Consider the following 56,728-nt stretch of genomic DNA (forward strand, 5'->3'; position numbering starts at 1 on the left):
CGTTCATCTCCAGCTGCACGTCCTGCTCGCAGGCCTGCTCGGGGGTGATCCAGGCGAGGTCGAGGGCGTCCTGCTGCGGACGGCAGTCGCCGGCGACCGGCACGACGTAGGCGAGCGACACCGCGTGCTGGCGCGGGTCGTGGTACGGCGTCACGCCGGGCGTCGGGAGGTACTCGGCCACGGTGAACGGCTGCGGGCTCGCCGGGATCTGCGGCAGGGCCATCGGGCCGAGGTCCTTCTCGATGTGCCGCACCAGCGCGTCCCGGACCCGCTCGTGGAACATCACGCGTCCCGAGACGAGCGCCCGGGACATCACACCCTCCGGTGTGACCCGGAGCAGCAGCCCGACGGCCACCACGTCGCCGGAGTCGTCCACCCGGACCGGCACGGCGTCCACGTACAGGATCGGCAGCCACTGCCGCGCGGACGCGATCTGGTCGGCGCGCAGCCAGCCGGCGGGGCGCTCGGACTCGGGCGGGAACTCGGCGGTGTCGGTCACCGCCCTGTTCTACCCCGTGCGGGTGCGCATCCGTGGCCGCACGCTCCGGCGGGTGGCACACCGGCCCGTGCACCGGGTGCGGAATACCTGCGGGGCGCCGCACGCTGAAGGGGCAGGACCGACGACGAGAGGATCACCACTCATGGCCACCACCACCCTCACCGGTGCCACCATCGGCGACACCGTCCGCGACAACGGCATCGTGCTGGTCGACTTCTGGGCGTCCTGGTGCGGCCCGTGCCGCATGTTCGCCCCGATCTTCGACGCCGCCTCGCAGCAGCACCCGGACATCGTGTTCGGAAAGGTCGACACCGAGGCCGAGCAGGACCTGGCTGCCGAGCTCCAGATCACCTCGATCCCGACGCTGATGGCCTTCCGCGACGGCATCCTCGTCTTCAACCAGGCGGGCGCACTGCCTGCGCCGACCCTGGAGCAGGTCATCACCGCGGTGAAGGACCTCGACATGGACGAGGTGCGCGAGAAGATCAGCCAGCGCGAGACCGCGAACGCCTGACGGCCCGTCGACCGCGCCGGGCAGCGGCTCCTGCCGCCGTCCACGCCACCGGTCGGCACCCTGAACGAACCGAAGGCCCGCTCACCTCGACGGTGAGCGGGCCTTCGTCGTGCCGAGCGCGTCGCCGGCCTGCCGAGACCGACGTGCGGACGTGCGGGAGGCGGGACTTGAACCCGCACGCCCGTGAGGGCACCAGGACCTAAACCTGGCGTGGCTGCCGTTTCACCACTCCCGCGCGAGCGGTACCGCCGCGCGTCGCCGATCCTCGCACAGGGCGCGGCACGGGCGACGCGGTCGGCGAAGCCCCATCGGGAGGGCCGGCCGCGGCGAGCGTCTCGTCAGACGAGCTGCAGGTCCCGGCGCAGCTTGGCGACGTGGCCGGTGGCCTTGACGTTGTACTGGGCCAGCTCGACGACGCCGTCGGGGTCGACCACCACGGTCGAGCGGATGACGCCGACCACCGTCTTGCCGTACAGCGTCTTCTCGCCCCAGGCGCCCCACGCCTCGAGCACCTGGTGCTGCGGGTCGGACGCCAGCGGGTAGGTCAGGTGCTCCGCCTCGGCGAACTGCGCAAGCCGCTCGGGCGTGTCGGGCGAGACGCCGACCACCCGGTAGCCGGCGCTCTGCAGCGAGCCGAGCGAGTCGCGGAAGTCGCACGCCTGCGTCGTGCAGCCTGGCGTCATGGCCGCCGGGTAGAAGTACACGATCACGTGCGAACCGCGCAGGTCGGAGAGCGTCACGGTGCCACCGTCGGCGGTGGGCAGCGTGAAGTCGGGAGCCGGGTCGCCGGCGGACAGTCGAGGCACGGGATCCTCCCGGGGTCGTTTCTGCCCACCCTATGTCGGCGGGTACCGTGCCCGTCGTGACCGCCCGGGACGAGACGAGCTCCGCCGACCTGCCGATCCGGATGCTCAACGACCGTGTCCTGGTCGCCCTGGACCAGGACAGCTCCGAGCGCCGCTCGGCGGCCGGCATCGTCATCCCTGCCACGGCCACCGTGGCGAAGCGGCTGGCGTGGGCACGCGTGGTCGCGGTGGGCCAGCACGTGCGGCAGGTGGCGGTCGGCGACCGGGTGCTGTTCGACCCGGAGGACCGTGCCGAGGTGGAGCTCGCCGGCGCGACCTACGTGCTGCTGCGGGAGAAGGACGTGCACGCGGTCGCGGAGCCCCGCGGCGAGGGTCAGGGGACGGGCCTCTACCTCTAGCCGGTCGACCTCTGGCCGTTCGGCGCTGCGACCCGCATCCGCCGGGACGGCCGGCTGCGGCGGCTCGCGAGGCTGCCGTCGGCGGGGCACGGCCCGTCGCACGTTCGCACGGATGGCGGCTGGGCGAATCCCGATCCGTGGGTCACGATGGAGGACCCACGATCGGACGGAGCCCCATGGCGCAGGACGACGAGACCACGGCCGACCAGCCGCAGACGAGCCCGGTGCCGCCGGCACCGCGTGCCGACGAGGAGCAGTCCCGCGTCGCGCAGGAGCTGCTCGCCGAGCACGTGCCGCTCGCGCTGCTGGTGGACCTCGTCGCACCGGTCGTGTCGTCCGAGGAGATCCTGCAGACCGAGGGCCTGCCGGAGGAGACGTGGTGGGAGGCCGAGCCCGAGACGCCCGGTGCCTGACCCGGCTGCCCTGTCCCGGCGTGCCGGGGTCGCCTTGACCTCCGGTTTCGCATCCGCGGCCCACCCCTGCTAACGTTTCGCCCCGCGCGCCATTAGCTCAACTGGCAGAGCAGCTGACTCTTAATCAGCGGGTTCGGGGTTCGAGTCCCTGATGGCGCACAGACGAGGGCCCCTGACGGCGGAGACGCTGTCAGGGGCCCTCTGGCATGGAGGGCGTCGACGATGTCGGCACGCCCTGCAGCTGCTCACCAGGTCGTGTCGCCGCGGATCACCGCGTCGCTGCCGCCGTCCACGAACACCACCTGACCGCACAGGTGCGTGTTCTCCTCGCTGGTGAGCCACGCGAGCAGCCGCGCCACCACCTCCGGCTGGGCGATGCCGTTGAGGGGCATCGGGACCAGCTTCAGCAGCTCCGTGCGGGCTTGTTCGGTGGTGAGCATGCCGCTGGTCATCGGTGTCTCGATGACGCCCGGCGCCACGGCGTTGAGCGGGATCGACGCACCCGCCCACTCCGGGGTCGGCGCAGTGCGGCGCACCCACTGGGCGAAGGCCTTCTTCGTGGAGCTGTAGATGAGGTTGCGCAGCTCCGGGTCCTGCGCCAGGACCTCGGCACGAGCCAGGGCTGCGGTCTCGTCGCCCGCGGTCATGTGGGCCACCAGCTCGTCGTCCAGCGGGTGCAGGCTGGCCATCGACGACACGCCGACGGCGCGAGGCGCCGCGGAGCCGAGCAGCAGCGGACGCAGGCCCTCGAGCGTGGCCACCATGCCGAAGAAGTTCACCGAGACGGTCGGGGGTGCCGGGATCGCCAGCCCGGCGATGGCGAGGACGGCGTCCACCGTGCCCCCGCTGAGGGCGGCGACCTCGTCGACGAGTGCGGTCCGTCCCTCGGCCGTGGTGAGGTCGACCGTCACGTCGGCGTCGTGCAGGTCGACGCCGATCACCTTGTCGTCACGGGACTCGAGCAGCTCCTTCGTGGCCTTCCCGATGCCGGAGGCCGCTCCCGTGATCACGTACGTGCGAGCCATGGCTGTCTCCTTCGACCCTGGTGGCTCCGTTGCCACCTGTCCCGATGCTAGGGACGTCGTGCCTCGTCGTCGCCGGTCGGTGACGCCTGCCCCGGCCTCGGGTCGTCGGACGTCCCGACGTCCCCGGACTACCATCCCCGCGTGCACCTGGCGGAGCGTTCGGCGCCCGACGAGCGGCCCAACGAGACGACCCGTCTCCGGGCCCGTCTGGCAGCCGACGGGGTGCCGGTGCTGGACCTGTCCGACTCGAACCCGACTCGGCACGGCCTGACCGACGCCGGTGTCCTCGAGGCGGTCCGCCGCGCGGTGCCCGCCGCGGCGTCCTACGAGCCGGATCCCCGCGGCCCCCGTTCGGCTCGCGTCGCGCTCGCGGGCCGGTACGGCGGCGTGCCGGAGGACTACTACCTCACGGCGAGCACCTCGGAGGCGTACGCCTGGCTGCTCCAGCTGCTCTGCGACCCCGGCGACGCGGTGGCCGTCCCCGCCCCCGGCTACCCGCTGGTCGAACCGCTCGCGCGACTGGCGGGCGTGCGGACGGTGCCGTACGCCGTGCACCACCTGCACCCGTACGGCTGGTCGGTCGACACCGGGCAGGTCGCGGCCCTGGCCGCCCGGCCCGACGTGCGGGCGGTGGTGGCGGTGAGCCCCGGGAACCCGACGGGCGCCTACCTCCGCGCCGCGGAGCGCGGGTCGATGGAGGCGGCGTGCCGTGCCGGCGGCGCGGCCCTGGTGCTGGACGAGGTGTTCGCACCCTTCCGGCTGGACGCCGCGCCCGGCGACACGGTCCCGCCGTCGTCGTCCGAGCCCGAACGCCCGTGCACCACCTTCACCCTGGACGGGCTCTCCAAGCTCGTGTGCGCCCCCCAGCTCAAGCTGAGCTGGTTGCGCGTCGCCGGCCCGGCAGGCGAGCTCCCGACGGTCCACCGGGCCCTCGAGACCGTGGCCGACACCTACCTGTCGGTCTCGTCCCCGGTCGCGCTCGCCCTGCCGGAGATCCTCGATCGGGCGGAGGCGTCGGTCACCGCCACGCGGGCGCGGCTCGCCGCGAACCTCGCCGTGGCGCACGCGCTGCTCGACGACGACGGCTTCCGGGTCCGCCGGTGCGGAGGCGGGTGGACCGTGCTGGTGGACGTGCCGCGGTACCTGCCCGACGAGCAGCTGGTGCTGACCCTCCTGGCGGAGGCGCACCTGGCGGTCCACCCGGGGTACTTCTACGACCTGCCGACCCCGGGCACGCTGGCCCTGAGCCTGCTCCCGGAGCCCCCCGCGTTCGAGGTGGGCTGCCGGCGGCTGCGAGCGGCGGTGCAGGCGCTGGCCTGACCCACCGCGGGGCCCGCCGCCGCGCGCCGCGGCCGGGTCTGCCACCAGGAGGCCCGGCATCATGGAGCCGCCGTGCGGTGCGGTGCGGGGCGTCGCGCTGCGCGAGGGCGGACCGCAGGACACCATGGCGCCATGACCGAGCGCGAGTTCGACGTCGTGGTGCTGGGTGGCGGGGCGGTGGGGGAGAACGCGGCCGACCGGGCGTCCCGCACCGGCCTGTCCGTGGCCCTCGTGGAGGAGGCCCTGGTCGGCGGGGAGTGCTCGTACTGGGCCTGCATGCCGTCCAAGGCCCTGCTGCGGCCGGGTGACGTGGTGCAGCAGGCCCGTGAGGCCCGGGGCGTCGGCGACCCTGGCCCGTTGGACGTCCACGAGGTGCTGGCCCGGCGCGACGAGGTCACCCATCACTGGGACGACACCGGCCAGGTCCAGTGGGCGGAGGGCGCCGGCCTCACCGTGCTGCGCGGCCACGCCCGGTTCACCGGCCCCCGGACCCTCCGCCTCGAGCAGGTCGACGGAGACGTCGACCTGCGGGCCCGGTGCGCCGTCGTGGTGGCGACCGGCTCCACCGCCGTCGTGCCGCCGGTGCCGGGGCTCGCGGACGTGCGTCCGTGGACCAGCCGGGAGGCCACGTCGGCCCACGAGGTGCCGGAGCGGCTGGCCGTCATCGGCGGCGGGGTGGTCGCCGTCGAGATGGCGACGGCCTATGCGGACCTCGGGTCCGCCGTGACCGTCCTGGTCCGTGGTGACCGGCTGCTCGAGAGGGCCGAGCCGTTCGCCGGGAAGGCGGTCGCCAAGGCGCTGATGCAGCGCGGCGTCCGCGTGGTGCTCGGTGCCGAGGTGGTGTCCGCCCGGCGCGAGCCCGGTGGGGTGCAGCTGGTGGTGCAGCACCACCAGCACGAGGGTGCCCGGACGCGCGACGGTTCGGCCGGCACGCGCCCGGAGGACCTGGTCGTCGACGAGGTGCTCGCGGCGACGGGCCGCCGGCCGAGCACGGGCGACCTGGGCCTGGAGACGATCGGCCTCGAGCCCGGCCGTGCCGTCACGGTGGACGACGCGCTGCAGGCCGTCGGCGTCGAGGGTGACTGGCTGTTCGCCGTCGGCGACGTCACCGGCCGGACGGGCACCACCCACCAGGGCAAGTACGACGCCCGGGTGTGCGGGGACGTCATCGCCGCGCGGTTCGACCCGCGAGAGGACGCGAACGTCTCAGCGGACCAGGGCGCGGGATCGGTGCCGCGGGGCCTGACCCGGTCCGGTGAGCAGGAGGCGGGGCCGTGGAGCCGCTACCGGGCGTCGGCCGATGCGGCTGCCGTGCCGCAGGTCGTCTTCTCCCGGCCCCAGGTCGCGTGGGTCGGCATGACCGAGGCGGAGGCGAGACGTGCCGGCCTCGACGTGGTCGTCCACGGGTACGACCTGCAGAACCTGGCGGGTGCGACGGTCACGTCGCCGGAGTACTCAGGACGGGCGCAGATCGTGGTGGACACCTCACGCGACGTGATCGTCGGCGCGACCTTCGTCGGTCCGGACGTCGGCGAGGTGCTGCATGCCGCCACGATCGCCGTCGTCGGCGAGGTGCCGCTCGATCGGCTGTGGCACGCCGTGCCGTCCTACCCGACGGTCAGCGAGGTGTGGCTGCGGCTGCTCGAGACGGCCGGCCTGTAGGGCTGGCCGGCCGTCCCGAGCGCGGATCGCCGGATCAGCCCAGGCTGCCGTCCGACGTCAGCACCAGGCCGATCGTCGCGTCGCCCTTCCGGATCGCCTGGCCGATCGCACCGAAGTCGTACGACTTGAACTCGGAGACCTTCAGGCCGTAGGTCTGCTCGAGACCGATCTGGCAGAACGGCCGCTGCGGGCACTCGGCCGGCCCGGCGAGCACCACGCCGCCGCACGCCGACGCGAGATCGCTCAGCGTGCTGACCTTGTGCTTGTCGGCGAAGGCCTGCGTGACGGCGAAGCCGTTCTGGTCCTGTGCCTTGGACGCCGTGCCGATCGTCAGACCCGCCTTGGCGGCCAGGGGCGTCAGAGCGGCCACCGTCTTGTCGACGTCGGAGGAGGCGACCGGCGCCGCGCTCGCACCGTTGGCCTGGGAGTTCAGGTAGGTCGCCAGCGAGGCGGCGTACTCGGGCACGGCCGTGAGCTGGCCGGACTCGAGGGCCGGGAGGTAGGTCTCCCGGGAGCCGATGGTCCGGGTGCTCGCCTGGTAGCCGGCGGTCCGGAGCACCTCCGCGTAGATCTCCGCGAGGGTCGCGCTCTCGGAGAAGCCTGCGGCTCCGACCACCACGGTGGCACCCGCGCCGGACTGGTCGGTCGCGGCGAGCCCCTGCTTCTGGACGAACTCCTTGGCCACGTCGGAGGAGGTCCGTCGATCGACGTCGACGGACTTGTTCAGCGACACGAGCGTCGGGGTGTCCAGCTTCGCGGAGACGGAGTTGAGCAGGGTCACCAGGCTCGGGTGGTCCGTCGCAGCCTTGGTGTTGATGGCGGGCAGCACGTTGTCGGCGTTCTGCAGGCCCTTGTCGTCCTTGAGCAGGACGAGCTTGTCGCCGGCGACCGGTGCACAGGCGGCTGCCGTGCCGGACGACGCGGCAGCCGGGGCCTGCGTCGTGCCGCCGCCGGAGCCCGGGGCGCCGCAGGCGCTCAGGGCGAGCACGGCGACAGCCACGCTCGTGAGCAGGGTGGTGCGTCTGGCGGGCATTGATGTGCTCCTCGCAGATCGGGGTTCGGACGACTAGACATCGCGGACTGGGTCGTTCGACCCGGCCCGGACGACATGGGCAACTTGCGTGGTGGGCGGCGTATGCCCGGACTCGCTCTCGACCGGCACCGAGCGGGTCAGCGCCCGGATGCCGGCGGGCGTGACGAGGCGTTGCAGCAGGGCCAGCAGCCCCTCGGCGGCGAGCGACAGCGCCGCGACCAGCACGGCGCCGGCGACGACCTGCCCGTACCGCTGCACTCCGAAGCCGGTCACGACGATCGTGCCCAGGCTGCGACCGCCGACGAGGGCCGCGAGCGGCACGGTGGCCACCACCTGGACCACCGCGGTGCGGAGCCCGGCTGCGAGCTGCGGGACGGCGAGCGGCACCTCGACGGTCCACAGCCGGCGTGCGCCGGACATCCCCATCCCGCGCGCGGCGTCCCGGACGTCGGCGTCCACGCCGCCGAGCCCCGTGACCGCGCCGGACAGCAGCGGCGGGACCGCGAACACCGCGCACGCCAGGGCGGTCGCGACGTTGCCGAACAGGCCGGTGGCGCCGAACAGAGTCAGCATCGCCAGGGTCGGGAGGGCCCGGGACGTGTTCGACACGACGACGCCGACCGTCGCCCCGCGCCCGCGATGGCCGAGGTAGAGACCGGTCGGCACCGCGACGAGCGCTCCGAGCAGCACGGCCAGGCCGGTCACCACCAGGTGCTGCCGGGTCAGCGCCAGCACACCGGACGGCCCCGTCCAGTTCAAGGGGTCGTTGAGCCACCGCAGCGCCTCGAGCAGCACGCTCATGCCGGCTGCACCCCCCGGACCGCCCACGGGGTGAGCAGCCGACCGATGCCTGCCAGCGCCAGGTCGACCACGAGGGCGAGCAGGAGGCAGAGCAGCGTGGCCGTCATGATCTCGGCGTGGTAGTTGCTGCGGAAGCCACGGAACATCAGCTGACCGAGGCCGCCGAAGCCCACCACCACCCCGACCGTGGTCAGCGCGACGGTGGTGACGGTCGCCAGCCGGACGCCCGCCACGATGCTGGGCAGCGCCTGCGGCAGCTCCACCTGCGTCAGCATCCGTAGCCGCCCGTACCCCATGCCGCGCGCCGCGTCGACGATCGCGGGGTCCACGCCGCGGAGACCGACCAGCACGTTGCGCACGATGACCAGCAGCGCGTAGGACACGAGGCCGATCAGCACCGTCACCCGGCCGATCCCGGTCCACGGCGCGAGCACGGCGAACAGCGCGAGGGACGGGATCGTGTAGAGCACCCCGGTGACGCCGAGGACCGGACCGGCGAGCCGCGGCCGCAGGTGGGCGAGCGCGCCGAGCGGGAGGGCGATCACCAGCGCGATGGCCACCGCCTGGAGCGTCAGCGTCACGTGCTGCCCGGTCGCCGCCAGGACGTCTCCGCTGTTGCGCTGCAGGTACGTCCAGGACAGCCACGGGTTGGGCGCGGCGTCCGAGGTGAGGGTGGGCACGAGCGAGGGGACCAGCTCGGGGACGAGCAGGAGCATGCGCCGAACCTAGCCAGGGCCACCGACACGCGCAGCCGCTGCGGCTGTCGGAGGCCTCCGCTAGCGTCCGAGCCCATGACCAGCACACCGGCGATCCGGTTCGAGCACGTGCGCAAGGAGTACGGCGGCGAGGTCGCGGTCGACGACCTCACGCTCGAGGTGCGTGAGCACGAGCTGCTGGTGCTGGTCGGTCCCTCCGGCTGCGGCAAGTCGACCACGTTGCGGATGGCGAACCGCCTGGTGGAGCCCACCTCCGGCCGCATCGAGCTGGCGGGGGAGGACGTCACGCACGTGGACCCGGTGCAGCTGCGCCGGCGAATCGGGTACGTGATCCAGGGCGTCGGGCTGTTCCCGCACCGGACCGTCGCGCAGAACGTCGCGACCGTGCCCGCGCTGCTCGGCTGGGACCGCCGTCGCACGCAGGACCGGGCCGAGCAGCTGCTGGCGCTGGTGGGCCTGGACCCCGCCCGGTACGCGCGCCGCTACCCGCACGAGCTGTCCGGGGGAGAACGGCAGCGCGTCGGCGTCGCCCGGGCCCTCGCCGCCGACCCGCCCGTGCTGCTGATGGACGAGCCCTTCGGTGCCGTCGACCCGGTCGGTCGGGCGCGGCTGCAGAGCGAGTTCCTGCGGCTGCACGCCGAGCTCGGCACCACCGTGGTGATGGTGACGCACGACGTCGACGAGGCGGTGCGGATGGCGGACCGGATGGTGGTGCTGAGCACCGGCGCGCACGTGGAGCAGCTCGCCCCGCCCCTGGAGGTGGTGGCACGCCCCGCCACGGCGGCGGTCGCCGACCTCGTCGGCCGCGGACGCACGGCGAGCCTCCTGTCGCTCGGCACCCTGGAGCGGGCGGACCTCGACGAGCCGGTTCTCACCGGGGCGACGGACGGCACGACGGGCCGAGGCGATGACGGCCGGTCCGTCGTCGGCACCGGACCGACCGGGGGCGGTACGGCACCCGGTGTCGTGTCCCTCGGCGCGGGTCTCGACGAGGTGCTCGGTGCCCTGGTGGCGCTCCCGCCGGGCCGCGACGGGCAGCCGCCGTCCCTCACCGTCGTCGACGGTGACACCGTGGTCGGCCGGGCCGGACCGGCCTCGGTCCAGCGCGCCCTGCACCGGCTCACCGCCCTCGCACCCGTCGGTACGCTGCCGGAGTGACCACCGTGCCCCCCAGTTCAGCTCCGGCTCGCCTCGCGATCGCCACGTGCGCCGAGCTCCCCGAGCTGGACCAGGACGACCGCCTGCTGCGCGACGCCCTCGAGGCGCGGGGCGTGGCGACGGCGGCCGTCGTCTGGGACGACCCGACGGTCGACTGGTCGGCGTATCCGCACGTGCTGATCCGCTCGACGTGGGACTACACCGACCGTGCGCGCCAGTTCGCCGACTGGACCCGCCGGGTGGAGCACTCGTCGGCGCTCCTGAACCCCGCCGAGGTGGTTGCGTGGAACATCGACAAGACCTACCTGCGCGACCTCGAGCAGCGTGGCCTCCCGATCGTCCCGACCATCTGGCTCGACCCCGAGCGCAACATGGACGCCCGCGCCATCCACACCCGGTTCCCGGCGTTCGGCGACTTCGTCATCAAGCCGACCGTCAGCGCCGGCTCCCGCGACACCGGTCGCTACGAGGCGGGCGACACGCCGTCGCGGATGCTGGCGATCACCCATGCGAAGAACCTGCTCGGGGTGGGCCGGCACGTGATGCTGCAGCGCTACCTGCGCCAGGTCGACACCGTCGGGGAGACCGCCCTGGTGTACGTCGACGGGCAGTTCAGCCACGCCGTGCGCAAGAGCGCGCTCCTCGCGGGGCCCTACCGCCGCGAGGAGACGGAGGGCGTGCTGTACCGCCGCGAGCGGATGGCGCCGCGCGACGCGTCCGAGGCGGAGCGTGCCGTGGCCGACCGGGTGATGGCGACGATCCCGGAGGTGTTCCCCGGCCTGGACCGTCCGCTGCTCTACGCGCGGGTGGACCTGATCCCGGACGACGAGGGCAAGCCGGTGATCCTTGAGGTCGAGCTCATCGAGCCGTCGCTCTTCCTCGAGCACGCCCCCGGGTCCGCGGAGCGGTTCGCCGAGGCGGTGGAGGCGCGCTTGTGAGGCACTCGGCACCCGGCTGCTGAGAGTGGGCCGGCTCGGCCGGCGCGGAACCGTCCCGCCGGCCGCTGGAGCGGACCGCCGTCCGGCACCCGCTACACTTTCCGTCGGCCCTCGCCGCTGCGGCGGCGCGGAGACCGTGGTGGCTATAGCTCAGTTGGTAGAGCACCTGGTTGTGGTCCAGGGGGTCGCGGGTTCAAGTCCCGTTAGCCACCCCAGCGCGAAGGGCGCCGACCTGCGAGGTCGGCGCCCTTCGTCGTCTCGTGCCAGTCCGTGTCAGGCCGTGCCAGTCCGTGTCAGGCCGTGCCAGTCCGTGTCAGGCCGTGCCAGTCCGTTCCAGGTCGGGCCAGGCCGTGGCGCCCGGCTGTCAGGCGCTGGTCCCCCCGGCGACGGACGGGCTGGCCAGGATCTCGGCGGCGATGCGTCGCGCCGTGGCCGAGTCCGGCCCGGGCGCGGCCGGCAGGAGCGCCGACCGGTAGTAGCGCAGCTCGTCGATGCTCTCGAGGATGTCGGCCAGCGCACGGTGGCCGCCCTGCTTCGCGGGCGAGGCGAAGTACACCCGTGGGTACCAGCGGCGCGCCAGCTCCTTGATCGACGACACGTCGATCACGCGGTAGTGCAGGTGCCCGACGAGCTCCGGCATGTCCCGGTCGAGGAACGTCTTGTCGGTCCCGACGGAGTTGCCCGCCAGCGGAGCCTTGCCCGGCTCGGGCACCCACGTGCGCACGTAGTCCATGACCGTCTCCTGCGCCTGCTGGAGGGTCACCCCGGTGCTCAGCGCCTCGAGCAGCCCGGACGTCGTGTGCATCGTCCGGACGAAGTCGCCCATCGCCTCGACCGACTCCGGGGGCGGTGCGATCACCACGTCCACGCCCTCGCCGAGCACGCGCAGCTCGGAGTCCGTCACCACCGCCGCCACCTCGACCAAGGCGTCCTGTCGCAGGTCGAGGCCGGTCATCTCGCAGTCGATCCAGACGATCCGGTCGGAGCTGCCGTTGGCGGGGGTGCTGGTCACGGGGGTCAGCCTAGATCGGGCCGCCCACCAGGACCGTCGCGAGAGAGCACCGTGGGACCGCGGTGCGTCGCCGCGCGCCGCCCGGCTACCGGTGCCGGTGGGGCTCCTCGGCGGCGGGCTTCTCCGCGTCGTGACCCGGGAGCGTGGACGCCGCCCACGCGGCGCAGGGCACGACCACGGCGACGCCGGCAGCCGCCCACGCGGCAGCGCCGGAGGTGGTGCCGGCCCACTGCAGCACGCCCCAGGTGCCGCCGCCAGCGGCGAGTCCCAGCGCGGCGCGCTCGGCCCAGGTGGTGAGCACGCTGCGCAGGTGCCGGCCGGTCGGGAGGGACGCATGGGGCGGAGGCGCGCCGTGCCGACCCATCCGTGCCGTCCTTCCCGGGACTCGTCGGCCGCGGCGCCACCTCGGCGAGGCGTCTCGACGGCGCGGCCAGGCGCCATGGTGGCACGCCGCGGACGGTCGCACGTCCCGGGCCGTGCGCGGCCGGGCGAAACGACCCTGCACGACGAAGGGCGCGGTCCCTGCCCTCGTCGGGAAGGACCGCGCCCCTCGTGCGCTGCCTCGTCGTGCGGTGCCGTCAGCGAGACGCCACAGCCGGCGGATGGCCGGTGCGACGACCGGGCCTCCCGCCGCCTTGTGCACGTCTGGGCACCGAACGAGCGCGGCGCGTCGCGGCGGCGCGCGCGATGCGCTCGGCGTGGTCGAAGCAGATCAGCTGGTAGGTGGTCTCGGGGAGCACGGACGCCTCCTGGGCGCGACGAGGCAGCCCCTGCGAGGGGGCGACCGGTGAGGTGGACGTGATCTACGACACCACAGCGCCGTCGCGCGGGTCACGGCATTTACGGCACGCGCCGGCCGCTCCCGACGGGTGGCCGACGTGCTCGTCCTGCGGTGCCCCCGCCCGGATTCGAACCGGGAACCGACGGATTAGAAGGCCGTTGCTCTGTCCGTTGAGCTACGGGGGCGGGCCGGTCGTCCGGCGCTGCCATCGTACGAGGCCTGGCGGTGGCTCCGGAGCGGTCCCGCGGGCTGCTGGTCGTTCACCCGCGCGCCGCGTTTGTGCAGGTCATCAGTGGGACACGAGAATGGGGCCGTGAGCGCGCAGCCCGGCACCGCGCCGGCGCACCCCTCGTCGCACGGGGGAGGCCGGCATGCCGGCGACGATCCGCGCTCGATGCTGGCCCGTCCGCTGGCCGCGACGTCGCTGCTGGACGCCGTCCGGGACCTGCACCGCGACGTCGAGGCGACGTCCTTCCCGCTCGACCTGCCGGGTGCGGAGCCGGCCCGGACGTCTCGCACGAGGCTGGTGGACCAGCTCGGTGAGCACCTCGTCCCTCGGCTGACGGAGCTCTCCGCACCTGCGGTGGTCGTGGTGTCCGGCTCGACCGGTGCCGGCAAGTCGACGCTGGTCAACTCGCTGGTCGGCACCGAGGTCAGCGCGGCCGGCGTGCTGCGGCCGACCACCAGACGTCCGGTGCTGGTCCACAACCCCGACGACGCCGACCTGCTGTCCCACCACCCCGTGCTGGAGTCGGTCGAGGTGGTCGCGCACGGGTCGGTGCCCCGCGGCATCGCCGTGCTGGACGCCCCCGACCTCGACTCGGTGCTCGAGTCGAACCGGGAGTCCGCCCACCGCCTGCTCGAGGCCGCGGACCTGTGGCTGTTCGTCACCACCGCCGCGCGCTACGGGGACGCGCTGCCGTGGCGGGTGCTGCAGGACGCGGTCGAGCGGCAGACCACCATCGCGATGGTCCTCAACCGGGTCGCCCCGGAGTCCTTGCCCGAGGTGCGCGGGGACCTGCTGGAGCGCCTGAGGGCCCACGGTCTGCAAGGGGCACCGCTCTTCGTCGTACCGGACGTCGGCCCGCACGAGGGTGTCCTGCCGCCGGCCGTCGTGGCACCGATCCGACGCTGGCTGACGATGCTGGCGGGCCCGGACCGGGCGCGCACCGTGGTCGCCCGCACGTTGCGCGGGGCGCTCGAAGCCCTCCGGCCGTGGGTCGACGAGCTGGCCGACGCCGTGCAGGAGCAGGCGGACGCCGCGGCGGCCATCGGTGCGCGGCTCGACGACGCCGTGGTGGCCCCGGGCCGGCGAGCCCGCGAGCACGTGGCCGCCGGTGCGGTCGCCGACGGGGCCGTCCGGGCCCGCTGGGCCGAGCTGACCGCCTCGGGCGCGCCACTTTCGGGTGTCGTCAGGCGCTCGGGCCGGATGCGCGGCTCATCGCGCACGGCGCGCGCTCGGGAGGCCGCGGTGGCGCCGCTGCTGCGGGACCTCGTCACGACGGTCACGTCCGTCCTGGTCGCCGCGGGTGAACGTGGTCAGGACGCCGTCAACGCCGCGCTGGTGGACGAGCACGCGCCTGCGGGCTCGGCGTCCGTGGCGGCGGCGCTCGGCCGTGACGACGGTGTCGACGAGCGCATCGCCGGGGCGCAGCAGGCCGCCCGCGGCTGGGTGGCCCAGGGCGAGCGCGCACTGCACGCAGCGCTGGCCGCCGAGGCCCATCAGGGTGCCCGCGCCTCGCGGCGGCGTCGGCGCGTCCGCCGCGTCGTCGGAGACCCGGTGCTGGCCGCCGTGGCACTGACGGGCGCGGCCGGCGTCGTCGGGGCCGCGGAGCTTCTGAGCACCCTGCTGGGCGCCACGGGCGCGGCCGTGGTGGACGACCTGCGCGGGCAGCTGTCGGTGCTCGCGGCGAACCAGGTGGACCTCGAGCGGGCGGCGGTCGACGCGGTGCTGCGGCAACGGGACCTCGCGGCCGACGCCGCCAGCACGTTGCGGCTGCGGCTCGCCGTGCTGAAGGCGTTGACGTGAACGGCACCCCCGCCGCTCCGGACCAGCCGCTTCCCGCGCCGGCCGGCGCCTCGGCGACCCCCGAGGCCGCGTCGACGTTGGAGGGCGAGCAGACGGCCGCCCTGCGTCAGCGGGCGGACGCGCTGGAGGAGGCCGTCCGGCGGGCCGGTGAGCGGGTGGACCCGGAGGTCGCCGAGCAGGTGCTGGCGGTGCTGGACCGGGTGCGCGAGCGCCTGCTGCTCGGGGTGGACCACACCGTGGTGGCGCTCGCAGGCGGCACCGGTTCGGGCAAGTCGAGCCTGTTCAACGCGGTCGCCGGCCTGCAGTTCGCCGAGGTCGGCGTGCGCCGCCCCACCACGTCGCGCGTGACCGCCTGCGTCTGGGGGACGGGCAGCGGTCCGCTGCTGGCGTGGCTCGGGGTGGACCCGGACGACCGCATCGAGCGCGAGAGCCTGCTCGACGGCGAGCACGAGGCGGCGCTGCGCGGCCTGGTGCTGCTGGACCTTCCGGACCACGACTCGGTCTCCCCGGAGCACCGCGCAGTCGTCGACAGGGTGCTGCCCCAGGCGGACATGCTGGTGTGGGTGGTGGACCCGCAGAAGTACGCGGACGACGCGCTGCATGCCGGCTACCTGCGGCGGCTCGTCGGTCACGAGGCCGCGATGGCGGTGCTGCTCAACCAGGTGGACACCGTCCAGCCCACGCTTCGCGACGGTCTCGCCGCCGACGTCGAGCGTCTGCTGGTCGAGGACGGGCTGCGCGGCGTACCGGTGCGCCAGGTGTCGGCTCGTACCGGCGAGGGCGTGCAGGAGGTCCGCGCGGAGCTCGCTCGCGTGGTCGCGCAGCGCTCCTTGGCGGCGCGGCGCGCGGACGCCGAGCTCGACGGTGCCGCCCGTCTGCTGTCCGGGCAGCTGGCCGCCGCCGAGCCCGAACCCGCTCGACTCGCCGTCGCCCCGGTGGTCGAGACGCTGGCGGCCGCCGTGGGCCTCGACGCGGTCGCGGATGCCGTCGCGGCCCTCGTCCGGGGCGCGTCTCCGTCGGCACCGACCTTCGGTCCCGTGCCCCTCGACTCGGTCGCCCAGGCGCGGTCCGGGTGGATCGAGCACGCGACGGCCGGGCTGCCGGCGCGGTGGGCCCGCGACGTGCACGAGCGGGTGGCGACGGACGCCGAGCTCGGCCTCGCCCTGACGGACGCCCTGGCGGGGGTCACCGTGACCGCTCGGCGTTCCCGCTGGGCGGCCGCTCTCACCGCCCTGGCCGCGCTGCTCGGCCTCGCCGCCGTGATCGCGGCGTCCGTGGGCCTCGGCGAGTGGCTCGGCGGCAGGTCCGCCGACGGCTGGGCGCTTCCCTCGGCCGCAGTGACGGCCCTGGCAGCAGTGCTGGCCAGGTTGGGGGCGACGGCCGTGCGCCGCGCCGCGGCCGGCCGACGCGCGGCCGCGGTCGTGGCCGACGGACGGGCGTCCATCGAGGGCACCGCGCGCGCCCGGCTGGTGGTCCCGGCGCAGCAGGTGATCGCCGAGCACCGGCGCACCCGTGAGCTGGTCGCCTCGGCGCGGTCGCTCGACGACTGAACCGCCCACAGTCCCGGTCCGCCGCCCGTCGTCGTCGGCCTCCGTCCTCCGGTGGCTACGGGTGCGGCCAGCGGAGGGCAGCCTGCCGCCACGCGCCCCGCCACCGTCGGGGCCTCGGCGATGGAGGTACCGATGAGCACGCAGTCCACCCTGACGATCACCGGCTGGCTGGGATCGGACGTGAAGTACTCGCCCGGCGGCGACGGATCGGTCCCGTACGCCTGGTTCCGGCTCGGCGCGACGCGCCGGTTCTACGACCGGGCCTCGGGGGAGTGGCGGGACGCCGCGACCCAGTGGTTCACGGTCAAGGTCTGGCGTCACGTCGCGGCGAACGTCGCGCAGTCGCTGCGCAAGGGCGACCCGGTGCTGGTGCACGGCAGGTTCGCCACGGACGAGTGGGCGGGCCCCGACGGACTCCGGACGACGCTGGTCATCGAAGCCGATGCGCTGGGTCCGGACCTGAGCTTCGGCAGCTCCCACTTCGCCCGGACCGTCAGCCCCGGCCGCGACCAGACGCCGGAGGGAGCGCCCGCCGACCTGAGCGCGTTGGCCGAGCTCGACGACGAGGCGCAGCCGGACGCCGAACCAGCTGAGCTCGAACCGGCCGACGAGGCCGAGGAGGACCTGTCGACGGCCGCGCTCACGCTGGCCGGGAGCAGGTGATCGCCTAGGCTGGTGCACCGGCACCCGGCGACGACGCAGCGGAGCCGGCCCGCTCACGGCGTGGCCGGCCTGCTGCGACGACCCGCGCGGAGCACCTGCGCGGGCGAGGGCCCGGGGAGCCACCGCCGGCGGCGAGATCCCGCGCCGGCCACCCGAGCAGCGGAGCGGACAGCAGGCCAGTGGCTGAGTTCATCTACACCATGTACAAGGCGCGCAAGGCGCACGGCGACAAGGTCATCCTCGACGACGTCTCGCTCAACTTCCTCCCGGGCGCCAAGATCGGCGTCGTCGGCCCGAACGGGGCCGGGAAGTCGACGATCCTACGGATCATGGCCGGCCTGGACCACCCGTCCAACGGCGAGGCGCGGCTGTCTCCCGGGTACACCGTCGGGATCCTGCAGCAGGAGCCGCCGCTCAACGAGGACAAGACGGTGCTCGGCAACGTCGAGGAGGGCGTCGCCGAGATCAAGGGGAAGCTCGACCGCTACAACGAGATCTCGACGTTGATGGCGGACCCCGACGCCGACTTCGACGCCCTGCTGGCCGAGATGGGCCACCTGCAGGAGGCGATCGACGCGGCGGACGCGTGGGACCTGGACGCCCAGCTGGAGCAGGCGATGGACGCGCTGCGCTGCCCGCCGCCGGACGCGGACGTCAAGGTGCTGTCGGGCGGTGAGCGCCGCCGCGTCGCCCTGTGCAAGCTCCTGCTCGAGAAGCCGGACCTGCTGCTGCTGGACGAGCCGACCAACCACCTGGACGCCGAGTCCGTGCTGTGGCTCGAGCAGCACCTCGCCAGCTACCACGGTGCCGTGCTCGCGGTCACCCACGACCGGTACTTCCTCGACCACGTCGCCGAGTGGATCTGCGAGGTCGACCGCGGTCGCCTGTACCCGTACGAGGGCAACTACTCGACGTACCTGGAGAAGAAGCAGGAGCGGCTGCAGGTCCAGGGCAAGAAGGACGCCAAGCTCGCCAAGCGGCTGAAGGACGAGCTCGAGTGGGTCCGGCAGAACGCCAAGGGTCGGCAGGCCAAGAGCAAGGCGCGCCTGGCCCGCTACGAGGAGATGGCTGCCGAGGCCGACCGCACGCGCAAGCTCGACTTCGAGGAGATCCAGATCCCGCCGGGCCCGCGGCTGGGCTCGGTGGTCATCGAGGCGACAGACCTGCGCAAGGGCTTCGGCGACCGGGTGCTGATCGACGGCCTCAGCTTCACGCTGCCGCGCAACGGCATCGTCGGCGTGATCGGCCCGAACGGCGTGGGCAAGACGACGCTGTTCAAGACGATCGTCGGGCTCGAGCCGCTGGACGCCGGGACGCTGAAGGTCGGCGAGACGGTGTCCGTCAGCTACGTCGACCAGGGCCGTGGCGGCATCGACCCCGCCAAGACGCTGTGGGAGGTCGTCTCCGACGGGCTCGACTTCATCAAGGTCGGCCAGGTCGAGATGCCGTCCCGGGCCTACGTCGCCGCGTTCGGGTTCAAGGGTCCTGACCAGCAGAAGCCGGCCGGCGTGCTGTCCGGTGGTGAGCGCAACCGCCTGAACCTGGCGCTGACGCTCAAGCAGGGCGGCAACCTCCTGCTGCTCGACGAGCCGACCAACGACCTGGACGTCGAGACGCTCGGTTCGTTGGAGAACGCCCTGCTGGAGTTCCCGGGCTGCGCGGTCGTCGTCTCGCACGACCGCTGGTTCCTCGACCGCGTGGCGACCCACATCCTGGCGTACGAGGGGACCGAGGAGGACCCGTCCCGCTGGTACTGGTTCGAGGGCAACTTCGCGTCGTACGAGGAGAACAAGGTCGGTCGCCTCGGCGCGGACGCGGCTCGTCCGCACCGCGTCACGTACCGCAAGCTGCGCCGCGACTGACGGGCCCGCACGGGGCGGTTCCGGCACACTGACCGGATGAGTGTGCCGGAGCCGGACCCGCGGCCGGCCGCGAGCGGCCGGCTCGAGGCGGCGGTGCACGTGCCGCTGCTCGACGCGCTGGAACGGCTGCGCAACCGGCTGGTCGCGCTCCCGCTCCCGCTGCGCGTCTCGGGGGTCGACGCGGTTCGCGCGGAGCGCGACGCCGTCATCGCACAGCTGGACGACTACCTGTTGCCGCGGCTGCGGGCGCACAACGCCCCGCTGCTCGTGGTGGTCGGCGGTTCGACCGGCGCAGGCAAGTCCACCCTGGTCAACTCGCTGCTCGGCGAGGTGGTCTCCGCTCCCGGCGTGCTCCGACCGACCACACGCTCGCCGGTGCTGGTGCACCATCCGCTGGACGGGCGCTGGTTCAGCACGGACCGCGTGCTGCCCGCCCTGGCCCGGACGTCGTCCGACGCACCGGCCGCACCAGCGGGTGTGGGCCGTGAGCTCCGTCTGGTTCCCAGCGCGACGCTGCCGCAGGGCCTCGCCCTGCTCGACGCCCCGGACATCGACTCGGTCGACGTGGCGAACCGGGCGCTCGCAGGCGAGCTGCTCGCGGCGGCGGACCTCTGGCTGTTCGTCACCACGGCGGCGCGTTACGCCGACGCGGTGCCGTGGGAGCTGCTACGCGGTGCGGCCCGTCGACGCGCCCGAGCGGCCCTGGTCGTCGACCGGGTGGACCCGGGTGCCGAGGCGGTGGTGGACGACCTGCGCCGGATGATGGTGGGCGAGGGGCTGGGGGACTCGCCGCTGTTCGTGGTGCCGGAGACGGTGCTGGTCGACGGGCTGCTGCCCGAGCCGGCGGTCGCTGCGGTCTCGCGCTGGCTGACGGACCTCGGCGCGGACGCCGCCGCCCGTACCGACGTCGCGCTCGCGACGCGCGACGGTGTGGTGGACGACCTGGTGAGCCGCGCACGGGGGCTCGCGGCGGCTGCGGACGCCCAGCGTGAGGCGGACGCACGCCTGCGCGAGCGGGTGCACAGCGCCTATGCCGACGCGGCGGCGCACGTGCGGGCGGTCACGTCCGACGGTGCGCTGCTGCGCGGGGAGGTGCTGGCGCGGTGGCAGGACTTCGTCGGGACGGGTGACCTGTTCCGGTCGGTGGAGCAGGGCGTCGGACGGTTGCGAGACAGCCTGACCGGCTTCTTCCGGGGCCGTCCGGCCGTGGCTCCCGGCGTGGAGACGGCCCTCGCGCACGGTCTGCAGGCCGTGCTGCTGGATGCCGCCGACGAGGCTGCGGGGCGCGCCCACGCCGCCTGGCGTGCCGACCCCGCAGGAGCGGCGCTGCTGGGAGGTCTCGAGCTGTCGCGCGCCTCTCGCGGCCTGCGCGACGAGGTGGACCGCCAGGTGCGCGGCTGGCAGGCGGACGTGCTGGGGCTGGTGCGCGAGCAGGGGGCAGATCGGCGCGGCACCGCGCGGTACCTGTCCTTCGGCGTCAACGCGCTCGGGGTCAGCCTGATGGTGCTCGCGTTCGCCTCGACCGGTGGGCTGACGGGGGTGGAGGTCGGCATCGCCGGCGGGACGGCGGTGGTGGCGCAGAAGCTGCTCGAGGCGGTCTTCGGCGACGACGCGGTGCGACGGCTGACGGTCGAGGCGCGGGAGCGGCTGGACGTGCGGGTCGCCTCGCTGCTGGACGGGGAGGCGGCCCGGTTCACCGGACAGCTCGACGCGCTCGGAGCGATGCAGGCGGACGGCGCGCCGCTGCGCGAGGTGGTCGACGACGTGGTCGCCGCCGCCCGCGCCGAGCGTGCGCAGAGGGCGCCCGTGCGGCCGGGTCACGACGGCGACACCCGTCCGCTGCGCGGTGCCGGGACGGTGCTGGACGAGGCGGCCCCGCGGCCCCGACGGGGCTTCTGGCGCCGTCTGCTCGGCCGGGACGCGCCCGCATGAGCCTGACCGTGCACGATCGCCTCGAGTCGCTGGACGCCGCCCTGGACGCCGGCGCCGGTCGGCTGCCGGACGCACTGGTCAGCCGGTGCCGTGAGGTGGTGACCAGGGCGCGCGAGCGCGTGGGACTGTCAGCGGAGCACACGGTCGTGGCGCTGGCGGGGGCGACGGGCTCCGGCAAGTCGTCCCTGTTCAACGCTCTGGCCGGCGCGGATCTCGCCGCGGTGGGGGTGCAGCGACCGACGACGGCGGAGGCGATGGCGGCCGTCCGGGGAGACGGCGCGCAGGCGCTGCTCGACTGGCTCGGGGTGCAGCGGCGGTACCGGCTGGCGGCCGATCCGGGGTCCCAGGGCGGGCTGGTGCTGCTCGACCTGCCCGACCACGACTCCGTGGTGACCGAGCACCGGCTGCGTGCCGACCGGCTGGTGCAGCGCGCGGACCTGCTCGTCTGGGTGGTCGACCCGCAGAAGTACGCCGACGCCGCCCTGCACGAGGGCTACCTGCGACCGCTCGCCGGGCATGCCGCCGTCGTGGTGCTGGTGCTGAACCAGGCCGACCGCCTGCCCGCCGACCAGGTGCGCGCCGTGCAGGCCGACCTGCACCGGCTCGCCGTGGAGGACGGGCTGGACAAGGCCCGGATCGTGGCCGTCTCCGCGCGGGCGGGTGCCGGCATCGAGCAGCTGCGCCGGCTGCTGGACGAGGCGGCGGCACGTCGCCGTGCCGCGAACGACCGCTCGACGGCGGACCTGCGCTCGGCCGCCGCCCACGTCCTCGCCGCGTGCGGACCGACGGCCGGACCGTCGCGTCCGGCCGCGACCGACCGGCTGGTCGACGCGCTGGCGACCGCCGCCGGCGTGCCCGTGGTCGCCGAGGCGGTGCGTCGGTCGGCCGTCCGCCGGGCGGGCGCCCGCACCGGCTGGCCGCCCGTGCGCTGGGTCTCACGCCTGCGGCCCGACCCGCTGCGCCGGCTGCACCTCGCCCCCGCCTCCACGGCGGACGGCCTGACGGCGACGTCGCTGACCCCGGCGAGCCCGCCCGCCCGCTCGGCGGCTGCCACCGCCGTCCGCGACTACACCGACGCCGCGCTCGCGGGCCTCCCGGACGCCTGGGTGCTCGCCGGCCGGGAGCAGCTGCGCACCACAGACCTCCCCGACGAGCTGGATCGCGCGGTTGCGGCCACGCCGCTGCTGCCCGAGCGTGTGCCGGTCTGGACCCGCGCCCTCGGTGCCGTCCAGCTGCTGCTCCTCGCTGCGGCACTGGCCGGTCTGCTCTGGCTCGGCGCGCTCGCCGGCATGGGGTACCTCCGGCTCCCGGAGCCGCGGACGCCGCAGTGGGGACCGTTCCCGGTGCCCACCGCGCTGCTGCTCGGCGGCATCCTGTGCGGGCTGCTGGTCGCAGCCGTCGGCTCGGTGCTCGCGCGGGTCTCCGCGCGTCGGCGCGCCCGCGCCGCGGCGCGGCGGCTGCGGGAGGCCGTCGGGGCTGTGGCGGCCCGGTTGGTGGTTGCGCCGGTCACAGCTGCCCTCGACGACCTGCGCACGTGCCGTCAGCTGGCGGCGAAGGCGGCGGGCTGACGGCGGTCGTCGCTGCTGGAGCCGGCGTCGGGCCGCGCGGCGCACGGACGAGCCCGCGGACGCGGCGGCGCGTCGACGCGGTGGCAGGGCAGGATGCGTGCGACGAAGGAGGTGCCGCATGGCCAGGCTCGAGGTGCCCGTGCAGCTGCGCTGGGCCGACATGGACGCCTATGCGCACGTCAACAACGTGGCGATGCTGCGGCTCCTGGAGGAGGCGCGCATCCAGGCGTTCTGGCGGCATCCCGTGTCCGACCAGGCGCCCGACGCCGCGCCGGCCGTGCAGTGGCCGACGGCCGTGCTCGACGCAGGGCCCGGAGCCGACGTGTCGACGCTCGTGGCGAGGCAGGAGATCGAGTACCTGCACCCGCTGCCGTACCGTCGTCGGCCGGTGATCGTCGAGATGTGGCTCGGCTACCTGGGCGGGGCCAGCATCGACGTCTGCTACGAGGTGCGCGACGACGCCCCGGAGCCGACGGTGTACGCGCGTGCGGTGGCGACGCTCGTGCTGGTGGACACCTCCACGGGCAGCCCGCGGCGCATCAGCGAGGCCGAGCGGACAGCGTGGCAGCCGTACGTGGAGGGTCCGATCAGCTTCCGCCGACGCCGCTGACCCCTGGGCCGACGCGACGGAGGGCGCCGCTGGCGGGTCCCGGCACCCGGTCCGCACCGCGCAGCGCAGTCACGGCGAGGAGTCGAGCAGCGTCAGGGTGGCCCTCTCGGCGGCCGCCTGCGTCCGGACGGTCCCGATGTGCTCTCCGCGCTCCCACAGCTCGATCACGCGGGGGTCGACGTACGACGCCCGGCAGACGGCGGGGGTGTTGCCCAGCTCCGCGGCGACCTCCCGCACGGCCTGGGTGACGGCACGTCGACGGGCCCGGTCCGACACGGGTGCCGGGCCGGCATCCGCCAGCGCACGTGCCGCGAGCACCGTCGCGTGCCACGTCCGGAAGTCCTTGGGCGTCGCCTCACCGCCGAGCCGGTCGCGCACGTAGACCGCCACGTCGGCGCTCGTCACGTCGTGCCAGCCGGCCTCGTCGCGCCAGGCGAGGAGCTCCGGGTTGTCGTCGTGCCGCCGCACCAGCGTGCGGACGCCCGCCGCCACCTCGGCGTCGTCCACCAGCGTGTCCCGCACCTGGCCGGACTTGGCGGGGAAGGTGAGGTGCACCGTGTCGTCGGCGTGCACCCGCACGTGCTCGCGCCGCAGCGTCGCGAGCCCGAACGAGCCGTTGGTGGCCGCGTAGCCCTCGCCGCCGACGCGCAGGTACGCCAGGTCGAGCAGCAGGAACGCGAGCGCCAGCGCCTTCTGCCGCGGCATCCCGTCGAGACGCACGTCGGCACGGACGGCCCGGCGCGCGGCGGGCAGGCGGCGGGCCACCTCGAGCACGTGGTCGTGCTTGAGCCGGTCGCGCCGGCGGCGCCACTGGGGGTGGTACAGGTACTGGCGGCGTCCCGCGGCGTCGACGCCGGTCGCCTGCACGTGACCGTTGGGCCACGGGCAGATCCAGACGTCCCGCCAGGCGGGTGGGATGGCGAGCGCGGCGATGGCGGCCCGCACCTCGGGGTCCTCGATGCGGTGACCGGTCACGTCGAGGTAGACGAAGCCGCGGCCGGCGCGGCGCCGTGTCCAGCCCGGGGCGTCCAGGCGGGAGCGGCGCAGACGAACCATGGCAGGCAGTGTCACCTGACGGCTGCCGCCGCGCCCGCCGAGGCCGCCTCGCCCGCCGAGGGCGCGCCGTCCGCCGAGACCGCCCGGTCATCGAGGCCGGCTCAGCCCAGCGGCACCCGCACCATGCCCTCCTGGGCGATGGACGCCACCAGCGCCCCGTCCTGGTCGAACACGCGCGCGGCTCCGAGCCCCCGGCCGCCCTGACCGCTGGGGGAGGACTGCACGTACAGCAGCCACTCGTCGACGTGCACGTCGCGGTGCCACCACATGGCGTGGTCCAGCGAGGCGATGGACAGCTGCGGCGTGGCCCAGGACAGGCCCGCGTGGCGGAGCACCGGCTCGAGCATCACCTGGTCGCAGGCGTACGCCAGCAGAGCCCGGTGCAGCAGCTGGTCGTCCGGCACCGCGGCACGGGCCTTGACCCACGCCAGCTGCCGACCGGTGCGCTCCCGGTCCGGGCGCAGGTAGATGGATCCGTTGACGTGCCGCACGTCGAACGCACCGTCGGCCCAGAACCGCGCGAACGGGTGGTCGATCCGCGCCAGGTGGTCCAGTGCCGTGGGCACCTCCTCCGGACCCGGCACCCCGTGCGGCATCCGCTCGGCGTAGTCGATGCCGGGCTGCTCCTGCTGGAACGACGCCGTCATGGACAGGATCGGGGCCCCGTGCTGGGCCGCGTGCGTGCGGCGGGCGCTGAAGGACCGGCCGTCGCGCAGGCGCTCGACACCGAACTCGATCGGGACGTCGATCTCGCCCGCGCGCAGGAAGTACCCGTGGAGCGAGTGCGGCAGCCGCGGGCCCGCGTCGGGGTCGTCGACCAGTGTCCGGCCGGCGGCGAGGAGGGCCTGCGCCAGCACCTGGCCGCCGAACACGCGTCCGTTGGGGTGCGCCAGGCTCGTCCCGACGAACGTGTCCGGGGCGCCGCCGGCGGCGAGGTCGAGCGTGCGGAGCACCGTGCCGAGGGCGGCGGCGCCGGCCTCGTCGCTCGCCTCCACCTGGGCGGCGCCGACCGACGACCCCGTCGGCGACGGCGCGGTCGGTCCGACCGGCTCGGGATCCACCGTGCGCGACCGGTCCGTCATCGTGCCTCCTCGAAGGTGTTGAGCAGCGAGTGGGCGGCCCGCTCCAGGTAGTCCCACAGCTCGCCCTTGTGCAGCGGTGCCAGGTCGAGCGTGTCGAGCGCTGCCCGCATGTGCGCCAGCCACCGGTCACGAGCCTGCGGGTCCACGCGGAACCCGGCGTGACGCATCCGCAGCCGAGGGTGCCCGCGCGTCTCGGAGTACGTCGTCGGGCCGCCCCAGTACTGCTCCAGGAACATGGTCAGGCGCTGTGCGGCGGGCCCCAGGTCGTCCTCGGGGTACATCGGCCGGAGCACCGGGTCGTCGGCCACCCCCGCGTAGAAGGCGTCGACCAGCCGCACGAACGTCTGGTGCCCGCCGACGGCGGTGTAGAAGGAGTCGGACCGCACCGCGCCATCCTCACACGAGCCGTGACCACCGATGACGACCTATGACGACCCACGACGACCCACGACGGCCCATGACGACCCGTGACGACCAGGACCGCTCGCACGTGCGGCGATACGCTGGTCCGACGCCGGCCCTCGCCGTGACGGATGCGGCGGAGCGACTGAGGGAGACCGATGAGCAAGGCGGAGCAGATCCTGGCGGCACTCGGCGGCAGCGCCAACGTGGTGGACCTGGAGCCGTGCATCACCCGGCTGCGCGTCGAGGTGACGGACACCCAGCAGGTCGACGAGGCCGGTCTGCGGGCCAGCGGCGCGTTCGGCGTCGTGCGGTCCGGCAAGGTCGTCCAGGTGATCGTCGGCCCGGAGGCCGACTCGCTCGCCGCGGAGCTGGACAGCCTGCGCTGACGCGGCACGCGGGTTCAGCGCGTCGGGCCCTCCGGCGGCTGCTGCCCGGCGTCTGACGCCGAACCGGTCGGGTGCGGTTCGACGGCCTCCTCCACCGGGGTGCGGTGCGGGTCCCGGGCCGTGGCGTCGGCGTCCGGCCCGGCTGGCGACGGCTGCTGGTCGGCCGCGGCGGAGGGGCTGCCCGCGGGCTCCTCGGCTCCGGGTTCGGCGGCGGCCGCCCGCGCCGCGATCCGTGCCGCCATCGCGTCGCGCTGACCGCCGAGCGGCACGTCGTTGCGCTCCAGGACGTCCCGCGCGGCCCGCCGCAGCCGGCGGGCGACCTCCCACTGGCGCGCCGGCGCCGTGCGGACCGTCAGCTGCAGGGTGACCGCGTCGGCGCTGAGCCGCTCGATCCCGCGCACCGAGGGCTCGCCCTCCACCCAGTCCCGCACATGGGGGTCGGCGACCACCTGCGCGGCGGCCTGCTGCAGCAGCGACCGGACCTGGTCCAGGTCCTGGAAGTAGTCGACGTCGATCTCCACCGTGGCGGTGGCCCAGCCCTGCGTCTTGTTGCCCACGCGGACCATCGAGCCGTTCGGGACGTACCAGAGGGTGCCCTCCGCATCGCGCAGCCGTGTCACACGGAGCCCGACCGCCTCGACGGTCCCCGTCGCCGGGCCGACGTCCACCACGTCGCCCACGCCGTACTGGTCCTCGACCAGCATGAACAGCCCCGTGAGCGTGTCCTTCACCAGGCTCTGCGCACCGAAGCCGACGGCCACGCCGACGATGCCGGCCGAGGCGATGAAGGGTGCGAGGTTCACCCCGAGCGCGTCCAGCACCAGGAACACCGCCATCGCGCCGACGACGAGCCCGGCCGTGGAGCGCAGCACCGAGCCGATGGTGCGCGCGCGCTGCGCGCGCCGGGCTCCCGCGACCGGGTTGGTGCCGAGCAGCGCGGCCGCCCGTTCCGACTCGCCGAGTGAGCGCAGCGTGGGGATGCCCTTGGCGATGTGGTCGGTCAGCGTGTTGATCAGCACGCGCAGCACCACGAGCACCACGCCGGAGATCACCAGGATCAGCAGGATCCGCAGCGGGACGCCGGTGAACCAGTGCCACCAGCTGCGGGCCGAGGTCGGGTTGGCCGGCAGCAGCGCGGGCTCCGTGCTCTGGCTCGGGTGCGGTGCCGGCGTGGCGGCCGCGAGCCAGGGTCCGGTCGCCAGGCGCTCGACGAGAGGCCTCATGCGAGCAGCCCCGTCCGGTCGGCGACGAACTGCAGCTCCTCGGTGGTCAGGCCGACGCTGCGCGACAGCGACCTGCCGCCGTGCCCCACCCCCGTCTCGCGGCGGACCAGCACCGGTGCCTCGTCGGGTGCGGCGCTGGTCGCCGCCTGCAGGGCGGCGGCGAGCTTGCGGGCGTGCAACGGGTCCACGCGGCTGTCTCCTTCGAAGACGGTGAAGAGGGTGGCCGGGTAGCGCGTGCCCGGCACCACCCGGTGGTAGGGGGAGTACCCGAGCAGCCAGTCGAGCTCCTCCGGCACGTCCGCGTCCCCGTACTCCTCGGTCCACGTGCGGCCGAGGCCGAACAGCTGGTACCGCACCATGTCGAGCAGCGGCGCCGAGCAGACGGCCGCGGCGAACAGGTCCGGCCGCTGGGTGACCGCCGCGCCGACCAGCAGCCCGCCGTTGGAGCCGCCCCAGCACGCCAGCTCGGCGGGCGTGGTCCACCCCGTCGCGACCAGGTGCTCCGCCACCGCGTGGAAGTCGTCGAACACGTTCTGCTTGTGCTGCCGCATGCCGGCCCGGTGCCAGTCCTCGCCCTCCTCGCCGCCGCCGCGCAGGTTGGCGACGACGTAGGTGCCGCCGGCCTCGACCCACGCCAGGGTGGTGGCCGAGTACGCCGGGTCGAGGCTGACCTGGAAACCGCCGTACCCGTACAGGACGGTCGGCGCGGGTGTGCAGGGTCGGCCTGCCTGGTCCACCGCGTCGGCGCGGGTCACGACGAAGGCGCGCACCACCGTGCCGTCCCGGCTGGGCACCTCGAGGCGTCCGACGTGCACCGCCGGCAGGTCCGGGGGACTGCCCGGCGGGGCGGCCCACAGGCTCGTCTCCCCGGTGCGGCCGTCGTGCACCTGCACGCTCGGCACCGTCGTGTGGTCGGTGTAGGAGAACCAGATCTCGGGGCCGCCGTCGCGCCGGGCGACGAGCCCGGACACCGAACCGAGCCCCGGCAGCGGGACCTCACCGAGCCGCGCGCCGGTCACCGGGTCGTGCCGGGTGACCTCGCTGACGGCGTGGCGCCGCCACGACGCGAGCAGTGCGGTCGGCACGGTCCGGTCGCCACCGCCGTCGAGCAGCGCGACGTCCTCGAGCACCGCCTCGTCGTCCTGCGCGAGCAGCGTCCGCCACGTACCCACACCGGGATCGTCCGGCCGCGTGACCGCAAGGCGCCCCCGCGGGGCGTCCAGGTCCGTCAGCACGTACAGCGCGCCGTCGCGGCCCACCCAGGCGCCGACCTGCGCGTCGTGCCCGACGGCCACCTCCCGCAGCTCCGGCACCGGGCCGGCCGACAGGTCGCCGATCCAGACGTCGGTGCGCGGCGCCGTGCCGGCCGACGCAGAGAGCAGCAGCCACCGTCCGTCGCGGGACACCGACACGCCGTAGTAGTTGGTGGGGTCGAGGCCCGCCCCGAACACCTCGACGTCCCGCGCAGGGTCCGTGCCGACACGGTGCAGCCACACCCGCCGGTGGAACGCCCGCTCCTCGGCCGGGACCAGCTCGGGCGCCAGCCGACGGACGTAGTAGAACGCCGCGTCACCGTCCGGGTCGGGCACCCAGGCGACGGGCGAGTACCGCGCCCGGTCGACGGGACCGTCCACCAGCTCGCCGGTCCGCACGTCCAGGACGAACAGGACGCTCTCCTCGGTGCCGCCGGACGAGATCTGGTACGCGAGCAGCCGGCCGTCCGTCGACGGCTGCCACGCGTCCAGCGTCGTCGTGCCCTCCGGGTCCAGCGCCATCGGGTCCACCAGGACGCGCTCGCGGACGCCGCCGTCCGGCGCCGGCTCCGCCACGAGCACCACGGCGTGCTCCGCCCCTGGCTCCCGGCGGGTCTGGAACCGCAGGTCGCCCCGCCAGACTGGGGTGCCGACGTGGCCCGCGCCGAGCAGCGACCGAAGCCGCTGGTCGATCGTGCCGGCGGCGAAGGCCGTGCCGGCCGCGCGCTCCACCAGCTCGGTGCGGTAGGCGGCGTACACGGCGTCCTGCGCGGCCGACCACTCCCGCGTCGCCGCGTCGTCCGGATCCTCCAGCCAGCGGTACGGGTCCGCCACCGGCCGCCCGTGCAGCAGGTCGACGACGTCGGCCACGCGGGCGGGCGGGTAGCGCAGGCGGATCGGGGAGGCCATGACCCGACAGGCTACGCAGGGCAGGGCGGCCGCCGCGTGTGGCCGGGTCGCGCCGCACCGGCTCTGGCAGGATCGGTGCCGTGCCAGACGAGACCGAGCGCCCAGCCGAGCCGCTGCTGCGCCTCGCGGCGGCCTACGGGGTGGTCCCCGACTACCGCGGGCACGACGGGCTGCACCACTGGGCCTCCGAGGCGACCCTCCGCGGCGTGCTCGCGGCCCTGGGCGTCGACGCGTCTTCGCCGGAGCGGGTGGCGCTCGCCGTCGCGCACGTCGAGGACATGCCGTGGCGCCGGGTGGTGCCGCCGGTGGTGGTCACCCGCAGCGGGCGCCAGGCCCACGTGCCCGTGCACGTGACGGACGGCGACCCGGTCCGCGTCTGGCTGGCGCTGGACGAGGAGGCCGGTGGCGGCCGCCTCGAGCTGACGCAGGCCGACGTGTACGTCGAGCCGCGGGTGGTCGACGGTCGGCGGGTCGGACGGGCGACGTTCACCCTGCCCGCCGACCTCCCGCTGGGCTGGCACGAGCTGCACGCCGAGGGGCCCAGCGCCGGTGCGCACTGCGCCGTGGTGGTCACCCCGGACCGCCTGGAGCTGCCTGCCGCGCTCGCCGATCGGCACGCCTGGGGCTACATGGCCCAGCTGTACTCGGTGCGCTCTCGGGCGTCGTGGGGCATCGGCGACCTCGGCGACCTGGCGGAGATCGGCTGGCTCGCGGCGAAGCGGTGCGGTGCCGACTTCGTCCTGGTCAACCCGTTGCACGCCGCAGAGCCGGCCGGCCGCATGACGCCGAGCCCCTACCTGCCCACCTCCCGGCGCTTCATCAACCCGGTGTACATCCGCGTGGAGGACGTGCGGGAGACGGCCTACCTGTCGGCCGCCGACCGCGCGCTGGTCGAGTGGGCCGCCGAACCGGTGCTGGCGCTCGACGCCGATCCGGGTCCCATCGACCGGGACGCGGCGTGGACCGCGAAGAAGGTGGCGCTTGAGGTGGTGTTCGCCGCGCCGCGGTCCGCCGCCCGCCAGGAGGCGTTCGACGACTTCGTCGCGGAGCAGGGCGCGGGCCTCGAGACGTTCGCGCTGTGGTGCGCGCTGTGCGAGCGGTACGCCGACCAGCCGCGGTGGCCGGCCGAGGCGCTCGACCCGTCGTCCGAGCTGGTGAAGGCGGCGCGGACCGAGCTGGCCGAACGGATCGTGTTCCACGAGTGGCTGCAGTGGGTGGCCGACACCCAGCTGGCAGAGGCGCACCGCGCCGCCCGGTCCGGTGGGATGGCGATCGGCGTCATGCACGACCTCGCGGTCGGGGTGCACCCCGAGGGTGCCGACGTGTGGGCGCTGGGCGACGTGCTGTCGTCGGGCGCGACCGTCGGGGCGCCCCCGGACATGTACAACCAGCAGGGGCAGGACTGGTCGCAGCCGCCGTGGCGACCGGACGCCCTGGCCCGCGCCGCCTACCGCCCGTACCGCGACATGCTGCGCACGATCCTCCGGCACGCCGGGGCGCTGCGGATCGACCACGTGATCGGCCTGTTCCGGCTGTGGTGGGTGCCCACCGGCATGTCGGCCGCGGAGGGTGCGTACGTCCGCTACGACCACGAGGCCCTGGTCGGCATCCTGGCGCTCGAGGCGCACCGGGCTCGCGCCCTGGTGATCGGTGAGGACCTCGGCACGGTCGAGCCGTGGGTCCGCGACTACCTGTCCGAGCGCGGCATCCTGGGGACGTCGGTGCTGTGGTTCGAGCAGGACATGCACGGGAACCCGGTGCCCCCGGAGCACTACCGTCGGCTCGCTCTGGCGACGGTGACCACCCACGACCTGCCGCCCACCGCCGGCTACCTCGCGGGCGAGCACGTGACGCTGCGCAACCGGCTGGGCCTGCTGACGGCACCGGTGGAGCAGGTCCGCGCCGAGGCCGAGGCGGAGCGCAACCGGATGCTGACCGCCCTGCGGCAGCGCGGCATGCTCGGCGACGACCCGTCCGAGCGGGAGATCGTCGAGGCCCTGCACCGCTGGGTGCTCGCGACGCCGGCGGCGCTGATCGGGGTGTCCCTGGCGGACGCGGTCGGGGAGCGGCGGGCGCAGAACCAGCCGGGCACCGACACCGAGTACCCGAACTGGAAGATCCCGCTGACGGACAGCTCCGGTGCGGTGGTGCTGGTCGACGACCTGTTCGACAACCAGCGTCTGCTCTCGCTGGCCGCCGTGATGAACGGCCGCTGAGCGCCCGCTCACCGGCTCGGCCCGTGGCCGGCCCACCTCGCCGGCGGGACGGCCACGGGCGCCGCGGTCAGCTGCGGCGGTCCGCCTCCTGCGCCGCCAGGGCGCGGCGCACGCCGTCGCGGTTCTCCGACACGATCCGCCGGAGGGCCGGGGCGGCGTCCGGGTGGGCGCCGAGCCAGGCGTCGGTGCGGACCAGCAGGTCGACGTCCGCGTGGCCGACGAGCTCCACCGGGTACAGGCCGAACACGATCGTCTGCGCGATCTCGTTGGTCCGCGTGCGCCACACCTCGTCGATCGCCTCGAAGTACCGGTCGACGAACGGCACCAGCAGCTCCACGTCGTGCACCCGGCCGAAGCCGGCGATCGTGGCGGCCTGCACCGCGTTCGGCAGGTCGTCCCGGTCCACCACCGAGGTCCAGGCGGTCTTCTTCGCCTCGGCGGTCGGCACGGCCGCACGGGCCGCGGCGGCGGCACGCTGACCGGTGGCCGTCGGGTCGGCGGCGAGCTGCGCCGCGATGTCGGGCTCCGCGGCGCGGCCACCGGTGACGAGCGAGCTCAGCAGCTCCCAGCGCAGGTCGGTGTCCACCGACAGGCCCGGCAGGTGCAGCCGGCCGTCGAGCAGATCCGTCACCAGGCTCAGCTGCGACTCCGTGACGGCGCGGGCGGCGAACGCCTTGACCAGCTGGAGCTGCAGGTCGGAGCCGGCGGCGGCTGCCCGGGCCAGCTCGAGCAGCCGGTCGGCCGCGGCGGCCGCGGTCGCACCGCGGTGCTCGGGCGCGACGTACAGGTCGAGGGCGGTGGTGAGCTGGCGCAGCAGGACGAGCACCACCGAGGAGTCCGTCTCGTGGGCGATGTTGCCCAGCACCAGGTCGACGTAGCCGCGGGCCGGGGTCTCGCCGTCGCGGGTGGCGTCCCATGCGGCCGCCCACACCAGCGTGCGGGGCAGCGAGGCGTCGAACGCCGCGAGGTGCTCCGTGGCGAAGGCGAGCGAGACCGGGTCCAGGCGGGTCTTGGCGTAGGCCAGGTCGTCGTCGTTGACCAGCAGCAGGTCGGGGCGGTGCTTCCCGACCAGCCCCGGCACCGGGGTGCTCGGCCCGTCGACGTCGAGCTCGATGCGCGTGGTGCGCACCAGGCGGCCGGACGCGTCCAGGTCGTAGCCGCCGACGGCCAGCCGGTGCGGACGCTGCACGGGGTGCGTGTCCGGCACCTCCTGCAGCACGGCGGCGGCCGTGATCACGCCGTCGTCGTCCACCTCGAGGGACGGCCGCACCAGGGTGACGCCCGCCTGCTCCAGCCAGAGTCGAGACCAGGCGCTCAGGTCCCGGCCGCTCGTGGCCTCGAGCTCGCTCAGCAGGTCGCGCAGCCGGGTGTTGCCGTAGGCGTGCTTCGCGAAGTAGGCCCGCACGCCCGCGTCGAACTTCTCCTCGCCCACCCAGGCCACCAGCTGGCGCAGCACGCTCGCGCCCTTGGCGTACGTGATGCCGTCGAAGTTGACCTCCACGTCCTCGAGGTCACGGATGTCCGCGGCGATCGGGTGCGTGGACGGCAGCTGGTCCTGCCGGTACGCCCAGCTCTTCTCCAGCGAGGAGAAGGTGGTCCAGGCGCTGGTCCACGGCGTGACGGTGGCGGTCGCGCGGGTGGACTGGAACTCGGCGAACGACTCGTTCAGCCACAGGTCGTCCCACCACTGCATGGTCACCAGGTCGCCGAACCACATGTGGGCCAGCTCGTGCAGGATCGTCACGGCGCGGCGCTCGACGGTCGCGTCCGGGACCTTGGAACGGAAGACGTAGGTCTCGACGAAGGTGACGCAGCCGGCGTTCTCCATCGCACCGGCGTTGAACTCCGGCACGAACAGCTGGTCGTACTTGGCGAACGGGTACGGCGTGCCGAACGTCTTCTCGTAGAAGGCGAAGCCGGCGCGGGTGATGTCGACGATGTTGTCGGTGTCCAGGTGCTCGGCCAGCGAGGCGCGGCAGTAGACCCCGAGCGGGATGGTGCGCCCGTCGATGCTGGTCAGCTCGCGGTGCTCACCGTGGTACGGGCCGGCGACGATCGCCGTGATGTAGGACGAGATGCGCGGTGTCGTCTCGAACTGCCACACCGCGATGCCGTGGTCGGTGCCGCCGTTGCGGTTCACGCCGCCCTCGATGCGCACCGGCTGGCCGACCGCGGGGCCGTTGGACACCACGGTCCAGTGCGCCGGCGCCGTGACGGTGAAGGTGAACGTCGCCTTCAGGTCCGGCTGCTCGAACACGGCGAACACGCGCCGGCTGTCGGCCACCTCGAACTGGCTGTACAGGTATACCTCGTCGTCCACGGGGTCGACGAACCGGTGCAGGCCCTCGCCGGTGTTCATGTAGGCGCAGTCCGCCACCACCAGCAGCTCGTTCTCGGCTGCCAGCCCGTCCAGTCGGATCCGCGAGTCGACGAAGACCTCGGCCGGGTCCAGGCCGCGGCCGTTCAGCACCACCTCGCGCACCGTCGGCGCGATGAGGTCGACGAAGGTGGACGCACCCTCGGTGGCCGCGAACCGCACCGTGCTGCGGGACAGGAACGTGCTCGGGCCCGTGGTCAGGTCGAGAGCCACCTCGTAGCTGGCGGTCTGGACGAGGGAGGCGCGCTCGCGCGCCTCGTCACGGGTCAGGTTCTGTCCGGGCACGTGCGACTCCTGCGGGATGGGCCGACCGATCGGGCCGGCGCGGAGGCCGCGGGTGGCGGCCGCCGACGATCATGGCACGCGACCGGTGCGCACGGCCTGCGGGCCCTGCCGAGGTGCGCCCGGCCCCTGCGGGCAGGCAGACTCGAGCCGAGCCATGCCAATCGCGACAGATCGGAGCCCGTGTGCCCGCTCGTGCCGAGACGACGCCCGTCGGTGCCCGGACCAGGTGCGTCCGTCACACAACCAGGTGCGTGCGGTGAGCGCCGGGCGTCCGGACCAGAACCGGCTGATCCGCATCCTCGTGGCCGTGGACGCGGTGCTGGTCGGTGCCCTGGTCATCGCGCTCGTGGTCACGGGGGTCAACCGCGCGGCCCGGACCGGCTCCGCTGCCACGACCGGCAGCTCGGTGGGCGGTTCCACCTCGCCCGCGCCGAGCGCCTCGGCGTCGTCGGGACCGGCGCACTTCCGGCTGCCGAGCGGCAACATCGCCTGCACGCTGACCGCCGACTCGGCGACGTGCACCATCGCCAACGCGACGTTCACCGTGCCGCCGGTCGCCGGGTGCACCGGCACCGTCGGGCACACGGTCGTGCTCGACGCCAACGGTGTAGCCACCCCCTGCGAGACGGGACCCGCCCCCCGACCCGCGGGCGAGGACGTCCCGGCGCTGCCCTACGGCAGCTCGAGCACGCTCGGCGGACGGACGTGCACCAGCGCGACGGACGGGGTTACCTGCACCGACGCGCGGGGCGTCGGCTTCCGGCTGGCACGCGAGTCCCTCACGCTCCTCCCGCAGGGCACCGCACCGTCCGCCACGCCCGCACCGTCCGCGACCACCGCGTCCAACGTGACGAGCGGTGGCCCGGCGGCCGGCCCGCCGGGCCACAAGGGCAAGGGCAAGGGCTAGTCCGCGGACCGGCCCCGCCCCGTCACCAGATGCTGACGCGCTCCTCCGGCGGCAGGTACAGGCCGTCGCCCGGCTGGACGTCGAAGGCCTCGTAGAACGCGTCGAGGTTGCGCACGACGCCGTTGCAGCGGAACTGCTCGGGGCTGTGCGGGTCGACCGCCAGTCGTCGGATCACCTCGGCGTCGCGGCCCTTGGACCGCCACGCCTGCGCCCACCCGATCAGCACCCGCTGCACCCCGGTGAGCCCGTCGATCACGGGAGCCCCGTCCAGCGGCCGGCCGAGCGCGATCCGGTAGGCCTTCAGCGCGATCGCCATGCCGCCGAGGTCGCCGATGTTCTCGCCGATCGTCAGGGCGCCGTTGACGTGGTGGCTGCCGTCCAGCTGGGCGGGGGAGTACCCGTCGTACTGGTCGACCAGGGCCTTGGTCCGCGCCTCGAACTCCGCCCGGTCCTCCGCCGTCCACCAGTCGGCGAGCCGCCCGGTGCCGTCGTACTTGCTGCCCTGGTCGTCGAACCCGTGGCCGATCTCGTGGCCGATCACCGCGCCGATGCCGCCGTAGTTCACCGCGTCGTCCGCGTCCGCGTCGAAGAACGGCGGCTGCAGGATCGCGGCCGGGAACACGATCTCGTTCATCCCGGGGTTGTAGTAGGCGTTGACCGTCTGCGGCGTCATGAACCACTCGTCGCGGTCGATCGGCTTGCCGATCTTGCCCAGCTCCCAGTCCTGCTCGAAGGCGGACGCCCGACGGACGTTGCCCAGCAGGTCGTCAGCGCGCACGACGAGGTCCGAGTAGTCCCGCCACCGCACCGGGTAGCCGATCTTCGGGGTGAACGCGTCGAGCTTGGCCAGGGCCTTGGCGCGGGTCTCCGCCCCCATCCACTCCAGGCTCGAGATGGACTCCCGGTACGCCTCGACCAGGTGGCCCACCAGGGCGTCCATCCGGGCCTTGTGCTCGGGCGGGAAGTGCCGGGCGACGTACTGCTTGCCCACCGCCTCCCCCAGCACGCCCTCGACGAACGAGACGCCGCGCTTCCAGCGCTCGCGCTGCTCCTGGGCGCCGGTCAGCGTGCGGCCGTAGAAGTCGAAGTTCGCCTGGCTCAGCTCGTCGGTGAGGAAGGCGGCGCGGGCGCTGACGGCGTGGAACGCCATCCAGTCCTTCCAGTCCGCCAGCGGTTCCGTCTCCCACAGGCCGGCGAAGCCGCGCGCGAAGTCCGGCTCGCGGATCACCAGGTCGTCCATCGAGCCCTCCGGCGCACCGAGCGCGCGGGCCCACGCGTGCCAGTCGAACTGCGGGGCGTCGTCGGCGAGATCGGCGAGCGTCGTGGCGTTGTAGGTCAGCTCCGCGTCACGGTCCTTGACGACGTCCCAGTGGTGCGCCGCGAGCGCCGTCTCGAGGGCGACCACCCGGGCGGCGCGCTCGTCCGCATCCGCCTGGTCGGACGCGACGCCGCCGAGCAGCAGCATGCGGGCGACGTGCGGGCGGTACGCCTCGAGGAAGGTGGCGTACTGGGGGTCGCGGTAGTAGGCCTCGTCCGGCAGGCCGAGACCGGACTGCGTCAGGTGCACGACGTAGCGGTCGGGGTTCTTGGCGTCGTTGTCGACGAAGAACGCGACGGCGCCGCCGGCACCCGTGCGCTGCAGGGCGCCGAGCGCCCCGGTCAGCTCCGCCTGGGTGCTCGCCTGCTCGATCAGCGCCAGGTCGGTGCGCAGCGGTGCCAGCCCGGCGGCCTCGATCGCCTCGGTGTCCATGAAGCTGGCGAAGGCGGCGCCGACCTTCGCGGCGTCCTCGTCCTGCTGCTGGCCGGCGGCGACCTGCTCGCCGAGCTCGGTGATGATGTCGCGGACCTGCTCCTCGGAGCGGTCGCGCAGCGCGCGGAGCACGCCGTCGGACGCCCGGTCGGCCGGGATGGTGTGGGAGGCGATCCAGCGCCCGTTCACGTGGGCGAACAGGTCGTCCGCGGGACGGGTGGCCGGGTCGAGGGCGGTGACGTCGATGCCGCTACGGGTCATGGGCGCCAGCCTACGGACCGGCACCGACGGGACGGCGGACGCGGTCGGTCGGGCGGCGCACCGGGCTGGCAGGATGACGCCATGCGCATCCACGTCGCCTCCGACCACGCCGGCTTCGAGCTGAAGAACGCGGTCGTCGAGCACCTGAGCGCGGCCGGCCACGAGGTCGTGGACCACGGCGCGCACACGTACGACCCGCAGGACGACTACCCGTCCTTCTGCTTCGAGGCCGGTGAGGCCGTGGTCGCCGACCCGGGGTCGCTCGGGGTGGTGATCGGCGGCTCGGGCAACGGTGAGCAGATCGCCGCCAACAAGGTCACCGGCGTCCGCGCGGCCCTGGCCTGGAACGAGGACACGGCCCGCCTGGCGCGTCAGCACAACGACGCCAACGTGGTGGCGATCGGCGCACGTCAGCACTCCGTGGACGACGCCCTCGCGCTGGTCACGCTGTTCGTGGACGAGCCGTTCTCGCGCGACCCGCGGCACCAGCGCCGCATCGACCAGCTCGCGCAGTACGAGCGCGACCGCGGCTGACCCCGGCTCAGAAGGTCCAGCTGCACAACGGCGCGACCGGCCACCCGAACGCCGCGGCGGCGCGCACGCCGGCACCCGACGTGCGCTCCTCGACCAGCCCGGCGGCGACGAGGCCGGCCAGGGACCGTCCGCCGAGGTAGGCGGCGCCCAGCTCACGGACGTCCGCCCGTAGCTGCACCTCCTGGTCGGTGCGCTCGACGGCGAGCGCCCACGTCCCCTGGTCGTCCGGGCTGTGCGAGCGCAGCCGCCACCGACCGGCATTCGCGGGAACCAGGGCGTCGGTCACCTCGAGGACGGTGTCGAGGGGCGCGAGGTAACGACGTCCGGCCAGCGCGGCGGGCAGGTCGAGGAGCCGCACCCAGAGGTTGTCCTCCAGCCGGGGGTGCCCGGGCCGCTGGTCGACGAGCAGCGACAGGAGAGCGTCGTCGACGGCGAGCTTCGGCGTGCTCACCGTCGCGGTGAGGTCCAGGTCGAGGAGGAACGACCACAGCCGGTGCGTCGCCGGTGCGTCCAGCGCGACGGCAGCGAGCACCTCCACGGAGAACTCCGGCCCCGCCTCGGTCCAGCGGGGCGTCCGGCGCAGCAGCGCGAAGCCGCGAGGCTCGCCACCCGGCGCGCGCACGGTCGCCAGCTGCATCGGCTCGCCACCGGCGCGCCACTGCGGCGGGTCGACCAGGATGCGCCGGCGCAGGGCGGGCGTGCTGCGCACCACCCAGCCCGGCCTGCCTGCACCTGCCGCGACGTGCAGCCGGTCGACGAGGTCCTCGTGCAGGTCGGCGTCCGCCGTGGCGAGCTCGACCGTCAGGGCCTCCGATCCCGGGACTGGACGCAGCGCGGCCCGGCGGGGGAGCGTCAGCCGGACCGCGTCCGCCGCGCAGCCGTAGCCGAACCGGCCGTAGATGCCCTGCTCGGCCGCGAACAGCGCCGACACGGGTTCGCGGCGACCCTGGGCCCTCTCGACGTGGGTGGCGATCATCGACGTCAGCAGGCCGCGCCTGCGCTCGTCGGGACGCACCCCGACCCAGGTGAGACCGGCGCAGGGCACCGCGCCGCCCGGGACCGGGAGCGTGAAGGGGTACGAGCCGTGCACCGCCGCCAGCCGGCCGCCCGGCCCCTCCACCGCCATCGCCCGGTCGAAGGGAACCGTGAACGGCACCTGCGCGTCGACCTCGGGGTCCGGGGGCCAGGCGAAGGCCAACCGGTCCACCGCCCGGAACTCCTCCTTGCGGTCCTCGCCGATCTCGACCGTGCGGTAGCCGTGGGGCAGCGTCGTCATGGTGCCCATGCTGCCGGGCGCGCCGCTGCGGCTGCACCGTCTTTGCTGCTCGACCGGCGGATCGTCGGGCCACCGTCGGTGCTCGCGGTTAGCCTTCGCGCATGACGAGCAGCCCCGACCGGCGCGCCGGCGACGACGGGCCGGGCGGGCGGACCGCTCGCGTCTCCGGCCGACCCGCGCCGGGCCGGGTCGCATCCGGTGGCTCCGGCGCGCTCGAGCGCAGCCTCGGTCGCTGGGCCCGGCGGCCGCAGGCCGTCCCCGGGGTGGTGCTGGCGGCGCTCGCGGTGCTGCTGGCCCTCGGCATGTGGGACCGACCGGAGTGGGTGGCGCCCTCGGCCTTCCTGCTCCTGCTGCTGGTCGCGGTGTTCGTGCTGCGCTGGCTCGCCCTGGTGGTGGTCGCCGCCCTGGTCAGCGTGCTGGCGATGACGCTGTGGGCGATGGGCTCGGGGACGATGACGCCGGGCACGATCGTGGTGCTCGCCGCGGCCGTGGGCGCGGTGCTGATCTTCGGGCGCAGCCGCGAGCGGCTCGGTCTGCAGGGCGCGCCGAGCGGCCTGATGCTGGTGGACCTGCGGGACCGGCTCGAGGCGAACGGTCACATCCCACCGCTGCCGGCCGGCTGGCGCGTCGACGCCGTGGTGCGGTCGGCCCACCAGGACGCGTTCTCGGGGGACTTCGTCGTCGCGCGGGCGCCCGCCGACGACGTCCTCGAGGTGGTGCTGGTCGACGTCTCCGGCAAGGGTCAGGCCGTCGGGGTGCGGTCCTTGCAGCTGTCGGGCGCGCTGGCGGGGCTGCTCGGCGCGATGGCACCGGCCGACTTCCTGCCGGCGGCGAACTCCTACCTCCTCGGGCAGGGCTGGGACGACGGGTTCGCGACCGCCGCGCACCTGGCGCTGGACCTGCGCACCGGGGCCTACCAGGTGGCCACCGCCGGCCACCTGCCCCCGGTGCAGCTGCACGCCGGGTCGGGGCGGGTCAGCGTGGTCGACACCGTCGGTGCACCGGTCCTCGGGGTGACGCCGGACTTCCGGTGCCAGGCCCGCACCGGCACCCTGCAGCCCGGTGACGCGCTGCTGCTGTACACGGACGGCCTGGTGGAGACCCGCGGCGGCGACCTGGACCAGGGCATCGACCGGCTGCTCGGCGTCCTGGAGCAGCTGGTGTCCACGGGACGTGGCGGGGCCGACGCGGTGCTCGCGGCGGCGCGCCGCCAGGAGGACGACGACCGGGCGTTGGTGCTGGTGCAGCGGGCCTGAGCGATGGACGACGACTACCTGGAGCAGGTGCTCGACCTGGTCGCCGCCGTACCGGCGGGCCGCGCGGTCACCTACGGCAGCGTGGCCGAGGTGCTGCGGGACCGGCTCGGCCGGGGCGGCCCCCGGCAGGTCGGTCAGGTGTTGGCGCACGCCGGTGGGGGAGTGCCGTGGTGGCGGGTGGTCAATGCCGCCGGGTCGCCGCCGGCGCGGCACGCCACCGAGGCGCTCGACCGGCTGCGCGCCGAGGGCACCCCGCTGGTCGCGGACGGCACGCGCGTGGCCCTGCGCCGCGCGTTGTGGTGGCCCGACGAGGACGCGTTCGACGACGCGGCGGAGCGGGGCTGACGGACGCCCCGTCGCCGCCTCGCTAGGCGTCCCGAGAGCCGTTGGCAGCCGCGCTCGCCGTGGCCCCGAGAGCCTGGGCGACCCGCGGGAGGTCGCGCGGATCGGTCTGCAGCAGCATCGTCGTCACCGCGGTGCGCTGCCAGGCCGCCAGCTGGTCGCGCAGGTCGTCCGGGGTGCCCACCAGCGCGACGTCCCGCACCAGCTCGGTCGGCACCGCAGCGGCGGCACGGGCGCGGTCCCCGGCGAGGAAGTGCGCCGCGATCTCGTCCAGCGCCTCGGCGTACCCGAGCCGCGCCAGCGCGTCCCGGTGGTAGTTGGCGCCACGGGCGCCCATGCCACCCGCGTACAGCGCGATGAACGGCCGCACGGCGTCGGCCGCCTGCTCGACGTCCGCGCCCAGCACCGCCGGCACGGTCGCCGTCACCTCGAAGCGCTCGCGGGGGCTGGAGCCGGCGAGGCGGCGCGCGAAGCCGTCGTCGAGCAGCTGGCGGAACTCGTCGTCGAGCCGCGGGGCGTAGAACAGCGGCAGCCACCCGTCGGCGATCTCGGCGGTCAGCGCGATGTTGCGGGGGCCCTCCGCCGCGAGGTGGATGGGCAGGTCGGCGCGCAGCGGGTGCACCGTCGAGCGCAGCGGCTTGCCGAGGCCCATGCCCTGGTCCGCCGGCAGGGGCAGACGGTAGAACTCGCCGTCGAACGTCACCGGGGCCTCGCGGGCCAGCACCTGGCGCACCACGGCGACGAACTCGCGGGTCCGAGCCAGCGGCTTGGGGTACGGCTGCCCGTACCAGCCCTCCACCACCTGGGGGCCGGACACGCCGAGGCCCAGCACGAACCGGCCGCCGGACAGGTGGTCGAGCGTGAGGGCGGCCATCGCTGTGGCGGTCGGGGTGCGGGCGGAGATCTGCGCGACGGCGGTGCCCAGCCGGATGCGGCTCGTGGCGGCACCCCACCACGCGAGCGGTGTGAACGCGTCCGACCCGTAGGCCTCCGCCGTCCACACCGAGTCGAAGCCGAGCCGCTCTGCGGTCAGCACCGCCTGCTGCGCGCCCTGCGGAGGTCCGGCCGACCAGTAGCCGGTGTGGTAGCCGAGCCGCACGGGAACCTCCGATGGTCCGACGTCGCCGCGCCGTCGCGGCGTCCGTGCCGGTCAGGCTACGGCCCGCACCGGTCAGCACGGCGCCCGGCTCGGTGGTCCGTCAGATGTAGATCGCCGGGTCGTCGACCTCGGGGTCGAAGCTGTGCGCCACCTTGGGCAGCCGGACCTGCGCCGGCACGCCGACGGCGATCGCACCGGCCGGCACGTCGTGCACCACCACGGCGTTCGCTCCGATCTGCGCTCCGTCGCCGATCCACACGGGCCCGAGCACCTTGGCGCCCGCTCCGACCACCACGCCGTCACCCAGCGTGGGGTGCCGCTTGCCGTGCCGCATCGTCTTGCCGCCCAGCGTGGAGCCGTGGAACAGCACGACGTCGTCGCCCACCTCGGCGGTCTCCCCGACCACCACGCCCATGCCGTGGTCGATGAACAGCCGGCGTCCGATGCGGGCGCCGGGGTGGATCTCCACGCCGGTGGCCGCGCGGGCCGCCTGCGAGAGGAGCCGCGCGGCGAGCCGCAGCCCAGGCTCCTGCCACATCCGGTGCGCGAGACGGTAGACCCACACGGCGTGCACGCCCGGATAGCCGAGCGCCACCTCGAGCCGGCTGCGTGCCGCGGGGTCGTGCTGGTGCGCGGCCTCGAGGTCCTCTCGGAGCACCTCGAGCAACGGTCGGTGGTGCGCCGTGGCTGCCGAGCAGTGCGGTCATGGACAGGCTCCCGATGGATCGGTCGGACGGGTGGGGACGAGCAGTGAACGGAAGACCCGGCTCAGTCGAGCAGGTCGGCGTACAGCACGGTGGACAGGTACCGCTCGCCGAAGCTGGGGATGATCGTGACGATCAGCTTCCCCTTGTTCTCCGGACGGTTGGCGACCTGGATCGCCGCGGCGATCGCGGCACCGGAGGAGATGCCGACGAGCAGGCCCTCCTCCTTGGCGGCGCGGCGGGCGTAGGCGATCGCCGTGTCGCCGTCGATGTCGATCACCTCGTCGTACACCGAGGTGTCGAGCACCTCGGGCACGAAGTTGGCGCCCAGGCCCTGGATCTTGTGCGGACCGGGCTCGCCGCCGTTGAGGATCGGGGACTCCTTGGGCTCCACGCCGATGATCTGCACGTCGGGCTTGCGCTCCTTGAGCACCTGGCCGACGCCGGTGATGGTGCCGCCCGTGCCGATGCCCGCGACCAGGATGTCGACCTCGCCGTCTGTGTCGGCCCAGATCTCCTCCGCGGTGGTGCGGCGGTGGATCGCCGGGTTGGCGGCGTTGGCGAACTGGCGGGCCAGGACGGCGCCCGGACGCTCGGCGGCGATCTCGTTCGCCTTGTTGACGGCGCCCTTCATACCCTCGGAGCCCGGCGTGAGGATCAGCTCGGCGCCGTACGCGCGCAGCAGGGCGCGGCGTTCCTTGGACATGGTCTCGGGCATCGTCAGGACCACGTGGTAGCCGCGCGCCGCACCCACGAACGCGAGCGCGATCCCGGTGTTGCCGCTGGTCGCCTCGACGATCGTGCCGCCCGGCTGCAGCTCGCCGGACTGCTCGGCGGCGTCGACGATGGCGACGCCGATGCGGTCCTTGACGGAGCTGGCGGGGTTGTAGAACTCGAGCTTGCCGACGATCTGCGCGGGGGCGCCGTCCGTGATCTTGGTGATGCGGACCAGCGGGGTGTTGCCGATGAGCTGCGTGGCGTCGTCGTAGATGCGGGACATGGTTCCTCTTCGTCGGTTCTGGTGGAGGCACGGGCCGGGCAGGACGTTCACCCCGAGCCTGCGCGGTGCACGCGGCGTCGGCCACAGCAGCAGGGGCGAGGGTCGTCCGACGAGGCGAGCGCTGGCCGACCGGGTGGTCCGGGTTCCCGCCGTCGGGCAGGAGGCAGCCAGCGCTCTACCGACAGCGACAGGTGCGGGCCGACGAGGCCGCGCGGGCGCGCCCGGACGGGCGCACGGCGAGGGCGGTCGGAGCGTGCTGCACGCCGATCTGCCTCCCTCGCTCGGGCGGGTGCCAGGCCTCCGATCGGAGGTCGACCTGGTCCGCGACGCCATGACGCTAACCGCAACCGGGAGACCCGCGCAAAGATTCCCGCCGGATCACCTCTACGCTGGTCCCTGCGCGGGACGCCGTCCGGCGTGACGGGGTGTGGCGCAGGTTGGTAGCGCGTCCGCTTTGGGAGCGGAAGGTCGCCGGTTCGAATCCGACCACCCCGACCGGCACCGTCGAGGCGCCCGAGGCTGCGAGGTGAGCGGATGGACGACGAGCGCAGGCCGGTCGACCAGCAGCTCTACGACCTGCTCGACGAGCAGCTGGGGGCGTTCACGTCCGGCGCCGCCGTGGTGCTGGGTGGGCAGGCGTCGTGCAGCGTGATGCTGCGGCTCGAGGGGGGCGTGCGGCGCTCGGCCAGCAGCGACCCGCTCGCGGCGGCGTGCGACGAGGTCGAGCTCGCCGTCGACGAGGGGCCCTGCCTCGACGCCCTCGAGACCGGTCTGGTGATGCTGGTCGACGACCTCGACGCCGAGGACCGGTGGCCGGCGTGGACGCGCACGGCCCGTGCCGCAGGCTTCCGGTCCTCCGGGGGCTTCCCGGTGCACCTGCGCAGCGAGGCGGCCGTCGCGGTGAACGTCTACCGACCGGGACCCGGGCCGTGGGACCGGGACAGCCTGGTCCGTGCCGACGTCTACGCGCAGCAGCTCGGCCGGGTCGTCGACCTCTGCCTGGACCTGCGCGAGGCGAACGGACGGCGCCACGCCCTGGAGGACGCCCTGGCCGCGCAGGCGTCCATCGACCAGGCGATCGGCGCGATCATGGCGACGAAGCACTGCGACGCGTCTGCCGCCTTCGCCATGCTGATCGCGGCGGCTCGGGACGGCCGCTCCGACCTGAGCGACGTGGCGGTGCAGGTCCTCGAAGCGCTGGTGGAGCGGCGGCCCGGCGGACCGCTCTGAGCGGATGCGCCGGGCGCGCCGTCCGACGTCAGAACGGCCGGGCCAGGCCCCTCGGCGTGCGGTCGCCCGTCGCGAGTCGTCGGCCGCGACACCGGTGGACGGGTTCGCGACCGCCGCGACGTCGGCGCTCAGCGGCTCCCGCTGCGCCGACCCCGCCGCGCGCCGCCGGCCGAGAACGCAGCCGCTCCGCCGGTCGAGTGCGCAGCTGCTCCGCCGGTAGCCGCGGCGCGCGGTGCCGGACGGCCCGTGGCTGTCGTGCCACCGACCGGCCGGTCCTGCGCGCCGGCAGCCGATGCCGTCGTCCGGCCGCCGCGAGGGTCCGCACCCGATGCGGCAGAGCCGCGGCGTCGTCGGGAACCCCGCCCCGTCGGCGCCGCGCCGGAACGCGGTGCGGCGGGCTGGACGGACGGCGCCGGACGGTGCACGCGCGCGGCGGGCTCGCCGACCAGCGCGCGCACCTGCGGCGAGTCGGCGGTCACGGCCTGCAGCGGGGCGTGCACGGCAGCCCGGCGCAGCAGCGTGGCCACGTCGTGCCGCTGCTCGGGCAGCGTGACGGTCACGACCGTGCCGGCCGCGCCCGCGCGTGCGGTCCGTCCGGACCGGTGCAGGTAGGCCTTGTGCTCCGTCGGCGGGTCGACGTGCACCACGAGCGGCACGTCGTCGACGTGCACGCCGCGGGCCGCCACGTCGGTGGCCACCAGCACGCGTACCTCGCCGCTGCGGAAGGCCGCCAGGTTCCGGTCGCGGGCCGCCTGGGACAGGTTGCCCTGCAGGTCCACCGCGGGGATGCCGTCGGCGGTCAGCTGCTTCGCCAGGCGCTTGGCGACGTGCTTGGTGCGCACGAACAGGATGGTGCGCTCCTCACCGGAGGCCAGCGCCTCGACCAGCCGCTTCTTCGCATCGGCGTCGGGCACGCCGAACACCGCGTGCTCCAGCAGCTCCACCGCGTTGGTCGCGTCGTCGACCGAGTGGGTGGTGGGGGAGGAGAGGAAGCGACGGACCAGCTTGTCCACGCCGTTGTCCAGCGTCGCGGAGAACAGCAGCCGCTGACCGCCGGCCGGCGTGGCGGCGAGGATGCGGGTGACAGCCGGGAGGAAGCCGAGGTCGGCCATGTGGTCCGCCTCGTCGAGCACGGTGACGCGGACCGCGCTGAGCCGGACGTGGCCCTGCCTCATCAGGTCCTCGAGGCGCCCAGGGCACGCGACCACCACGTCGACGCCGGCCTGCAGGGCCTGGACCTGCCGGTGCTGCGAGACGCCGCCGAAGACGGTGGTCACGGTGTGGCCCGTCGCGGCGAGCAGCGGCTCGAACGTCGCCGCGATCTGGGTGGCGAGCTCACGGGTGGGCGCCAGCACGAGCGCGGTCGGGTGCCCCGCCCTCGCCCTGGTCCCTGCGGACGCCAGCCGGGCGACCACGGGAAGGGCGAACGCGAGCGTCTTGCCGCTACCGGTGCGGCCGCGGCCGAGCACGTCCCGGCCGGCGAGCGTGTCGGGGAGGGTGTCGCGCTGGATGGGGAACGGCTCGTCGATGCCCTGCGCGTGCAGGACGGAGACGAGGCGGGCGGGGACGCCGAGGGCGTCGAAGGAGGAGGACATGGACTGCTTTCACGAGAGGGGCGCTGCGACGCGCTGATGGGGACCGTGCGGGACACGCGCACCCCGGCGGCAGCCGGGGGCGGTTCGCCGTCGATCCGCGTCTGGGCACCGGGTGCCGCAGGGAGCGTTCGTCGACGCGAGGCGCAGGAGTACGCCGGGTGGCCCCAGCCTACCTGCTGGCGCACGCGAGCCCCGCCGGGGCAGCGGGGCGGACACCCCAGCCGGGCATGCGTACGTGCTCTGACCTGCGCATCTCCTCACCGAGCGACCTCGGCGGTGCCGACTTAGCATCGAGCCCCAAGGGGGCGACCGGTCGATCGCGGAGGCAACAGTGAGCCAGACCCGTCCACACTCGCAGGACGTGCCGCCTCAGCTCGACGTCGGCACCCCGGAGGAGCCGGGCAGCCACGGCAAGCGTCGGTCCCCGGTCGCGCGGTTCTTCGGGGTGCTCGGTCCGGGGCTGGTCACGGGAGCGGCGGACGACGACCCGTCCGGCATCGCCACCTACGCCCAGGCCGGTGCGACGTTCCGCTACAGCATGCTGTGGACGTCGATCGTGACGTTCCCCCTGATGGCGGCCACGCAGGAGATCTGCGACCGGATGGCGCAGGCCACCGGGGACAGCTTCGGCAAGCTGATCCGACGCAAGTTCCCGCGCTCGCTGCGGCTCGTGATCGGCGTGCTGCTGGTGGCGTTGATCGTCGCGAACGTCGTCAACGTGGCCGCCGACCTGATGGCGATCGGCCAGGGGATGCAGCTGCTGCACGCGGGTCCCGCGCCGGTCTGGAGCGCGGTGGCCGGCGTCGCGATCCTGGGCGCCGTGGTGGCCGGCTCGTTCGAGCTGATCGGCCGGGTGTTCAAGTGGTTGTGCCTGGTGCTGCTGGTCTACATCGGCGTGCTCTTCGTGGCCGACGTGGACTGGGCGCAGGTGCTGCGGGGCTTCGCCGGCATGAGCATCCAGCTCACGCCGGACTACCTCGGCCTGACGGTGGCCGTGCTCGGCACCACCATCTCGCCCTACATGTTCTTCTGGCAGACCGCCCAGCGCGTCGAGCAGCTGCGTGCCGAGGACCTCGGCGGCGACAAGGCCCCGCGACTGGCCGACCGCACGCCGAGCGCGGCCCGGCGCAAGCTGCGCAACGGCCGGATCGATGTGATCGCCGGGATGGCGTTCTCGCAGCTGATCATGTTCGCGATCATCACCGCGACGGCCGCGACGCTCGGCAAGGCGGGCACCCACGTGAGCACCGCCGCGGACGCGGCCAAGGCTCTCGCGCCCATCGCCGGCGCCGGCTCCACGGTGCTGTTCGCCGTCGGGTTCGTCGGCTCGGCGGTGCTGGCCATCCCGGTGCTGGCCGCCTCGGGTGCCGCCGGGATCGCGGGCCTGGCGAACCAGGAGTGGGGCCTGGAGCGGAGCCCCCGACGAGCGCCGCTGTTCTACGTCGTGCTCGCCGCCGGCATCGTCGGCGGCACCCTGATGAGCGTGGTCAGCTCCGACCCGATCGGGCTGCTGGTGCTCAGCGCCATCCTCAACGGGATCGCGGCCGGCCCGTTCCTGGTGGTGATGATGCTGATCTCCCGGGACCGGCGGATCATGCGCGAGTACACCAACGGGCGGCTGGCGGCGGTGCTCGGCTGGACCACCACGGTGCTGATGTGCGTGGCCGGCGCCTACGGCATCTGGTACACCGTCACCAACGGCTGAGCCGATGTGCACCGTTTCGGTGCCGCTCCACGGGTGCACCGCGTAGGGTCGGCGGCATCGACGGAGGCGCACCACCGCGCACCGTCACCCGTTGACCTGCTCTCGGCGGGCGCACCCGCCGAGGCGTCGGCCGTGCGACCGGGCCCGGAGCAGCGGTCGGGCGCTCGCCCGTGGAGGTTGTGCGGCGTGACCAGTACGTCCACCCGCAGTCCGCGCCGCACCGCTACCGCGCTGGCGCGGACCCGGTCCGGCGCACCCGGTCCGCTGGACCGACCGCCGGGTCCGGTCGCGCGCCGGATGAACACCCTGGTCCGGGCGCTGGCCGCCAGCTGGGTGTCCGACCCCCGCGTGGCGGTGTCGCTCGCCGGTGCGGGCCTGGCGCTCGGGATGCTGCTCGGCGCGACCGCTCCCAACGCCGAGGCGATCGGCGTGCACCTGCCCCTGTCCCTGCTGCCGTCGCTGTCGGGCCACACCGTCCTGGCCAGCCTGATGCTCTACGCCGCGGAGATCCTCGCCGGGCTGGGGCTGGCCGGGATGATCTGGGCGAACAGCAAGGGCTGGCGACCTGATCCCCGGCACCTCCTCGTCGCCTCGGCCGTGGTGGTGGCCGTCATGGTGTGCCTGACGCCGGTCGGCTCGTCCGACGTGGCGAGCTACGCGGTGTACGGACGCATCGCCGCGCAGGGTGGCAACCCGTACGTCACCAGCCCGCTCGCGTGGGGTGAGGCGGCGTACCTGGACCCCGTCGGCATGATGTGGAAGAACCAGCCGTCCGTGTACGGCCCCGTCGCCACGCTGCTGCAGTCGTTCGCCGCCTGGGTCGGCGGCAGCGACGTCGCGACGACCGTCCTGGCGTGGATGGTGCTGAACGGGCTGGTCTTCCTCGGCGTCGGGGTGCTCCTGCTGCGGACGTCCGACGACCCGGTGCGCGCCACGCTGTTCTGGACCGCGAACCCGGTGCTGATCCTCGCGCTGGTCGGTGGGGGTCACCTGGACACCCTGGTCGCCGCCGCGGCCGTGGGCGCGATCCAGGTCGCGCGGAAGCTGCGGTCCGGCTGGGGCGACGTGCTCGCCGGCGTCCTGGTGGGCCTCGGGAGCGGCGTGAAGATCTCCGCGGTGCTGATCGGCCTCGGCCTCGCGTGGCCGCTGGCGGCGCGGCGGCAGTGGGGCCGGCTGGTGCGGATGTCCGCGGCCGCGACAGCCGCGCTGGTGCTGCCGTACACGTTCTACGGCACCAGTGCGCTCGGCCCGCTGCTGCACGGGCTGCAGCTGGTGACGTGGCCGTCCCCGTGGCGGCTGGTCGAGATCACCGGACGGGCTCTCGGCGTGAGCGAGGCGGCGATGATGCACGGCATCAGCCTCCTGTGGCCGCTGGCGCTCCTGGTGGTGGCGTGGCTGCTCAACCAGAGGATCGCGGGGGACCAGCCCCGCGAGGTCGTCTGGCCCTTCGTGCTGGTGTTCGCCTGGATCCTCGTGGCCCCATGGGTGTTCGCCTGGTACACCGCGGTGGCATGGGCGGCGCTGAGCCAGGTGCCGCGCAACCGGATGACGCGCTGGTTGACGCTGGTGACCGTGATCCTGGCGCTGTTCCTGTCCAGCGGCGGGCACCCGATGCCCGTGCGGTGAGGAGGGCGGGTGCCGGCGCGCCCGTACGCTGACCGCGTGGTCACCGCCGTGGACGCCGGAGCGGCGTCCCCCCTCGAGAGCGTCGATCGCGCGTTGCGCCTCCTGGAGGCGCTCGCCTCGCACGGTGCCGACGGTGCCACCCTCGCGGAGCTCGCCACGGCGACCGGCATGCACAAGACCACCGCGCACCGCACGCTCGGTGCGCTCCGGCACCGGCAGTTCGTCCACCAGGACGGCGAGACGGGCCGGTACCGGCTCGGGCGGGCGGCGGTCGCCCTCGCCGACCGGTTCCTCGACGAGGCGAACCTGCCGTCCCTGCTGCACGGCGCGCTGGTGGCGTTGTGCTCGGCCACCGACGAGCTGGTGCACCTCGGGGTGCTGTCCGGTGCGCAGGTGGTGTACCTGGACAAGGTCGAGCCGGACCGCCCGGTGCGGGTGTGGTCCGCGGTCGGCCGCCGGCGGTGGGCGGTCACCACGGCGCTGGGCAGGGCGATGCTGGCGTACTCCGGCACGTCCCGGGAGGCGCTCGACGGGTACGTGCGGCCGACCGGTGGCGCCGGCCGCTCTGCCGAGCAGGCGGTCGAGGCCGACCACGTGTGGGACGAGCTCGAGCGTGCCCGCGCGCGCGGCTACGCCGTCGAGCAGGAGGAGAACGAGCCCGGCATCTCCTGCGTGGCCGTCCCGCTTGTCCGTGCTGCGACCGGCTCGTCCGCCGGCCTCGGTTCCCGCGCCGCAGTCGTCGGCGCCGTCAGCCTCACCGTGCCCAGCGAGCGGATGGACCAGCGGCGGGTGGAGCAGCTGTACGCGACGATCCGCGAGGTGCTCCCGCCGCTCCTGCCGGCCGGCCTGGCGCTGCCCCTCGGCTGAGCCGCGCGGCAGCGGTGCACCCTCGCGCGCCGCCATGACATACTCGTTTCGCTGCACGCGATGGGCATTGCGACTAGCGAAACGGACTCCCGGTGCCGACCATCCTCGACCAGCTCTCCGCCCACCGCCTGGTGCCCGTGGTCGTCATCGACGACGCCGCCCAGGCGGGCCCGCTCGCGCAGGCCCTGGTCGACGGCGGCCTGCCCGTCGCCGAGGTGACCTTCCGCACCGCGGCCGCCGCCGAGGCGATCCGCGCGATGAGCGATCGCGGGGACGTGCTGGTGGGCGCCGGGACGGTGCTGACACCGGCGCAGGTGGACGCCGCGGTCGCCGCCGGTGCGCACTACGTCGTCTCGCCCGGCACGGACCGCGCGGTCGTCGAGCGAGCGCAGGAGCACGGCGTGCTCGCCCTGCCCGGCGCCGTGACCGCCACGGAGGTGCAGGCGGCGCTGGCGCTCGGACTGACCACCGTGAAGTTCTTCCCGGCCGGCACGTCCGGCGGTGCCGCGGCGATCGCCGCGCTGGCCGCGCCGTTCGGCGGCATCGGCTTCGTGCCCACGGGTGGCGTCGGGCCGAAGAACCTCGGCGAGTACCTGGCGCTGCCGTCGGTCAAGGCGGTCGGCGGCTCCTGGATGGTGCCGCGCGACCGGGTGGCCGCGGGCGACCTCGCGGGGGTGCGTGACCTCGTCGCCGAGGCGGTCCGGCTCGCGTCGAGCCTGCGCCCCTGACCACGCCGAACCGCCCGCCCCGCAGCCCGAACCAGCGCACCGACCCAGCCGCAGGAGTGCCCGTGCCCGCCCTGACCATCCGCCCCGCCGAGCAGACCCGGTACGACGCCGTCAGCCTGGGTGAGGTGATGCTGCGGCTCGACCCGGGCGAGGGTCGCATCCGGACCGCACGCGAGTTCCGGGTGTGGGAGGGCGGTGGCGAGTACAACGTCGCCCGCGGCCTCCGCCGGGCCTTCGGGCTGCGGGCCGCCGTGGTGACGGCGCTCGCGGACAACGAGGTCGGGCGCCTGGTGGAGGACCTGATCCTCCAGGGCGGTGTGGACACCTCGTTCATCCGCTGGATGCCGTACGACGGCGTGGGCCGCACGGTGCGCAACGGGCTGAACTTCACCGAGCGCGGGTTCGGCGTGCGCGGCGCCGTCGGTGTCTCCGACCGGGGCCTGACCGCGGCCAGCCAGTTGCGCGCGCAGGACGTCGACTGGGACCACCTGTTCGGCGAGCTGGGCGTGCGGTGGTTCCACACCGGTGGCATCTACGCGGCGCTGTCCGAGACGAGCGCGGCCACCACGCTGGCGGCCGTCGAGGCGGCGCACCGGTACAGCACCGTCGTCTCCTACGACCTGAACTACCGGCCGAGCCTGTGGAAGGCGATCGGTGGCAAGGAGCGGGCGCAGCAGGTCAACCGCCAGATCGCCCGGCACGTGGACGTGATGATCGGCAACGAGGAGGACTTCACCGCGGCCCTCGGGTTCGAGGTGGAGGGGGTCGACGAGAACTTGTCCGCGCTGGACGTCGACGCGTTCGGCGCGATGATCGACCGGGTCCGTGCGCAGTACCCGAACTTCGCCGTCATCGCCACGACGTTGCGCACCGTGCGGTCCGCCACGGTGAACGACTGGGGTGCGATCGCGTGGTCCCGCGAGGAGGGGCTGGTGCGGGCCACGCACCGGCCGGGGCTGGAGATCCTCGACCGGGTCGGCGGCGGCGACTCGTTCGCCTCCGGTCTGGTGTACGGCCTGCTCGACGGTCAGCCGCTGGCGACCGCCGTCGAGTACGGCGCGGCGCACGGCGCGCTGGCGATGACCACGCCGGGCGACACGACGATGGCCAGCAAGGCCGAGGTGCTCAAGCTGGCCGGCGGCGGGAGCGCGCGGGTGGACCGCTGACGGTCAGCTGCCGGACCCGTCGAACGTCAGCACCACCTTCACGTCGTCGTCCTGGTCGGTGAACGCGTCGGCGAACCGCTCCACGGGGACCCGGCGCGTGATCAGCCGCGCGAGCCACTCGACGTCGGCCTCGGCCAGGGCCTCGGCCGCCAGTCGGTAGTGGTGCAGGTTGGCGTTGACCGAGCCGACGACCGCCTCGTTCTCCAGCACGATCTCGCGGTTGAGCCCGCCGGCGTCGATGGTCAGCCGGCGCCTGGTCGGTGACACGCCGGTCAGGCAGACGATGCCGTACGACGAGGTGGCCGCGATCGCGCCGAAGATCAGCGGGCCGACGCCGGTCGCCTCGATGACGACGTCCGGCTTGATCGCCGTCGCGACCTCGTCGATGTCGCCGTGGTGGTACGTCGCGCCGAGGTCGGAGACCAGCGCGGGCTTCGGCCCGTCGGTCACCCGGTCGAGCACGTGCACGTCGAGCCCGCGCTGGACGCCCAGCATGGCGGCGAGCAGCCCGATGGGTCCGGCGCCGGTGACCAGCACCGTGCGGGGCTCGAACCAGGCGCGCCGCCCGACGTGCTCCACCTGGTCCCAGGCCTTGGCGACCACCGTCGTCGGCTCCATCAGCACGCCGACCTGGTGCAGCCGCGGGTCGAGCTTCACCGCGAAGTCCGGTTCCACCGACCACTGCTCGCTCGCGTAGCCGTCGAGCTGCTTGATGCCGCGCTCGGTGTACTGCCCGTTGCGGCACATGTCGAACTGCCCGTGCGCGCAGGCGCCGCACGGCACGGGGTCCGGCCGGCGCACGACGCCGACCACCAGGTCGCCGGGGGAGAAGCTGCTGCCGTCGGGCGCGGTGCGGACTCGCCCCAGGGACTCGTGGCCGATCACCAGCCGCTCCCGGCCGGGCGGCGCCCACCCGTAGTCCCCGTCGGCGATCTCCCGGTCGGTCCCGCACACCCCGACGGCGAGGGCGTCGACCAGCAGGTGGCCGTCCGGAGCCGTGGCGTCCGGGACGTCGCTGACCTGCAGGGTGCCGCCGTGCAGCGGGATGGTGGTCAGCGCACGCATGGTCGCTCCTTCTCCCCGTGGGGGCCCGGCCCGCGTGGGGGCCGCCGGCCGAGGGCCCGATGAAGCCCTCCCGCACGCTAACCACGGACCGCTGGAGCGGCACGGCGAGAGGAACTTGAATTTCCACGGGCGTATCCGCTTTTAACCGCGGCTTCCCTGAGCAACACTGACGACAGCCGAGTCCGGGAGGAACCGAGGGTGGTCCAGCCGAGGGAGAACGACCTCGCTCGCTGTGCCCTCGCAGCACCCGCACCCTCAGCACCCTCCGCACCCGCGCCCGCCGCACCCCCGGCAGGCGCACGCCGGGCCGCCGCGTACCCCCGCGGCTCCGCGCTCCGCCGACCGGCGCCGGGGGCATCCCGGCCCAGCTGAGCCCGTTCTCGCTACCTCCGCACGAGCGTGTGTCGATCGAAGGAGCCCAGATGAACCCGAGCACCACACCGCGCACCCCTGCCGAGCCGGGCCTCGACGGCCCGGTGTCAGAGGCGCTGCTCCGGCTCGGGCGCCACCTGCGGCGCGGCGAGGTGTCGGCCGACCTGCGGACCCTGAGCAAGGTGGGCGGGCGGGACGCCGACGAGTTCTACCGGGACCGCTGGAGCCACGACAAGGTGGTCCGCTCCACCCACGGCGTCAACTGCACCGGGTCGTGCTCGTGGAAGGTCTACGTCAAGGACGGGATCATCACGTGGGAGGCGCAGCAGACCGACTACCCGAGCGTCGGCCCGGACCGGCCCGAGTACGAGCCCCGCGGCTGCCCGCGCGGCGCGGCGTTCAGCTGGTACACGTACTCGCCGACCCGGATCCGCTACCCGTACGTGCGCGGGGTGCTGCTCGACCTGTACCGCGAGGAGCGGCGCCGCACGGGTGACCCGGTGGCGGCGTGGGCGGCGATCGTCGAGGACCCGGACAAGGCCCGCCGGTACAAGAGCGCGCGGGGCCGGGGCGGCCTGGTGCGGGCCAGCTGGGACGAGGCGGTGGAGATCGTCGCCGCCGCGCAGGTGTACACGATCAAGACGTACGGGCCGGACCGCGTGGCCGGCTTCTCGCCGATCCCCGCGATGTCGCAGGTGTCGCACGGCGTCGGCGCCCGGTTCCACGAGCTGATCGGCGCCCCGATGCTCTCGTTCTACGACTGGTACGCGGACCTGCCGGTCGCGTCGCCGCAGGTGTTCGGCGACCAGACCGACGTGCCGGAGTCGGGGGACTGGTGGGACGCCGGCTACCTGATCATGTGGGGCTCCAACGTCCCGGTGACGCGCACCCCGGACGCGCACTGGATGACGGAGGCCCGCTACCGCGGTCAGAAGGTGGTGGTCGTCTCACCGGACTACGCGGACAACGTGAAGTTCGCCGACGACTGGCTCGCGGCGCAGCCCGGCACCGACGGGGCGCTGGCCATGGCGATGGGCCACGTGATCCTGCGCGAGTTCTTCGTCGAGAAGCAGACGCCGTACTTCGACTCCTACGTCAAGCGGTACACGGACCTGCCGTTCCTGGTGCGGCTCGACGAGCGGGACGGCGCCTACGTGCCCGGCAAGTTCCTCACCGCCGCGGACCTGCCCGGCGCCGAGGCGACCAGCGAGAACGCCGCCTTCAAGACGGTGCTGCTCGACCGGGCGACCGGCCTGCCGGTGGTGCCGGGCGGGTCGCTCGGCTTCCGGTACGGCAAGTCCGGTGAGGGGCGGTGGAACCTCGACCTGGGGGACGTCGACCCGCTGCTGAGCCTGTCCGCGGAGGCGCCGCTCGGCGCGGCACCCGGTCGGGGCGCCGGTGCGGGCGAGGTGCAGGGCGTCGAGGTGGACCTGCCGCGGTTCGACGCGCTGGACGGGTCCGCCGGGACCATCCGACGCGGCGTGCCGGCCCGCCGGGTCGCGGGTCACCTGGTCACCACGGTGTTCGACCTGCTGCTCGCCCGGTACGGCGTCGGACGCCCGGACCTGCCGGGGGAGTGGCCCACCGGGTACGACGACGCGGACCAGCCCGGCACACCGGCGTGGCAGGAGCAGTTCACCGGCGTCCCCGCGGCGGCTGCCGCACGGATCGGGCGGGAGTTCGCCGCCAACGCCGAGGAGTCGCGCGGCCGCTCGATGATCATCATGGGAGCGGGCACCAACCACTGGTTCCACTCCGACACGATCTACCGCACGTTCCTCACGCTGACGATGCTCACCGGCTGCCAGGGCGTGAACGGCGGTGGCTGGGCGCACTACGTCGGCCAGGAGAAGGTGCGGCCGATCACCGGCTACACCACCTACGCGATGGCGCTGGACTGGGCGCGGCCGCCACGCACCATGATCCAGACCGCCTACTGGTACCTGCACACGGACCAGTTCCGGTACGACCCCTTCTCCGCCGACGCGCTCTCGGCGGCGACCGGCAAGGGCCTCCTGGCCGGGCTGACCACGGCGGACGTGATCGCCAAGACGGCCCGGATGGGCTGGATGCCGTCGTACCCGACGTTCGACCGCAGCCCCTTGGCCCTCGCCGACGACGCCGACGCGGCCGGCCTGCCGGTCGACGAGTACGTGCCGCAGGAGCTCACCGCCGGCCGACTGCGCTTCGCGGCCGAGGACCCCGACGCGCCGGAGAACTTCCCGCGCGTGCTGACGGTGTGGCGGGCCAACCTGCTCGGCAGCTCCGCCAAGGGCAACGAGTACTTCCTCAAGCACCTGCTGGGAACCGAGTCCAACCTGCGAGCCGCGGAGGCGCCTCCGGACCGGCGGCCGCGCGACGTCGTCTGGCGGGACGAGGCACCCACGGGCAAGCTCGACCTGCTGCTCTCGCTCGACTTCCGGATGACCAGCACCACGGTGTTCTCCGACGTGGTGCTGCCGGCGGCCACCTGGTACGAGAAGCACGACCTCAACACGACGGACATGCACCCGTTCGTCAACTCGTTCAGCCCCGCGATCGCGCCACCGTGGCAGAGCCGCACCGACTTCGACATCTTCCAGACGCTGGCGCGCACGTTCAGCACGCTGGCGCGCACGCACCTCGGGGTGCGGCGGGACGTCGTGGCCGTGCCCTTCACGCACGACACGCCCGACGAGCTGCTCAACCCGGGTGGTGTCGCGCTGGACTGGGCGCAGGGCGAGTGCGACCCCGTGCCGGGTGTGACCATGCCGAAGCTCGTCG

At 74.3% G+C, this 56,728-nt stretch carries 48 protein-coding genes and 5 tRNA genes (2 of these 53 running past the window's edge); 30 read left to right on the forward strand and 23 right to left on the reverse strand.

Translation table 11 applies throughout. From position 1 onward, the window contains the following. Positions 1-499, reverse strand: partial view of an NUDIX hydrolase family protein gene (locus tag N0B34_RS04580; protein ID WP_263730123.1) — the 5' portion only. It extends 56 nt beyond the left edge of the window; 499 of the gene's 555 nt are visible here — the first part of the coding sequence; it begins with the start codon at positions 497-499; the stop codon falls past the left edge of the window. A 142-nt stretch (positions 500-641) separates the two neighbouring features. On the opposite strand from N0B34_RS04580, the gene trxA reads away from it, so the two are divergent. Continuing rightward, the gene (gene trxA / locus N0B34_RS04585; protein WP_263730124.1) at positions 642-1,013 is read left to right on the forward strand and encodes a thioredoxin; all 372 of its coding nucleotides are present in this window, start codon (positions 642-644) and stop codon (positions 1,011-1,013) included. Between the two features lie 152 nt (positions 1,014-1,165). Here the strand turns inward: trxA and N0B34_RS04590 are convergent. Beyond that, a tRNA-Leu gene (locus tag N0B34_RS04590) sits at positions 1,166-1,248 on the reverse strand. A 103-nt stretch (positions 1,249-1,351) separates the two neighbouring features. Then, a complete protein-coding gene (gene bcp, locus N0B34_RS04595; protein ID WP_263730125.1) occupies positions 1,352-1,819 on the reverse strand; it encodes a thioredoxin-dependent thiol peroxidase in 468 nt (155 codons plus the stop codon). Positions 1,820-1,851: 32 nt separating this feature from the next. Here bcp and N0B34_RS04600 point away from each other — a divergent pair, with 32 nt between their 5' ends. The 3 genes from N0B34_RS04600 to N0B34_RS04610 all read left to right on the forward strand — a co-directional run bounded on the left by N0B34_RS04600 (position 1,852) and on the right by N0B34_RS04610 (position 2,789). Continuing rightward, positions 1,852-2,217, forward strand: coding sequence for a GroES family chaperonin (locus N0B34_RS04600; RefSeq protein ID WP_263730126.1), 366 nt, complete (start codon positions 1,852-1,854; stop codon positions 2,215-2,217). A 176-nt stretch (positions 2,218-2,393) separates the two neighbouring features. Beyond that, positions 2,394-2,630 (forward strand): hypothetical protein, encoded by a 237-nt coding sequence (locus tag N0B34_RS04605; RefSeq protein ID WP_263730128.1) that lies wholly within the window; start codon positions 2,394-2,396, stop codon positions 2,628-2,630. An 86-nt stretch (positions 2,631-2,716) separates the two neighbouring features. After that, positions 2,717-2,789, forward strand: a tRNA-Lys gene (locus N0B34_RS04610). Between the two features lie 86 nt (positions 2,790-2,875). Here N0B34_RS04610 and N0B34_RS04615 read toward each other — a convergent pair. After that, the gene (locus N0B34_RS04615; protein WP_263730129.1) at positions 2,876-3,655 is read right to left on the reverse strand and encodes an SDR family oxidoreductase; all 780 of its coding nucleotides are present in this window, start codon (positions 3,653-3,655) and stop codon (positions 2,876-2,878) included. Positions 3,656-3,796: 141 nt separating this feature from the next. Between N0B34_RS04615 and N0B34_RS04620 the strand changes: the two genes are divergently transcribed. Together N0B34_RS04620 and N0B34_RS04625 are read left to right on the forward strand one after the other, a co-directional pair. Further along, entirely contained in the window at positions 3,797-4,975 is a 1,179-nt protein-coding gene (locus N0B34_RS04620; protein ID WP_263730130.1) for a pyridoxal phosphate-dependent aminotransferase, read from the forward strand. Positions 4,976-5,107: 132 nt separating this feature from the next. Then, positions 5,108-6,637: a dihydrolipoyl dehydrogenase family protein gene (locus N0B34_RS04625; protein WP_263730131.1), complete on the forward strand. Its 1,530-nt coding sequence runs from the start codon at positions 5,108-5,110 to the stop codon at positions 6,635-6,637. Between the two features lie 34 nt (positions 6,638-6,671). Here the strand turns inward: N0B34_RS04625 and N0B34_RS04630 are convergent, their stop codons facing one another. The 3 genes from N0B34_RS04630 to N0B34_RS04640 are packed head-to-tail and all read right to left on the reverse strand — an operon-like array spanning position 6,672 to position 9,187. Further along, complete coding sequence (locus N0B34_RS04630; protein WP_263730132.1) at positions 6,672-7,670, reverse strand: glycine betaine ABC transporter substrate-binding protein; 999 nt, start codon at positions 7,668-7,670, stop codon at positions 6,672-6,674. Positions 7,671-7,703: 33 nt separating this feature from the next. Further along, a complete protein-coding gene (locus N0B34_RS04635; RefSeq protein WP_263730133.1) occupies positions 7,704-8,471 on the reverse strand; it encodes an ABC transporter permease in 768 nt (255 codons plus the stop codon). Then, on the reverse strand, positions 8,468-9,187 hold the full coding sequence (locus N0B34_RS04640) for an ABC transporter permease (protein ID WP_263730134.1): 720 nt from the start codon (positions 9,185-9,187) through the stop codon (positions 8,468-8,470). The genes N0B34_RS04635 and N0B34_RS04640 overlap by 4 nt, the downstream gene beginning before the upstream one ends. Before the next feature lie 75 nt (positions 9,188-9,262). Between N0B34_RS04640 and N0B34_RS04645 the strand changes: the two genes are divergently transcribed. The 3 genes from N0B34_RS04645 (at position 9,263) to N0B34_RS04655 (ending at position 11,498) form a co-directional block, all read left to right on the forward strand. Continuing rightward, positions 9,263-10,345: an ABC transporter ATP-binding protein gene (locus tag N0B34_RS04645; RefSeq protein WP_263730135.1), complete on the forward strand. Its 1,083-nt coding sequence runs from the start codon at positions 9,263-9,265 to the stop codon at positions 10,343-10,345. Beyond that, positions 10,342-11,283 (forward strand): ATP-grasp domain-containing protein, encoded by a 942-nt coding sequence (locus N0B34_RS04650; protein WP_263730137.1) that lies wholly within the window; start codon positions 10,342-10,344, stop codon positions 11,281-11,283. The genes N0B34_RS04645 and N0B34_RS04650 overlap by 4 nt, the downstream gene beginning before the upstream one ends. Positions 11,284-11,422: 139 nt before the next feature. Next, a tRNA-His gene (locus N0B34_RS04655) sits at positions 11,423-11,498 on the forward strand. A 149-nt stretch (positions 11,499-11,647) separates the two neighbouring features. Here the strand turns inward: N0B34_RS04655 and orn are convergent. The 3 genes from orn to N0B34_RS04670 all read right to left on the reverse strand — a co-directional run bounded on the left by orn (position 11,648) and on the right by N0B34_RS04670 (position 13,261). Beyond that, positions 11,648-12,295, reverse strand: coding sequence for an oligoribonuclease (gene orn, locus N0B34_RS04660; protein ID WP_263730138.1), 648 nt, complete (start codon positions 12,293-12,295; stop codon positions 11,648-11,650). An 85-nt stretch (positions 12,296-12,380) separates the two neighbouring features. Then, a complete protein-coding gene (locus tag N0B34_RS04665; protein WP_263730139.1) occupies positions 12,381-12,596 on the reverse strand; it encodes a hypothetical protein in 216 nt (71 codons plus the stop codon). A gap of 592 nt (positions 12,597-13,188) precedes the next feature. After that, a tRNA-Arg gene (locus tag N0B34_RS04670) sits at positions 13,189-13,261 on the reverse strand. 128 nt (positions 13,262-13,389) lie between these two features. On the opposite strand from N0B34_RS04670, the gene N0B34_RS04675 reads away from it, so the two are divergent. The 7 genes from N0B34_RS04675 to N0B34_RS04705 all read left to right on the forward strand — a co-directional run bounded on the left by N0B34_RS04675 (position 13,390) and on the right by N0B34_RS04705 (position 23,290). Further along, positions 13,390-15,105, forward strand: a complete 1,716-nt coding sequence (locus N0B34_RS04675; protein ID WP_263730140.1) for a GTPase domain-containing protein — start codon at positions 13,390-13,392, stop codon at positions 15,103-15,105. Beyond that, complete coding sequence (locus N0B34_RS04680; protein ID WP_263730141.1) at positions 15,102-16,655, forward strand: GTPase; 1,554 nt, start codon at positions 15,102-15,104, stop codon at positions 16,653-16,655. Before N0B34_RS04675 ends, N0B34_RS04680 begins: the two co-directional genes overlap by 4 nt. 132 nt (positions 16,656-16,787) lie before the next feature. Continuing rightward, positions 16,788-17,318 (forward strand): single-stranded DNA-binding protein, encoded by a 531-nt coding sequence (locus N0B34_RS04685; protein WP_263730142.1) that lies wholly within the window; start codon positions 16,788-16,790, stop codon positions 17,316-17,318. A 179-nt stretch (positions 17,319-17,497) separates the two neighbouring features. Continuing rightward, positions 17,498-19,180, forward strand: coding sequence for an energy-dependent translational throttle protein EttA (gene ettA / locus N0B34_RS04690; RefSeq protein WP_263730143.1), 1,683 nt, complete (start codon positions 17,498-17,500; stop codon positions 19,178-19,180). Between the two features lie 36 nt (positions 19,181-19,216). Then, positions 19,217-21,112: a dynamin family protein gene (locus N0B34_RS04695; protein ID WP_263730144.1), complete on the forward strand. Its 1,896-nt coding sequence runs from the start codon at positions 19,217-19,219 to the stop codon at positions 21,110-21,112. After that, complete coding sequence (locus tag N0B34_RS04700; protein WP_263730145.1) at positions 21,109-22,680, forward strand: GTPase family protein; 1,572 nt, start codon at positions 21,109-21,111, stop codon at positions 22,678-22,680. The genes N0B34_RS04695 and N0B34_RS04700 overlap by 4 nt, the downstream gene beginning before the upstream one ends. Positions 22,681-22,798: 118 nt before the next feature. Continuing rightward, positions 22,799-23,290, forward strand: coding sequence for an acyl-CoA thioesterase (locus N0B34_RS04705; RefSeq protein ID WP_263730146.1), 492 nt, complete (start codon positions 22,799-22,801; stop codon positions 23,288-23,290). A 69-nt stretch (positions 23,291-23,359) separates the two neighbouring features. On the opposite strand, the gene N0B34_RS04710 is transcribed toward N0B34_RS04705, so the two are convergent. The 3 genes from N0B34_RS04710 to N0B34_RS04720 form a co-directional block, all read right to left on the reverse strand. Next, positions 23,360-24,346, reverse strand: a complete 987-nt coding sequence (locus N0B34_RS04710; protein ID WP_263730147.1) for a DNA topoisomerase IB — start codon at positions 24,344-24,346, stop codon at positions 23,360-23,362. Positions 24,347-24,447: 101 nt separating this feature from the next. Continuing rightward, a complete protein-coding gene (locus N0B34_RS04715) occupies positions 24,448-25,428 on the reverse strand; it encodes an acyl-CoA thioesterase (RefSeq protein ID WP_263730148.1) in 981 nt (326 codons plus the stop codon). After that, positions 25,425-25,814, reverse strand: coding sequence for a globin (locus N0B34_RS04720; RefSeq protein ID WP_263730149.1), 390 nt, complete (start codon positions 25,812-25,814; stop codon positions 25,425-25,427). The genes N0B34_RS04715 and N0B34_RS04720 overlap by 4 nt, the downstream gene beginning before the upstream one ends. Before the next feature lie 174 nt (positions 25,815-25,988). Between N0B34_RS04720 and N0B34_RS04725 the strand changes: the two genes are divergently transcribed. Beyond that, on the forward strand, positions 25,989-26,219 hold the full coding sequence (locus tag N0B34_RS04725; RefSeq protein WP_263730150.1) for a PTS glucose/sucrose transporter subunit IIB: 231 nt from the start codon (positions 25,989-25,991) through the stop codon (positions 26,217-26,219). A gap of 14 nt (positions 26,220-26,233) precedes the next feature. On the opposite strand, the gene N0B34_RS04730 is transcribed toward N0B34_RS04725, so the two are convergent. After that, complete coding sequence (locus N0B34_RS04730) at positions 26,234-27,442, reverse strand: mechanosensitive ion channel family protein (RefSeq protein ID WP_263730151.1); 1,209 nt, start codon at positions 27,440-27,442, stop codon at positions 26,234-26,236. Further along, on the reverse strand, positions 27,439-29,604 hold the full coding sequence (locus N0B34_RS04735) for a prolyl oligopeptidase family serine peptidase (protein WP_263730152.1): 2,166 nt from the start codon (positions 29,602-29,604) through the stop codon (positions 27,439-27,441). The genes N0B34_RS04730 and N0B34_RS04735 overlap by 4 nt, the downstream gene beginning before the upstream one ends. A gap of 80 nt (positions 29,605-29,684) precedes the next feature. On the opposite strand from N0B34_RS04735, the gene malQ reads away from it, so the two are divergent. After that, a complete protein-coding gene (gene malQ, locus N0B34_RS04740) occupies positions 29,685-31,820 on the forward strand; it encodes a 4-alpha-glucanotransferase (RefSeq protein ID WP_263730153.1) in 2,136 nt (711 codons plus the stop codon). Between the two features lie 67 nt (positions 31,821-31,887). Here malQ and pepN read toward each other — a convergent pair whose 3' ends face one another. Continuing rightward, a complete protein-coding gene (gene pepN / locus N0B34_RS04745) occupies positions 31,888-34,482 on the reverse strand; it encodes an aminopeptidase N (protein WP_263730154.1) in 2,595 nt (864 codons plus the stop codon). Between the two features lie 256 nt (positions 34,483-34,738). Here pepN and N0B34_RS04750 point away from each other — a divergent pair, with 256 nt between their 5' ends. Continuing rightward, complete coding sequence (locus N0B34_RS04750) at positions 34,739-35,389, forward strand: hypothetical protein (RefSeq protein WP_263730155.1); 651 nt, start codon at positions 34,739-34,741, stop codon at positions 35,387-35,389. Positions 35,390-35,411: 22 nt separating this feature from the next. Here the strand turns inward: N0B34_RS04750 and N0B34_RS04755 are convergent, their stop codons facing one another. Further along, positions 35,412-37,400 carry a M13 family metallopeptidase gene (locus N0B34_RS04755; protein WP_263730156.1) on the reverse strand — a complete coding sequence of 663 codons (1,989 nt, stop codon included), beginning with the start codon at positions 37,398-37,400 and terminating at the stop codon, positions 35,412-35,414. An 81-nt stretch (positions 37,401-37,481) separates the two neighbouring features. Here N0B34_RS04755 and N0B34_RS04760 point away from each other — a divergent pair, with 81 nt between their 5' ends. After that, positions 37,482-37,934: a ribose-5-phosphate isomerase gene (locus N0B34_RS04760; protein WP_263730157.1), complete on the forward strand. Its 453-nt coding sequence runs from the start codon at positions 37,482-37,484 to the stop codon at positions 37,932-37,934. 7 nt (positions 37,935-37,941) lie between these two features. Here N0B34_RS04760 and N0B34_RS04765 read toward each other — a convergent pair whose 3' ends face one another. After that, positions 37,942-39,210, reverse strand: a complete 1,269-nt coding sequence (locus N0B34_RS04765) for a GNAT family N-acetyltransferase (protein WP_263730158.1) — start codon at positions 39,208-39,210, stop codon at positions 37,942-37,944. Between the two features lie 101 nt (positions 39,211-39,311). Between N0B34_RS04765 and N0B34_RS04770 the strand changes: the two genes are divergently transcribed. Together N0B34_RS04770 and N0B34_RS04775 are read left to right on the forward strand one after the other, a co-directional pair. After that, positions 39,312-40,466, forward strand: coding sequence for a PP2C family protein-serine/threonine phosphatase (locus N0B34_RS04770; RefSeq protein WP_263730159.1), 1,155 nt, complete (start codon positions 39,312-39,314; stop codon positions 40,464-40,466). A gap of 3 nt (positions 40,467-40,469) precedes the next feature. Then, entirely contained in the window at positions 40,470-40,811 is a 342-nt protein-coding gene (locus N0B34_RS04775) for an MGMT family protein (RefSeq protein WP_263730160.1), read from the forward strand. Between the two features lie 22 nt (positions 40,812-40,833). Here N0B34_RS04775 and N0B34_RS04780 read toward each other — a convergent pair whose 3' ends face one another. From N0B34_RS04780 to cysK, 3 genes are all read right to left on the reverse strand, one after another. After that, positions 40,834-41,907 carry an LLM class F420-dependent oxidoreductase gene (locus N0B34_RS04780; protein ID WP_263730161.1) on the reverse strand — a complete coding sequence of 358 codons (1,074 nt, stop codon included), beginning with the start codon at positions 41,905-41,907 and terminating at the stop codon, positions 40,834-40,836. Positions 41,908-42,007: 100 nt separating this feature from the next. Then, on the reverse strand, positions 42,008-42,574 hold the full coding sequence (gene epsC / locus N0B34_RS04785; RefSeq protein WP_263730162.1) for a serine O-acetyltransferase EpsC: 567 nt from the start codon (positions 42,572-42,574) through the stop codon (positions 42,008-42,010). A 101-nt stretch (positions 42,575-42,675) separates the two neighbouring features. Further along, positions 42,676-43,611 (reverse strand): cysteine synthase A, encoded by a 936-nt coding sequence (gene cysK / locus N0B34_RS04790; RefSeq protein ID WP_263730163.1) that lies wholly within the window; start codon positions 43,609-43,611, stop codon positions 42,676-42,678. Between the two features lie 421 nt (positions 43,612-44,032). Between cysK and N0B34_RS04795 the strand changes: the two genes are divergently transcribed. Continuing rightward, positions 44,033-44,106: transfer RNA gene (locus N0B34_RS04795), tRNA-Pro, on the forward strand. Between the two features lie 39 nt (positions 44,107-44,145). Further along, positions 44,146-44,841, forward strand: a complete 696-nt coding sequence (locus N0B34_RS04800) for a GAF domain-containing protein (RefSeq protein WP_263730164.1) — start codon at positions 44,146-44,148, stop codon at positions 44,839-44,841. 128 nt (positions 44,842-44,969) lie between these two features. On the opposite strand, the gene N0B34_RS04805 is transcribed toward N0B34_RS04800, so the two are convergent. Beyond that, on the reverse strand, positions 44,970-46,436 hold the full coding sequence (locus tag N0B34_RS04805; protein WP_263730165.1) for a DEAD/DEAH box helicase: 1,467 nt from the start codon (positions 46,434-46,436) through the stop codon (positions 44,970-44,972). Positions 46,437-46,767: 331 nt separating this feature from the next. Between N0B34_RS04805 and N0B34_RS04810 the strand changes: the two genes are divergently transcribed. The 5 genes from N0B34_RS04810 to N0B34_RS04830 all read left to right on the forward strand — a co-directional run bounded on the left by N0B34_RS04810 (position 46,768) and on the right by N0B34_RS04830 (position 52,528). Continuing rightward, positions 46,768-48,141, forward strand: coding sequence for an NRAMP family divalent metal transporter (locus N0B34_RS04810; RefSeq protein WP_263730166.1), 1,374 nt, complete (start codon positions 46,768-46,770; stop codon positions 48,139-48,141). A gap of 186 nt (positions 48,142-48,327) precedes the next feature. Beyond that, complete coding sequence (locus N0B34_RS04815; protein WP_263730167.1) at positions 48,328-49,767, forward strand: hypothetical protein; 1,440 nt, start codon at positions 48,328-48,330, stop codon at positions 49,765-49,767. Positions 49,768-49,803: 36 nt separating this feature from the next. Beyond that, complete coding sequence (locus N0B34_RS04820; protein ID WP_263730168.1) at positions 49,804-50,634, forward strand: IclR family transcriptional regulator; 831 nt, start codon at positions 49,804-49,806, stop codon at positions 50,632-50,634. 92 nt (positions 50,635-50,726) lie between these two features. After that, positions 50,727-51,362 (forward strand): bifunctional 4-hydroxy-2-oxoglutarate aldolase/2-dehydro-3-deoxy-phosphogluconate aldolase, encoded by a 636-nt coding sequence (eda, locus tag N0B34_RS04825; RefSeq protein WP_263730169.1) that lies wholly within the window; start codon positions 50,727-50,729, stop codon positions 51,360-51,362. 62 nt (positions 51,363-51,424) lie between these two features. Next, on the forward strand, positions 51,425-52,528 hold the full coding sequence (locus tag N0B34_RS04830; RefSeq protein ID WP_263730170.1) for a sugar kinase: 1,104 nt from the start codon (positions 51,425-51,427) through the stop codon (positions 52,526-52,528). A 3-nt stretch (positions 52,529-52,531) separates the two neighbouring features. On the opposite strand, the gene N0B34_RS04835 is transcribed toward N0B34_RS04830, so the two are convergent. After that, positions 52,532-53,593 carry a glucose 1-dehydrogenase gene (locus N0B34_RS04835; protein ID WP_263730171.1) on the reverse strand — a complete coding sequence of 354 codons (1,062 nt, stop codon included), beginning with the start codon at positions 53,591-53,593 and terminating at the stop codon, positions 52,532-52,534. A gap of 422 nt (positions 53,594-54,015) precedes the next feature. On the opposite strand from N0B34_RS04835, the gene N0B34_RS04840 reads away from it, so the two are divergent. After that, positions 54,016-56,728, forward strand: the 5' portion of a protein-coding gene (locus N0B34_RS04840; protein ID WP_263730172.1) for a nitrate reductase subunit alpha. It continues 1,052 nt past the right edge of the window; only the first 2,713 of its 3,765 coding nucleotides appear in the window; it begins with the start codon at positions 54,016-54,018; its stop codon lies off the right edge, out of view.

Origin of the sequence: Cellulomonas sp. SG140, assembly GCF_025770785.1 — a bacterium.
GTDB lineage: Bacteria > Actinomycetota > Actinomycetes > Actinomycetales > Cellulomonadaceae > Cellulomonas.

Excerpts from the sequence above, each read along its gene's own strand:
- N0B34_RS04775 (WP_263730160.1), top strand. The coding sequence starts at position 40,470 with ATGGACGACGACTACCTGGAGCAGGTGCTCGACCTGGTCGCCGCCGTA.
- N0B34_RS04835 (WP_263730171.1), bottom strand. The coding sequence starts at position 53,593 with ATGCGTGCGCTGACCACCATCCCGCTGCACGGCGGCACCCTGCAGGTC.
- N0B34_RS04735 (WP_263730152.1), bottom strand. The coding sequence starts at position 29,604 with ATGGCCTCCCCGATCCGCCTGCGCTACCCGCCCGCCCGCGTGGCCGAC.
- N0B34_RS04770 (WP_263730159.1), top strand. The coding sequence starts at position 39,312 with ATGACGAGCAGCCCCGACCGGCGCGCCGGCGACGACGGGCCGGGCGGG.
- N0B34_RS04760 (WP_263730157.1), top strand. The coding sequence starts at position 37,482 with ATGCGCATCCACGTCGCCTCCGACCACGCCGGCTTCGAGCTGAAGAAC.
- N0B34_RS04605 (WP_263730128.1), top strand. The coding sequence starts at position 2,394 with ATGGCGCAGGACGACGAGACCACGGCCGACCAGCCGCAGACGAGCCCG.
- N0B34_RS04715 (WP_263730148.1), bottom strand. The coding sequence starts at position 25,428 with ATGACGGACCGGTCGCGCACGGTGGATCCCGAGCCGGTCGGACCGACC.
- N0B34_RS04640 (WP_263730134.1), bottom strand. The coding sequence starts at position 9,187 with ATGCTCCTGCTCGTCCCCGAGCTGGTCCCCTCGCTCGTGCCCACCCTC.
- trxA (WP_263730124.1), top strand. The coding sequence starts at position 642 with ATGGCCACCACCACCCTCACCGGTGCCACCATCGGCGACACCGTCCGC.
- N0B34_RS04765 (WP_263730158.1), bottom strand. The coding sequence starts at position 39,210 with ATGACGACGCTGCCCCACGGCTACCGCACGGTCGAGATCGGCGAGGAC.
- N0B34_RS04800 (WP_263730164.1), top strand. The coding sequence starts at position 44,146 with ATGGACGACGAGCGCAGGCCGGTCGACCAGCAGCTCTACGACCTGCTC.
- N0B34_RS04635 (WP_263730133.1), bottom strand. The coding sequence starts at position 8,471 with ATGAGCGTGCTGCTCGAGGCGCTGCGGTGGCTCAACGACCCCTTGAAC.
- N0B34_RS04755 (WP_263730156.1), bottom strand. The coding sequence starts at position 37,400 with ATGACCCGTAGCGGCATCGACGTCACCGCCCTCGACCCGGCCACCCGT.
- N0B34_RS04805 (WP_263730165.1), bottom strand. The coding sequence starts at position 46,436 with ATGTCCTCCTCCTTCGACGCCCTCGGCGTCCCCGCCCGCCTCGTCTCC.
- N0B34_RS04625 (WP_263730131.1), top strand. The coding sequence starts at position 5,108 with ATGACCGAGCGCGAGTTCGACGTCGTGGTGCTGGGTGGCGGGGCGGTG.
- N0B34_RS04730 (WP_263730151.1), bottom strand. The coding sequence starts at position 27,442 with ATGAGGCCTCTCGTCGAGCGCCTGGCGACCGGACCCTGGCTCGCGGCC.
- N0B34_RS04710 (WP_263730147.1), bottom strand. The coding sequence starts at position 24,346 with ATGGTTCGTCTGCGCCGCTCCCGCCTGGACGCCCCGGGCTGGACACGG.
- N0B34_RS04645 (WP_263730135.1), top strand. The coding sequence starts at position 9,263 with ATGACCAGCACACCGGCGATCCGGTTCGAGCACGTGCGCAAGGAGTAC.
- N0B34_RS04725 (WP_263730150.1), top strand. The coding sequence starts at position 25,989 with ATGAGCAAGGCGGAGCAGATCCTGGCGGCACTCGGCGGCAGCGCCAAC.
- N0B34_RS04600 (WP_263730126.1), top strand. The coding sequence starts at position 1,852 with ATGTCGGCGGGTACCGTGCCCGTCGTGACCGCCCGGGACGAGACGAGC.
- N0B34_RS04685 (WP_263730142.1), top strand. The coding sequence starts at position 16,788 with ATGAGCACGCAGTCCACCCTGACGATCACCGGCTGGCTGGGATCGGAC.
- N0B34_RS04695 (WP_263730144.1), top strand. The coding sequence starts at position 19,217 with ATGAGTGTGCCGGAGCCGGACCCGCGGCCGGCCGCGAGCGGCCGGCTC.
- N0B34_RS04615 (WP_263730129.1), bottom strand. The coding sequence starts at position 3,655 with ATGGCTCGCACGTACGTGATCACGGGAGCGGCCTCCGGCATCGGGAAG.
- N0B34_RS04630 (WP_263730132.1), bottom strand. The coding sequence starts at position 7,670 with ATGCCCGCCAGACGCACCACCCTGCTCACGAGCGTGGCTGTCGCCGTG.
- cysK (WP_263730163.1), bottom strand. The coding sequence starts at position 43,611 with ATGTCCCGCATCTACGACGACGCCACGCAGCTCATCGGCAACACCCCG.
- N0B34_RS04700 (WP_263730145.1), top strand. The coding sequence starts at position 21,109 with ATGAGCCTGACCGTGCACGATCGCCTCGAGTCGCTGGACGCCGCCCTG.
- N0B34_RS04705 (WP_263730146.1), top strand. The coding sequence starts at position 22,799 with ATGGCCAGGCTCGAGGTGCCCGTGCAGCTGCGCTGGGCCGACATGGAC.